Here is a 55808-nt window from a genome sequence, read left to right as displayed (position 1 = left end):
CGCCAGGTCGGGGTCCGCGCAGACCCGGTCGACCTGCTCGGCGGTGAGCCCGACGTGCGGGGTGCCGTCGAGCACGGCGATGGTGGCCGGGACGGCGCCGCCGGCCCGCACCGCGGCCTCGACCTCGTCGGCGGCCGCCCGGTTGTCGGGCCGCGGGAGGCCGTGGGCGAGCAGGGTGCTCTCCAGGGCGACGACGGGCCGGCCGCCGGCCAGGGCGTCGGCGACCTCGGGGGACAGGACCGGGCGGGGGGAGCTGTTCGGGAGCGGCACCCTGTCATCATGGTCGGCGGGTACGGGAGCACCGCGGTGCACCCCGCCGCACCACTCGACCGTCGAGCAGGGAGCGCCTCATGAGCAGCAGCGACATCCTCGAGCGGCCGGACGTCCGCGACTCCGACACCGGCAACGCCAACGAGGTCTTCCACTACGTCAAGAAGAACAAGATCGCCGAGAGCGCCGTCATGGGCACCCTCGTCGAGGCGCTGTGCGGCGAGGTCTTCCCCGTGACGAAGAGCCCGAAGCCCGGCAGCCCGGTGTGCCCGGCCTGCAAGGAGGTCTACGAGCAGCTCCGCAAGGACTGAGTGCCCGGCCTCACCGCAGGCCGAGCCGGCGGGCCTCCTCGTCGATCTTCGCCTGCCGCCGTTCGCGCCGGCGCCGCTCGTGGCGGCGCAGGGGTGCGGGCCAGCGCGACTGGATGGTCGCGTTGAACTCCGCGCCGAGGAGGACCGCCATCCCGAAGAAGAAGCAGAACAGCAGCGCGCCGATCGGTGCCGCGAGGGCCCCGTAGGGCAGGGCCACGGTCAGGATGTCGCTGACGTAGGCGCGCAGCAGCAGGGCGGCCACCAGGAAGAAGCCGAGGCTCAGCACCGCGCCGGGCAGCTGCCGCCGCCACGGCAGCCGGTGCGGCAGCACGACGTGGAAGAAGCTGGTCAGCGCCAGGAGCAGCCCGATGACCACGATCGGCCAGTAGACGGCGTTGATGAGCATGTCCGTCGTGCCCCGCCAGTCCGGGGGGACCAGCGCGACCAGCCTGCCGCGCCCGAGCACGAGCAGCGGCAGCGTGAGCACCGCCAGCAGCAGCCCGACGACGAAGAGCCACAGCGCCTTGAGCCGGGTGCGGATCGGGCCGCGGACGTCGCGCTGGTCGTAGGCGATGACGATCGTGTTCATGAAGGTGGCCGTGGCCGACGAGCCTGCCCACAGGGAGAGCAGGAAACCGACGCTGACCAGCTCCAGCCGCCCCGAGCCGAGGATGTCGGCCAGCGTCGGGCGGACCAAGTCGTCGACGACGTCGGCGGTGAGCACCTGCGCGGAGGCCTCGAGCAGCTGCTCCTCGATCTGGGCGACGGCGTCCGCGCCGATCAGCGAGCCCAGGTAGCCCAGCGAGCCCAGCAGGCCGATGAGCAGCGGCGGCACCGAGAGGATCTGCCAGAACGCCGCCTCGGCGGACAGCCCGATGATGCGGTCCTGCCACGCCTTGGCCAGCGTGCGGCCGAGCACCTGCAGGGGCACCCGCAGCACCGCCGGCCACCGGCGCACCCGGGAAGGGCGCGGCACGTCGGCCCGCGTGGACCCCGCCGTCCCGGCACGGTCAGCGGGCTCGTCCGCACCGACCCCGGCGGGCGAGCCGCTGGGGAGGACGGCGCTCACCTGCCCAGTGTGCACGCCAGGGCGTCCACCGACCGGTGGGGTGCCGGGTGCGGCACCCCACCGGGGCGGGTCGGGACGGGACGTCAGGCCGCCCGGGCGCGCGACGGGCGCCGGCCGCCCGGCGCCGGGGCGCCGCCCGGGGCGGTGCCCTCCGGTCCTGGCGCCGGCGGTTCCACCGGCACGCAGTTGATCACCGGCTCGGCGGCGTAGCGGGTGCGGAAGTCCTCGCGCCTGATCTCCGCGCCGGTCCCGAGATCGCGGAAGACCCGGGTGACCGTGATGTCGAAGCCGGTCGATCCCGCCTGCGGCTCGCAGGTCGGGCTGTCGGGCTTGTCCTGCACGACCGGCTGGCGGATGTTGTAGCGCTCGCTGCTGATCGACTGGATCTCGTAGCGCTTGGTCCCGTAGAAGGTGACCGTGATCGTGCCGGGGGTCCACGCGGTGTCCACGTAGACGCCGGTGTCGCCGTCGTTGCGCCACTTCAGGTCGATCGAGTCGTAGTAGACCGTCGCCTCGCGGCCGGCCGGGTAGCGGCTGATGTAGTAGCTGTGCGGCTTGTGGAAGACGTCCTCGAGGCCGGCGAAGAAGACGGCGTTGAACATCGTCGTGGCGAACTGGCTGATGCCGCCGCCCACGGCGGTGGTGAACTCGCCGTTGTTGATGACGCCGGCCTCCACGTAACCCTGCGCGAGGCCGCGGGGCCCGGTGAAGCCGTTCAGGCTGAAGGTCTCCCCGGGCATGATGATCGCCCCGTCGACCTCCTCGGCGACCACCCGGATGTTCGTGCCGCTCGCGGGGTTGCCGATGTTGGTGGTGAAGCTGGAGATCTCCTCCCGGATGCCGAGGGCCTCGGCCTCCTGGGTGGTGAACTCCGCCGGCACGGGCCCCAGCTCGGCGGTGACGGTCCGCGGCGCCCGCTCGGTCAGCACGGGCAGCAGCTGCTCGGCCAAGCGGGCCGGCGCGATGCCGGTGCCGTCGACCGACGGGACGACGCTCACCGTGTCGCCGGACACCTCGAACGTGGCGTCCTGGGCCGGGGTGCCGAACTCGGAGAGCTCGTCGCCGAGGCCCGTCCCCAGCGCCTCGGGGTCGAGCCCGACGGCCAGTTCGCCGTCGTCCTGGGGCGTGAAGGTGAGGGAGCCGGCGATGGCGGTCACCGGGACCTCGACGGAGGTGGCGCCGTCCTGGCTCACGACCTGCACCGGTGCCGACAGCGCCGGAGTCACGGTCTCCTCGAGGACGCGGGTGGCCTCCTCGGCGTCGACGCGCACCGGGTCCACGTCCACGGGCAGCTCGATCGGCGTGCTCGGGTCACCGCCGGAGGCCAGCGCCTCGGTGATCGCCTCGGCCGCACCCTCGCGGTCCAGCGTCCGGCCGTCCACCGGCTCCACGACGGCGGGCGTGGTGCCCTCGATCGCGATGGTCGCGTCCTGCGGGGCCCGGTCGACCTGGGCGGCGATGCCCTCGATCTGGGCCTGCAGCGCGGTCTCCTCCCCGGTGATCACCGGCTCGACCTCCCGGTCGGAGAAGAGGGTGACCAGGCGGGTCCACGGGTTGAGCGGCTGCTCCTCGGCGGCGTCCACCGTGGCGGGGACGTCGAGGGTGATGCCGGCCGTGGCGGGGGAGAGGGTCCCCGTCACGTCGGCGGCGGTCACCGGGTGGTCGGCGACCACGCGGGGGGCGAGGCGCTCCTCGAGCCGCTGCGCGGCCGACGCGGGCGCCAGCCCGCCGACGTCGACACCCGCCACGACCGTGTTGCGGGGGACCTCGCCGGAGGCCACCAGCAGGTCGGCGCCGTAGAGGACGGCCAGGGCGGCGAGGACGCCGGCCGGCACCAGCGCCGCGCGACGGCGCCACCAGGGCCCGCGGGGCCCCTCCGTGCCGCCGTCGCCGGTGGGCGGGCCGTCGGCACCCCCGTTCCCGGGGCTGCGGGCCGCGAGGGATGCGCCCTGGTCCACGGGCACCGTGGGCAGGACGTCGCCGTCCTCCGCCGGGAGGGCGGTGGTGCGGTCGTCCACCGGCGGGATGACGGCGGTGCCCGCGGGGTCCTCCTCGCGGGAGGCGTCCCGGCCGGGCTCGGTGCCGGTGCTGCCCGCCTGCTGGACCGGAGCGGCCTCGGCGGAGGCGTCATGGGCGGCGGTGGTGCCGGAGGGAGCGGTTCCGGGGGAGCCGGCCTCGGTGGGCCCGGCCTCGGTGGGCCCGGTCTCGGTGGGCCCGGTCTCGGTGGGCCCGGTCTCGGCAGAGCTGGTCCCGGCGGTGGCCGGTGCGGCGGGGGCACCGCGCTGCCAGTCACGGCCCACGGGCCGGGTGTCGTCCGGAGCGGCCTCGTACGCCGGCGTCTGACCGGTCGGCGGCGGGGGGCCGTCCCCGCCGTCAGGACGCATGCGCACCGTCTCGTCGGGCGCGGGGTGGTGCTGGGACATGGGGGTTTCCTCCGGTCGCCGCCGACCGGGGCTCCCCGGAGACGACGGAGCCGCCGGCCCGGCGCCCGCACGAGGCGGGACGTCGGACGCGGCGGCGTCGTCGGGTGAGGCGGTCATCGCGGGCGCGACGATAGCGCCTCTCTCACGCAGTTGCGCGCTGCTCGCCCTCAGTGTCGATGATGTCGACGGCGATGTCACGCAGCTTGCCCTCGTACTCGCGGGCGTGGTGTCCGCAGAACACGAGGTCGCTGCCGTTGGCGAGCACGACACGGACCTTGGCAAGTGCGCCGCAGCGGTCGCAGTGGAAGGGCACGACCAGGTCGTCGGCGGCGGGGGTCGTCGTCAGCGTCTGGGTCATCTGGGTCATCACTCGCTCTCTACCGCACGGACCCGCGGCTGCGGATCGGCCTCCTGCACAGCGCCAGGATGGCCCCTCGGATTCCCGTTCCGACCCGGTTCATCCCGGACTCGCCGAAAGAGATGAGTCCGTAACACACCGGGTCTGGGTGGAGCGGGTCCAGCAGGGGACGTCACTGGGGTGGAACTGGTGGTGCACGTGCTGGTGATCATCTGCCGGACCGGTGCTCGACCGGCCCGACCGTGGGTCCGCTGCTGTTCTGACGGGCACCACGCTACGCCGTCTACCCGACAGGTGTCGGCGCACACCGGGTGTCACGCGTTCGTGACCCTCTTGCGCGACGGCCGTGGCCGGTGACCCCGAGAGGTCACCGGCCACGGGCGACATCGTGGAACCGGACCCTCCCCAGGGGCCCGCGCCGGGCTTGCGAGGCGTGGGGAGGAGAGGGGTCCTTCTTCAGTCCAGGTAGTCGCGCAGGACCTGCGACCGGCTGGGGTGGCGCAGCTTCGACATCGTCTTGGACTCGATCTGCCGGATCCGCTCGCGGGTCACGCCGTAGACCTGGCCGATCTCGTCGAGCGTGCGCGGCTGGCCGTCGGTGAGCCCGAAGCGGAGGCGGACGACGCCGGCCTCCCGCTCCGAGAGGGTCTGCAGCACGCTGGTGAGCTGGTCCTGCATGAGCGTGAAGCTCACCGCGTCCACGGCGACGACGGCCTCGGAGTCCTCGATGAAGTCGCCGAGCTGGCTGTCGCCCTCGTCACCGATCGTCTGGTCCAGGCTGATCGGCTCCCGGGCGTACTGCTGGATCTCCAGCACCTTGTCCGGGGTGATGTCCATCTCCTTGGCCAGCTCCTCGGGGGTGGGCTCGCGCCCGAGGTCCTGGAGCAGCTCGCGCTGGATGCGGCCGAGCTTGTTGATGACCTCGACCATGTGCACCGGGATGCGGATGGTGCGGGCCTGGTCGGCCATCGCGCGGGTGATGGCCTGGCGGATCCACCACGTCGCGTAGGTCGAGAACTTGTAGCCCTTGGTGTAGTCGAACTTCTCGACCGCGCGGATCAGGCCGAGGTTGCCCTCCTGGATCAGGTCCAGGAACGCCATGCCGCGGCCGGTGTAGCGCTTGGCCAGGGAGACCACGAGGCGGAGGTTGGCCTCCAGCAGGTGGTTCTTGGCGCGCTCGCCGTCGCGGACGATCCAGTTGAGGTCGCGGCGCATCTGCGGGGAGAGCTTCTGGCCCTCCTCCTCGGCCTGCCGCAGCCGCTCGGCGCCGTAGAGGCCGGCCTCGATCCGCTTGGCGAGGTCGACCTCCTCCTCGGCGTTGAGCAGCGCGACCTTGCCGATCTGCTTGAGGTAGGCGCGGACCGAGTCGGCCGAGGCGGTGAGCTCGGCGTCCTTGCGGGCCTGCCGCAGCGCCTCGGACTCCTCCTCCTCGTCCCACTCGAAGTCGCCGCCCTCGGCGGTCTCCTCCTCGGCGGCGACCTCGACGCCGTCCTTGCCGGTGACGACGGTCTCGTCGAGCTTGAGCCCCTCGGAGCCGGCGTCGACGACCGCGACCGCGCCCTCCTTGGTGGCCACCGCGGTGAGCACGGCGCCCTCGCCGCCGCCCGGCGACGGCGTGATCGCCGGCTTCGCGCGGCCCTTGGCCGCGGTCTTGGTACCGGCGGCCTTGGCCGGTGCCTTCTTCCGTGCGGCAGCCGGCTCGGTGGCCGTCTTCTTGGCACGGGTACCGGCGGCGGCCGTCCTGGCGCGCGGGGTGCTCGCTGCGGCTGCTTCCGGTGCTGGCTGATCGGCGGGCACTCAGGTTCCTTCCCGTGCTGGGTGCGTTCCCCGGAGACCGTGTGGCCCGCGGGCAGCGGCTCCGGCCTGCGCTCGAGGGACGTGAGACCCCCGCGTGACCGGCACGGCGTTTGGCCGCGTTCGGGTCGGGGGATCCCTCCCGGCTGGAGAGCGGCGGGCTGGGGCTCCACCATTGTAACGACGTCCCCGGGTGAAACCACCGCCTCGCACCTGGTCCCCTCGCTCCGAGGGGGCGGGCGGAGGGCCCCGGCCGGGTGGCCGCGCGGGTCCGCTGCCGGGCGGTCAGGCCTCGGCGCGCTCGACGGCGGCCAGCGCGGCGCCGACGATCCCGGCGTCGTTCTGCAGTTCGGCCGGCACCACCGGGGTGCGCGTGGAGAGCAGCGGCACCCACTTGTGCGCCTTCTTGCTCACACCGCCGCCCACGATGATCAGGTCCGGCCAGACGCTGGCCTCCAGGACGTCGAGGTAGCGGTCCACGCGCAGCGCCCAGTCCGGGTAGCTGAGCTCCTCCCGCTCCCGGGCGGCCGCGGAGGCGCGGCTCTCGCCGTCCTCGCCGTCGACCTGGATGTGCCCGAACTCGGTGTTGGGCACCAGCCGGCCGTCGACGAAGAGCGCGCTGCCGATCCCCGTGCCGAACGTGAGCATGAGCACGACGCCGTTGCGGTCGCGGCCGGCGCCGTAGCGCATCTCGGCCAGGCCCGCGGCGTCGGCGTCGTTCAGGGTCTCCACCGGCCCGGGGATGCGCTCGGCCACCCCCGCGGCGAGGTCGGTGCCCAGCCAGCTCTTGTCGACGTTGGCCGCGGTGTGCGCGACGCCCGACTTGAGCACCCCGGGGAAGGTCACGCCGACGCGCTCGGACCAGCCGAACGAGTCCACGATCCGCGCCACGACGTCGAAGACGGGCTCCGGGAGCGAGGGTTGCGGTGTCTCGATGCGCAGCCTCTCCCCGATGAGCCGTCCCGCGTCCAGGTCGACCAGGCACCCCTTGATGCCGCTGCCGCCGATGTCCACCCCGAAGCCCTGCACGGCGATAGGCTAGTGGACGGGCCTCACCGCTCCCGCCGCTCGCGTGCCCGTGGCCGCCCCGACGAGGGGGGCGCCGCTGCGGCAGGATCGGGCGCATGGCATCCGCGCGCGCAGCCGTCCCCGCCACCCCCGAGCCGGGCGACCTCCTGGAGGTGGCCGTCGCGGCGGCGCGGGAGGCCGCCGTCCTGGTGGCCCGCGGGCGCGAGTCCGCCGGGGACCGGGTGAGCACCAAGTCCAGCCCGGTCGACGTCGTCACGGCGGTGGACGCCGCCAGCGAGGAGCTGCTGGTCCGGCGTCTGCTCGAGGCCCGGCCCGAGGACGGCGTGCTGGGGGAGGAGGGCGCGGCGCGGGAGGGGACCAGCGGCGTCCGGTGGATCGTCGACCCGATCGACGGCACCGTGAACTTCCTGTACGACATCCCGGCCTACGCCGTCTCCGTGGCCGCCGAGGTCGACGGGGTGGTCCGCGCCGGGGCGGTGCTCAACGTGGCGACGGGGGAGCTGTTCACGGCGGCCTCCGGGGGTGGCGCGTGGCTGGCGGCGCCGGGGCGGCCGGTGCGCCGGCTCGCGGTGGGCACGCCGCCGTCGCTGGAGCAGACGATGGTCGCCACCGGGTTCGGCTACCGCGTGGAGCAGCGGCGGGCGCAGGGGGCGGTCGTGGCGGAGCTCGTGACGCGGGTGCGCGACATCCGGCGGTTCGGCAGCGCGGCGCTGGACCTGTGCGCGGTGGCCGCCGGGCGGGTCGACGCCTACTTCGAGCTCGACCTCAACCCGTGGGACCACGCCGCGGGCGCGCTGGTGGCCGCCGAGGCCGGGGCGGTGGTGAGCGGGCTGGACGGCGCCCCGGTGGGGGAGCCGATGGTGATCGCGGTGGCGCCTGCGGTGGCCGGGCCGTTCTCCGCGCTGGTCTCCGAGCTGCACCGCTGAGCAGCGGCGAACACCCCGGTCAGCAGTCGCTGGGGGCCTCCTCCGGGGCGGTCAGCGCCGCCTCGACCTCCTCGGGGGGCGCGATGCCGGGGAACTCCGGCCCGAGCACCAGGTCGACGACCGCGGTCGCCCGCGTGTCGGGGTAGTAGCTGACGCCCGGCGCGTAGACCCCGAGGAAGCGGGCGGCGTCCCGTCCGGGAGAGCCGTGGCGCACCTCGCCGGCGCCCTCGACCACCCGGGTGGTGGGGTCGTTGGCCACCTCGTTGATGGTGAAGCCGCGGCCGGCGAGCTCGTCGGCCACCTGCTGCGCGAGCCCGCCCTGGTCGGTGGCGTTGAACACCCGCACCGACACCGCGGCCGGGTCCAGCGACGGTGGCGGCTCCTCCGCGGCGGCGCACTCCTCGGCCGCCTCGGCGCGCCGCTCCTGGTCCTCGCGGAGCACCGTCCACCACACCGCTCCGGCGGCCAGGGCCAGGACGAGCAGGAAGATCAGCGGGGGCAGCGGACGACGTCCGCTGCGGGGGCGCACCGGAGGCTGGACGGTGCGCTCGGTCACGGTGGTTCTCCTCGGCGAGGACCGGGCAGCCGGGCCGGACCGGCCGGGACGGACGGGACGGCGCCGCGACTGCTGCGGACGGCTGTCGGTTGCGAGCTTAGGGGCGGGCGGCGCGGCTAGATCGCACCGTCGTCCAGCGCGGCGCGTCCCCGCTCGACGCACGGGTCGATCCGGTCGGCGTAGCCCGCCGTGTCCTTGCCCGCCATGGCGCCGGCGGCCGAGCGGGCGACGATGCCGGCGACGATGGCCGCGAACTTGAAGTACGCGAAGCCGACGTACCAGGACAGATCGGAGAGGTCCAGGCCGCTGCGCTCGGCGTAGCGTGCGGCCACCTCCGCGCGGGTCGGGAAGCCCTCCAGGGCCGTCACGGTGCTCTGCCCGGCGACGCTGCGCTCCCCGGCCTGCGGCCAGTAGACGTGGAGCATGCCGAGGTCGGCCAGCGGATCCCCCAGGGTCGACATCTCCCAGTCCAGCACCGCGCGGACGCGGCCGGGGACCTCCGGGTCGAGCAGGCAGTTGTCCAGCCGGAAGTCACCGTGGACGATCCCGTGCCGCTGCGTCGCGGGCACCGTCTCCGCCAGCCGGGCGGCGAGGGCGTCCAGCCCCGGGCGGTCGCGGTCGCGGGTCGCCTCCCACTGCTGGGTCCAGCGGCGCACCTGGCGGGCCATGAAGCCCTCGGGGCGGCCGAAGTCGCCCAGCCCCACCGCGACGGGGTCGACCGAGTGCAGATCGGCCAGCACGTCGACCAGGCCGTCGCCGATCGCACGCCGCTGGTCGGGGCCGTCGGCGTAGCCGTCCGGGATCCGGTCGATGACGTGCAGGCCGACCACGCGCTCCATCACGTAGAACGGCGCACCCAGCACGCCGGTGTCCGTGCACAGGTGGAGGGTCCGCGGCACCGGCACCGGCGTGGGGCCCAGCGCGGAGATCACCCGGTGCTCGCGCGCCATGTCGTGCGCGGTGGCCAGCACGGCGCCCGTCGGCGGGCGCCGGAGGATCACCGCGTCCTCGGCGGCCCCGCCCTCCGGGGTCACCACGTAGGTCAGGTTGGACATGCCGGCGGCGATCAGCTCGATGCCGACCGAGCGCCAGCGCTCGTCCCCTAGAGCGGAGGCCAGATACGGCCCGACGACGGCTGGATCAGCACCTGGGGAAGTCGCCACCGGCGCAGGGTAACCTCTGGCGCTCCGCGACCCGCCCGACCGTTCGTGGTCCCGATGTGTCACCTCCCCGGAGTCGGGCACAAATCGGGGCCGGACGGCGTTGGGGGGCTGCCGGTCCTTCCGCGAGGGGGACCGGCGCACGTGGACGGGGCGCCCGGTGCGGGCCGCCCCCACGACGACCCACCGGTCGCCCACCGGCGAACGGCCAGGACGACGGTGCGCACCCTGCGCCGCGTCAGACGAGCGGGCACGACGCCCGCGGAACCCCGGAGGAGGGGCACACCCCATGGCCACCGACTACGACGCCCCGCGCCGCAACGAGACCGACGAGCTCGGCGAGGACTCGCTCGAGGAACTGAAGGCGCGGCGGGCCGAGGCGCAGTCCTCGTCGGTCGACGTCGACGAGACGGACTTCAACGAGAACCTGGAGCTCCCCGGCGCCGACCTGTCGAACGAGGAGCTGACCGTCCGCGTCCTGCCCAAGCAGGAGGACGAGTTCACCTGCTCGCGCTGCTTCCTGGTGCAGCACCGCAGCCGGCTCGCCTCCACCCGCGGCGACCAGCTGTTCTGCCGCGACTGCGCCTGAAGAAGGACCCCCTCGCCCCCACCGCTCGCACGCTCGCGGCGGGACCCCGCGAGGGGGCCGTTCCAGCGCCGCACCGTGAAGGGGACGACGGATGACCGAGGGCTCGCGCACCGGCGCACCGCGTGACGTGCCGCCGCCGCGTCCCGTCGCGCAGCAGGACCCCCCGGCGACGACCGAGGAGAGCCCGCTCGCGCGCGCCGGGCGGGCGGTCGCCGACGCCGTGGCCGGGCTGACCGGCGGCGGCACGGAGCGGTCCGCCGGCGGAGGTCTGCGCGACGTCGTCGGCGCCGTCGCCGGGGCGGTCGCGAGCGCCCTCGGCGGCGGTGCGCAGCCGGCGCCTGAGGCGTCCGGTGCCCGGGTGGCCGACGGCGACGGCCGGGCCCCCGGCGCGCTGCTCGGCGACCTCCTGGCGGCGGCGGCGCCGCGGCTGCCGATCCGCGACCGGGAGCGGCTGCGGGCCGCCCACCCCGGGGCGTCCGACGACGAGATCGCCGAGGCGCTCGTCCAGCGCGCCGCCCGGGCCACCTCCGGGATCGGCGCGGCCACGGGTGGGCTGTCGGCCGCCCACTGGTTCGCCCCGCCGTCCCTGCTGGCCGTCCCGCTGGAGCTGGGAGCCGAGACCGTCCTCGTGGCCGCCGTGGAGGTGGTCCTCATCGGTGAGCTGCACGAGCTGAGCGGCCGGCGCGCCCCGGGCGACGCCGCCGCGCGCGCCCAGGCCTACCTGGCGGCGTGGTCGGAGCAGCGGGCGGTCCGGGACGGCGGCGTGGCCGGCCTCGGCGCGGTGCTGGGTGCCGCCGGCGTGCGCGCTCTCCGCCGGCGGGTGACCCGCCGGCTGGCCGGGGCCCTGCCGGCGGCTGCGCCCTTCCTGGTCGGCGCGGCCCTCTCCGGGCGTGGCAACCGCCGGGCGACCGAGAGCCTCGCGCGCCGCATCCGCGAGGACCTGCAGGGCCCGCCGGTCTGACGGAGCCCGCGAGCGGTGGGGGGCGGGGAGGTCCTTATAGGGTCGCCGACGTGCCTGATCCCTCCACCGGCCTGGACGTGCCCGTCCGGCTCACCGCGCCCGACGGCGCCGTCCCGAGGTACGCCCTGGCCGGTGACGCGGGCGCCGACCTGAGCGCCGCCGAGGACGTCGAGCTGGCCCCGTTCGAGCGGCGGCTGGTGGGTACCGGTGTCGCGGTGGCGATCCCCGAGGGCTACGCCGGGTTCGTGCACCCGCGCTCGGGGCTGGCCCACCGGCTGGGGCTGAGCATGGTGAACGCGCCCGGGACCATCGACGCCGACTACCGCGGGGAGATCATGGTCAACCTCATCAACCTGGACCCGGTGACGCCGCTGCGGCTCTCCCGCGGCGACCGCATCGCGCAGCTGGTGGTGCAGCCGGTGGTGCGCGCGCGGTTCGTCCCGGTGCGCGAGCTCCCGGCCAGCGCCCGCGGCGAGGGCGGGCACGGCTCCACCGGCGGGCACGGGCCCGCGACGCCCGGGTCCTCCGACGCACGATCACTCGAGGGGCGGGACTGACATGCCGTTCGGACGGCGGCGCAACCGCATCGACCGCAGCCTGCGCGAGCGGGGCGTGCCCCCGGAGCCGCAGACCCGGATCCGGGAGGTCGAGGAGACCACCGGGCCCTGGGACGAGGCCGACGCCCCCCAGGACGGGCTGGCGCGGATCGACCTCGGCGCGATCCGGCTGCCCGCGCTCCCCGGGATGGACCTGCGGGTGGAGCTCAACCAGCAGCAGAAGGTGATCGGCGCGACGCTGCGCCACGGCGGCTCGCTGCTGCAGGTCGCGGCGTTCGCGGCGCCCCGGGCCGCCGGCATCTGGGACGACGTCCGCGCCGAGCTGGCGCGCAGCGCCTCCGGTCAGGGCGCGTCGCTCACGGAGGTGGAGGGGCCCTTCGGCCTCGAGCTCGCCGGCACCGTCGTCGCGACGACACCGCCGCAGCCCGGGCAGCCGGCCCCGCGGGCGACGCGGCGGCCGGCCCGTTTCCTCGGCGTCGACGGGCCGCGCTGGTTCCTGCGCGGCCTGCTCAGCGGCTCGGCCGCCGCGGGCGGCGAGGAGGAGGCGAAGGCGCTGGAGGCGGCGTTCCGCGGCATCGTCGTCGTCCGGGGCTCCGAGCCGATGCCGGTGCGCGAGCCGCTCCCGCTGACCCTGCCCCCGCAGGCCGCGGCGCAGCTCGCCGCGCAGCAGCCCCCGGGGGGCCCGGCCCAGGGCCGGCCGCCGGGCGGTGCGCCGCCCGGCGCGCCCGCCTGACGACGCGACGCAGGGAACACCGGTGCGCGTCCCCGGGCGCGACCCCGCGAACTACCCTGGTGCCGTGACGGAGACCCGATCGGCGGGCTGGTGGTCGCGCACGCTGCAGCGACTCACCGCCGACGACCAGACCATCGACGCCCAGGAGCTCCGGGCGGGGTCGGCCAGCGCCGGCTGCGAACCGGTCAGCGCCTGCCGCAAGGGCGAGGTCGTCACGGTCACCGGCCGGCTGAAGTCCGTCGTCTACACCCCGCGCGAGACGGTGCCCACCCTCGAGGCCGAGCTGTTCGACGGATCCGGGTCGGTGACCCTGGTCTGGCTGGGCCGGCGGCGCATCGCGGGGATCGAGCCGGGCCGCTCGCTGACCGCGCGCGGGCGGTTCGCCGCCTTCGACGGCCGGCAGGTCATCTACAACCCCTGGTACGAGCTGAACGCCGGCTGACCGCCGCGGGGCGGCAGGGAGCCGCCGCGCGCAGGACCGGGAGCGAACGAGGGGGACGAGGGTGACCGCAGCCGGCCGGCCGGGCGACGGCGAAGGCGGGTCCGACACCGGGTCGACCTCGGTGTTCGACCGGGACCAGCTGCTGGCCCAGCTGGGCGGCTGGCGCGGCATGGTCGACGCGACGCTGCCGACCGTCGCGTTCATCGTGGCCAACGGCCTCGCCGGCCTGCGCACCGGCATCTGGGCGGCGGTGGCCGCGGCGGTCGTGGTCTTCGCCCTGCGGCTGGCCCGGCGGCAGAGCGTCCAGCAGGCCGTGAGCGGGCTGATCGGGGTCGGCATCGCGGTGGCGATCGCCGCCAACACCGGCCAGGCCCGCGACTTCTTCGTGCTCGGGATCGTGCGCAGCCTGGTCGTCGGGGTGGTCCTCCTGGGCTCCATCCCGTTCCGCTGGCCGCTCGTCGGCGTCGTCGCGGAGTTCCTGGCCCCGAGCCACCTGGGGTCGATGGCCGCGCACTCCCTGCCGTGGAGCCGCCGGACGGCGCGGGGCACCGAGCCGGTGGCGAGCGCGCCGGTGACGCCCGACCCGGCCGCTGCACCGCAGCTGCACTGGCGCCGCGAGCCCCGGCTGCTGCGCGCCTACTCGTGGCTGACCGCGCTGTGGGCCGCGTCCTTCTTCCTGCGCGCCGGCGTGCAGTGGGTGCTCTACCGCGCCGACGAGGTGGAGCTGCTGGGCACCGCCTCGGTCGTGCTGGGCCTGCCGCTCACCGCCGTCGTGCTGGTGATCACCCTGTGGGTGGTCGCCCGCCTGCACCGGCACCGGACCCCCGGCCCGCCCGGGGCCTGAGGGAGGACCCCGTCCGCCCCGCCCCGCGCGCACCCGCGGCGAGCCTCCGGACGGGGCCGCTCACGCGCCGATCCGACCGGGGCCCTCCGGCGCGAAGACGTACTGCAGCTCCTCCTCCGTGTCGCCGTGCGACACGAACAGCAGCTCGTCCCCGGACTCCAACGGCTCGTCGGGCGACGGGGTGATCACCCGGTCGCCGCGGAGGATCGTGGTGAGCACCGTCTCGCGGGGCAGGGGCACCTCGCGCAGCGCGCGGCCCACCCACGGGGTGTCGTCGCCCAGGGTGATCTCCACCAGGTTGGCCGCGCCCTTGCGGAAGCTCATGAGCCGGACGACGTCGCCCACGGTCACCGCCTCCTCCACCAGGGCGGCGAGCACCCGGGGGGTGGAGACGGCGACGTCGACCCCCCACGCCTCGGTGTAGAGCCACTCGTTGCGCGGGTCCTTGACCCGGGCGACCACGCGGTTGACCGCGAACTCGGTCTTGGCCAGGAGCGACACGACGAGGTTGGCCTTGTCGTCACCGGTCGCGGCCACGACGACGTCGCAGGTGGCCAGCTGCGCCTCCTCCAGGGAGGAGACCTCGCACGCGTCCGCCTGCACCCACTCCGCGCCCGGCACCGAGCGGGTGCGGACCTTGCGGCCGTCCTTCTCGATCAACATGACGGTGTGGCCGTTCTCCAGGAGCTCCCCGGCGATGGAGCGGCCGACCGCACCGGCTCCCACGATGGCGACGCGCATCAGTGCCCACCCTCCTGGGGGCCGCGCTCGACGACCTCGTGCACCCGCGCCGTCAGCTCGTCGGTGACGGCGACGACCAGCTGGTCGCCGTCCTGGAGCACCGTGGCCTGGGTCGGCAGCTGGGCCTCGCCGAACCTCGTCAGCCAGGCCACCCGGGCGCCGGTCGCCGCCTCGAGGGCGGCCAGCTTGCGGCCCACCCAGGCGTCGCTGACGGTGACGCGCACCAGCAGCACCTTCCCGGTGGGCTCGCGCCACAGCTCGCTGACCTTGACCGACAGCAGGTCGCGCAGCAGCCGGTTCACCGTCCACGGCACGGTGGCCACGCTCGGGATGCCCATGCGCTCGTAGACCTCGGCCCGCTTGGAGTCGTAGATCCGCGCCACGACGTGCTGGACGCCGAACGTCTCGCGCGCCACCCGGGCCGAGATGATGTTCGAGTTGTCGCCGCTGCTCACCGCCGCGAAGGCGCCCGCGGAGTCGATGCCGGCGTCCAGCAGCACCTGCCGGTCGAAGCCGAGCCCCTTGACCTGGCGCCCGGCGAAGTCCGGCCCCAGCCGGCGGAACGCCTCGGGGTCCTGGTCGATCACCGCCACGCTGTGCCCGATCTGCTCCAGGCGCCGGGCGATGGCCGAGCCCACACGGCCGCAGCCCATCACGACCACGTGCACGCGTCACTCCCGCAGATCCCGGTGGCGCCGGCGCCGTCCGCCCGCGCTCCACCGGCCGCGAAGCTACACCCGCCGGGGGCGTGCCAGGGCCCAGGACGCCCGTATCACCCCGAGGGGCCGGGTGGGCCGGGTCACGCCCGCGGGGGCGCCGCGCGTCCGTACCATCGCGCCGTGCCAACCCTGTCCGACCTCGGACAACTACCGAAACGCCTCGTCCTCGGCCGCCCCGTCCGCAGCGACCGGGCGGGGGAGTCGTTGCTCCCCAAGCGGCTGGCCCTCCCGATCTTCGCCAGCGACCCGCTCTCCTCCGTGGCCTACGCCACGCAGGAGATCCTCATCGTCCTCACCCTGGCCGGGACGGCGTTCCTCTTCTTCGCCCCCTGGATCGCGATCGGCGTCGTGGTGCTCCTGGCGACGGTGGTGCTCTCCTACCGGCAGGTGGTGCGGGCCTACCCGTCGGGCGGCGGCGACTACGAGGTCGCCGTCAAGAACCACGGGCAGTGGGCCGGCGTCACGGTGGCGAGCGCGCTGCTCGTCGACTACGTCCTGACCGTCGCGGTGTCGGTGTCCGCGGGGACCGACAACATCATCTCGGCGTTCCCCGAGCTGAACGAGCACCGCGTCCTGATCGCCCTCGGGCTGGTGGCGCTGCTGGCCGCGGTCAACCTGCGCGGCGTCCGGGAGTCGGGCCGGACCTTCGCGGCGCCGACCTACCTCTTCATCAGCGGCATCATGGTCATGGTCGTCACCGGCCTGCTGAAGTACTTCGTCACGGGCGGGGGCCTGGTGGCGGAGAGCTCCACGTGGTCCGTGCTCCCGGAGCCGGGGTACGAGGAGGTCACCGGGCTGGCGCTGATCTTCTTCGCGCTGCGCGCCTTCGCCTCCGGCTGCACGGCGCTCACCGGCGTCGAGGCGATCGCCAACGGCGTCCCCGCCTTCCGCCCGCCCAAGAGCCGCAACGCGGCGACCACCCTCGCCCTCATGGGCGGCATCGCGGCCACCATGTTCGCCGGGGTCACCGCGCTGGCCCTGCTCGCGGACGTGAAGTACGTGGAGCACACCTGCGACCTGGTCGGCTTCCCCGGGGACTGCGAGACCGACCCGCAGCGCACGGTCATCGCCCAGCTCGCCGCGGCCACCTTCGGCGGCGACACCTCGTTCGGCTTCTTCTACGTGCAGGCGGCCACGGCGCTGGTCCTGATCCTGGCGGCCAACACGGCGTTCAACGGGTTCCCGCTGCTGGGCAACGTGCTCGCCCAGGACCGGTTCATGCCGCGGCAGCTGCACACCCGCGGCGACAAGCTCGTCTACAGCAACGGCATCCTGCTGCTCGCCGGCTTCGCCGGGCTGCTCATCGTCGCCTTCGACGCCGACGTGAACCGGCTCATCCAGATGTACATCGTCGGCGTCTTCACCAGCTTCACGCTGGGGCAGACCGGCATGGTGCGGCACTGGAACCGCGAGCTGCGCAGCATCACCGACCCGGGGGTGCGCGCCCGGATCCGGCGCTCGCAGGCGATCAACGCCGTCGGGGGCACGCTCACCGGCGTCGTCCTGGTGATCATCGTGGTCACCAAGTTCACCCACGGCGCGTGGCTGGTGCTGCTGGCCATGCCGGTCCTCGTCGCCCTGATGAAGGGCATCAACCGGCACTACTGCCACGTGTCCGAGCAGCTCGAGCCCGACACCGACGCCCGGACCCTCCCGAGCAAGGTGCACGCCGTCGTCCTCGTCTCGAAGGTGCACAAGCCGACGCTGCGCGCGCTGAGCTTCGCGCGGGCGACCCGCCCGGACGCGCTGACCGCGCTCACGGTGAACGTCGACGACGGCGAGACCCGCGCGCTGCAGGCCGACTGGCAGCGCTACGACATCCCGGTCCCGCTCACCGTGCTCGAGTCGCCGTACCGGGAGATCACCCGTCCGGTGCTCGACTACGTGAAGGGCATCCGCCGGGACAGCCCGCGAGAACTGGTGGTGGTCTTCGTGCCGCAGTACGTCGTCGGGCACTGGTGGGAGAACGTGCTGCACAACCAGAGCGCGCTGCGCCTGCGCGCCCGGTTGCAGTTCCAGCCCGGCGTGATGATCACGACGGTGCCGTGGCAGCTGGAGAGCTCGGTCGGTGCCGACGACGACGGCCGCCGCGGCGGGCCGGCCCCCGGTGACCTGCGGCGCGGGTTCACCGACGACGAGGCCGACGTGACGCCGTATGGCTGAAGGTCCCCCCGCCCCCCGCCGCTCGCCGGCTCGCGGCGGGCCCCTGCAGGGGGCCGGTCGCAGCCGGGCCCGTTCGCGGGACGCGGACAAGGGTCTGGGGTGGGTGGGCCGCGAGTTCCAGGTGGACGTCGGGCCGGTGGCGCACGGGGGGCACTGCGTCGCCCGGCACGAGGGCCGGGTGGTGTTCGTGCGCCACACCCTGCCCGGTGAGCGGGTGCGCGTTCGCGTCACCGAGGACCGGCACCCGGGCTTCTGCCGCGCGGACGCCGTCGAGGTGCTGGTGGCGGCCCCCGCGAGGGTGGCGCGCCCCTGCCCCTACAGCGGCCCGGGGAGGTGCGGCGGCTGCGACTGGCAGCACGTCGACCCGGCCGAGCAGCGCCGGCTGAAGGCGGCCGTCGTCCGCGAGCAGCTGGTGCGCCTGGGCGGCCTGGACGAGCAGGACCCGGTGGTCGCCGGGCTCGCCGTCGAGGAGCTGCCCGGCGGCCCGCTGCGCTGGCGCTCCCGGGCCCGCTTCGCCGTCGACCGCACCGGCGCTCCCGGCCTGCGTCGGCACCGCTCGCACGACGTCGTGGTGCTCGACGACTGCCCGATCACCGTCGAGCCGGCCGCGCGGGCGGTGCTCGGCCGGCGCTGGCCGGGCGCGGGCGCCGTCGACGTGTCGATCGACTCCACCGGTGCGGTGACGACCGCCCCGCTCGACCGCCGCGGCCGGCCGCGTGCCACCGAGGTGCGGCAGGCGGGGGAGGAGCGGCCCGCGGCCGCCGGCCGCGCGGAGCGGCGCGCCGGCGGGCGGGACTGGGAGGTCGAGGGCACCGGCTTCTGGCAGGTGCACCCCGCCGCGGCCGACGCGCTGGTGGAGGCCGTCTCGGGCTTCGCCGCCGCGACCGACGGCGAGACGGTGCTCGACCTCTACGCCGGCGCCGGGCTGCTCGGGGGCGCGCTGGCTCCGGCGGTGGGCGCCGGCGGCCGGGTGGTCTGCGTCGAGGCCGATCCGGGCGCCTGCGCGGCCGCGGACGCCAACCTCGCCGGCCTGCCCCAGGCGGAGGTCTGGCAGGGCGAGGTGGACGCCGACGGGCTGGCCGAGCTGCTCGCCGAGCTGGGGTCCGGCCCGGACGTCGTCGTCCTCGACCCGCCGCGCGCCGGCGCCGGGACGGCGGTGAGCCGGCTGCTCGCCGGGAGCGGTGCGCGGGCCGTCGTCTACGTGGCCTGCGACCCCGCGGCGCTGGGCCGGGACGTCGCCGCGTTCGCCGCCGCCGGGTACCGGCTCGCCGGGCTGCGCGGGTTCGACGCCTTCCCGATGACCGCGCACGTGGAGTGCGTCGCGCTGCTCGTGCCCGCCTGACGGCCCACCCCGGGGCCGGCACGTGGAGGTTCGGCGACGGAGGGCCACTCCCGTCCCAGGAGTCACACGCGTCGGTCTCCCGGGGCATCCCCTGCGTAGCGTCCGCCGGGTGACGAGGGGAGAAGCGATGCAGCGCACGACCACCGCCCACCCGCACGTGGCGGCCGCCCGCAAGCTCCTGGCGCTCGGGTGGTGGTTCGTCGCCGCCGGGGCCGCGCTGGCGCTGGGGCTCGAGGTGGAGGACGGCGTCTCCCTCTGAGGCGTGGACGGGGTCGCTCCGCGCCGGCCGGGGGCCGTCACGCCCGCCCGGCTGCTCGCGAGGCGCAGGACCTCGTTACGGTCAGGGGGTGCCCACGTGGGAATACGCCTCGGTCATCACCGCCAACGATGCGGAGTCGCAGCGGGCCGGCGTGAGCGTCAAGCTCCCCGGCGGTCAGCTCGAGCGCCAGCAGGGCGACACCAGCTCGGTGCTCAACAAGCTCGGCGCCGAGGGGTGGGAGCTGGTCAGCTACCACTCCAGCGGCGCCGGCACCTGGGGGTTCGAGCAGTTCTGGCTCAAGCGCCAGTCGTCCTGAGCCGACACGCCCCGGTGTCGAACACCTGTTCGACCCGTGCGGCAGAATGGTGCGGTGGAGACGTCGCTGCCGCCGGGCTGGCCGGAGGAGGTGCGCCCGCCGGGCGCCCCTGACTGGGAGCGCACCGCCGTCGCCTGGCTGTTCGACCTGGTGCCGCCGGACTACCGCGCGCACGAGGTGCTCCGCCGGTACCCCGTGCTGCTCGCCCGGTTCGCCGGCGACCACGTCGCCGCCGGTCTGGAGGCCGCCCGCGCCGGGTGGCGCACCCTGCGGGTGGAGCTGGCCGACCAGCTCCCGCCGGAGGCGATCGAGGCGGCGATGGCCGCCTACGAGCGCGAGGGGGCCCGGCTGGCCGCCGCCGCCCGCGGGGTCGACGTCGTCGGCGGGGCGTTGAGGGGAGAACGCTGGGTACCGCGGCTGTGAGCTGCATCCGCCTCACCCGCTCGACCGGAAGAGCCGGTAGACCGCAGCTACAGTGGATCGGCGGCTGCCCCCCGGCGCCGCCCGACCGAGAGGACACCGCCGCACCGTGCCGCTCCTGCGATCGCTGCGGGGCCCGGAAGACGTCAGGGCCCTCGAGTCCGAAGCGCTGCCCGCCCTCGCCGCGGAGATCCGTGACGCCCTGGTCACCAGCGTCGCCCGCACCGGGGGTCACCTCGGGCCGAACCTGGGCTGCGTCGAGCTGACCATCGCCCTCCACCGGGTGTTCGACTCCCCGCGCGAGCCGATCGTCTTCGACACCGGCCACCAGTCCTACGTGCACAAGATGCTCACCGGCCGGGTCGACGGCTTCGAGCGGCTGCGCCAGCGCGGGGGGCTGTCGGGCTACCCCAGCCGTGCCGAGAGCGACCACGACTGGGTGGAGAACAGCCACGCCTCGACCTCGCTGTCCTACGCCGACGGGCTGGCCAAGGCCTTCGCCATCCGGGGTGACTCCCGCCCCGTGGTCGCCGTCATCGGTGACGGTGCGCTGACCGGCGGCATGGCGTGGGAGGCGCTCAACAACATCGCCGCCGCCCAGGACCGCCCGGTCGTCATCGTCGTCAACGACAACGGCCGTTCCTACTCGCCGACGATCGGCGGTGTCGCCGACGCACTGGCCACCCTGCGGCTGCGCCCCGGCTACGAGAACGCGCTGCTGCAGGTGCGCCAGGCGCTGCACCGGGCGCCCGTCGTCGGCTCGGCCCTGTACGACGCGCTGCACGCCATCAAGAAGGGCCTCAAGGACGTCCTCTCGCCGCAGGGCATGTTCGAGGACCTCGGCCTGAAGTACGTCGGCCCGGTCGACGGCCACGACATCCGGGCGGTGGAGTCGGCGCTGCGCCGGGCCCGCTCCTTCGGCGGGCCGGTCATCGTGCACGCCGTCACCACCAAGGGCTTCGGCTACCCGCCGGCCGAGACCGACCAGATCGACGCGTGGCACGCGACCGGGGTCTTCGACCCCGACAGCGGCGCCAGCGCCCGCAAGACCGGCCTGGCCTGGACCGATGCCTTCGCCGACGAGCTGGTGCGCGTGGGCGCCGAGCGCCCCGACGTCGTCGCGATCACCGCGGCGATGCTGCACCCCACCGGCCTGGCCCCGTTCGCCGAGCGCTTCCCCGAGCGCACCTTCGACGTCGGCATCGCCGAGCAGCACGCCCTCACGTCGGCCGCCGGCCTGGCCATGGCGGGGCTGCACCCGGTCGTCGCCGTCTACTCGACGTTCCTCAACCGGGCGTTCGACCAGCTGCTCATGGACGTCGCCCTGCACCGGCAGCCGGTGACGGTGGTGCTCGACCGCGCCGGGGTCACCGGTGACGACGGTGCCTCGCACAACGGCATGTGGGACATGTCGATCCTGTCGGTGGTGCCCGGCCTCGCCCTGGCGGCGCCGCGCGACGAGGCCACGCTGCGGGAGGCGCTGCGCGAGGCGGTCGACATCACCGACGGACCGTCGGTCGTGCGGTTCCCGAAGGGCTCGCTGCCGCCGGACATCCCGGCCGTCGAGCGGCGGGGGCCGGTGGACGTGCTGCGCCGCGGGGCTCGGGCGGAGGTCCTGCTCGTCGCCGTGGGGTCGATGGTCCCGATGTGCCAGGCCGTCGCCGAGCGGGCCGCCGACCACGGCATCGAGGTGACCGTCGTCGACCCGCGCTGGGTGCTGCCGGTCTCCGCCGAGCTGGTCGAGCTCGCCGCCGGGCACCGGCTGGTCGTCACGGTCGAGGACGGCGGGCGCGCCGGGGGAGTGGGCACCACGCTCAGCCAGGCGCTGCAGGACCGCGACGTCGACGTCCCCGTGCGCACCCTCGGCCTGCCGCAGCAGTTCTTCGAGCACGGCAGCCGCGGGCAGGTGCTCGCCGACGCAGGGCTGACCGAGCAGGACGTCGCCCGGCGGATCGCCGAGTGGACCGCCCGGCTGACCGAGCGCGCCGGGGACGGCGTCACCGAGGCCGCCGTCGAGGACCGGGCGTGATCGCCGAGATCCAGGTGGCGCCCTCGCCGCCCGGCACGGCGGACGACCCGCACGCCCACGTCGAGGCGGCGATCGCCGTCATCCAGGGCTCCGGGCTGCGCCACGAGGTGGGTGCCCTGGGCACCACGCTGGAGGGGGAGGCCGACGAGGTGTGGGCCACGCTGCGCGCTGCGCACGAGGCGATGCTGGCCGCGGGCGCGGACGCCGGGCTCTCGCACATCAAGGTCGCGTCGGTGAACCGCACGATGGACAGCCTCACCGCCAAGTTCCGCTGAAGCCCCGCGCGCTCGGGTGTCTCCCGCCGGGCAGCAGCCCACCTCGCGGTCTGCGGCGAGGTGGGCTGCTGCGTCGCGGGTCGCGGCCTCGGCGGTCAGCTCACCGGGAACGACCGCTCGGTCATCCGCCAGACCTGCCCATCGGTGCCCGGCTCACCGGTCCCGGTACCGGTGGACATCGAGTTGACGGCCACGTACACGTTGCCGAGCAGGTCGGTGACCACGCCCGCCGGCGCCGGAGCCGGCAACGTGGCCCGGGTGCCGTTCGTCCGCACCGTCACCACCTGACCTGATCCGCCGCCGCCGAAGAGCTCGCTGACGTAGAGGTTGCCGGCCCGGTCCTGCGCGGCACCGGTCACCCCGGTGAAGCCGGTCCAGGTCTGCTGGACCGCCCCGGTCCGGCGGTCGAGCTCCCACACCCGGCCGGCGCCGGGGACCAGCGAGCCGAGGCCGCCCACGATGACGTCGCCGTCGCGGCTGAAGCTCAGCGCCGTCGGCACCGGGTCGCAGGAGAAGCTGCCGTCCTGGTTGGGCCGGGTGTCGCAGGCGCCACCGGTGATGGTGGGGAGGACGGCGAACACGCTGATCCGGCCGCGCCTGTCGACCGCGAGGACGGCGTTGGCCGCGGCATCGGCGACGAGCACCTTGTCACCGACGTCGAGCACCGCGTACGGGTTCGACTCGACGCCCTGGCCGTCGGGGTCGTTCGCCTCCTCGAAGGCGCGGATGTCGGCGACGACCGAGGCCGGCCGGCCCGCCGCCGCGCGCAGCAGCTTGCCCTCCTGCTCCTCCGGCAGCCCCGTGACGCCGTCCGGGACGTCGACGTCCTTGGCGATGTAGATCCGGCCCAGGGTGCGGGCGCTCGCCGCGTCGTTGCCGGTGGCGCCGGCACCGTCAGGGCCGGCCTCGGACAGCAGGCCGGTCACCACCCGCTGCGCGGTGACCCCCTGGACCTTCGCCGGGTGCCGCACGATGCTGACCGCCCCGGTGGTCCCGACGCACACGGTCTCCCCGTCCACCTCGGCGCAGTCGTCGCCGCCGGTCCCGGACTCCGCGATGACCAGGACCCCGTCACTGGTCATGTCGAGCTGCCGCGGGTTGTCCAGGTGCCGCGCCACCGGCACGGGGGCCCAGCGCGCAGCATCGGAGGGTCCGGTCGCCGGCGCGGCGGCAGCCGGACTCATCACCAGCGTCGTGACCGCCAGCCCGGCGGTGGCCGTTGCACACACGAGACGTCTCATCGTTTCCCCTGCCCAGTCCAGGTATCCGGACCGCGGGTACGGCCCGGTCAAGATCCCGAACCTGGCAGGGGCGCTCGAAGGCCGTCAAGATCTTCCGGTGCCGGGGGCGGGGGGCGCCCCGGGTGGGCGCCGTCCTCCCGCACCGCGGAGCGTCCTCCCTCACCGCGCACCGTGAGGGAGGACGCCCGACGATCAGGTCACCTGATCCCGGCGGGGGTCAGGCGGGGAGCGAGGCCACGCCCCGCGGCAGGAACCGCGAGCCGGTCACCCGCTCCGAGACCCCGGTGCGGTCGAGGTAGGCGGAGATGCCGCCCAGCCAGAACGGCCACCCGGCGCCGAGGACCATGCACAGGTCGATGTCCTGCACCGCCTGCACCACGCCCTCGTCCAGCATCAGCCGGATCTCCTGGGCCAGCGCGCCCAGCGCCCGCTCGCGCACCTGCTCCTCGGTCAGCGGCGAGTCGCCGGCGAACGCGTCGGCCAGCTCCGGGTCGACGACGCCGGGCTCGACGAACACGCTGGTCCTCCCGAGCTCGACGATCCGCCTGAGCCCCTCGCCGACGGCGAACCGGTCGGGGAAGGCCTCGTGCATGCGCTCGGCGACGTGCAGCGCCACCGCGGGACCGACGAGCGAGAGCAGCTCGAACGGCGTCATCGGCAGGCCCAGCGGGTCGAGGGCGCGCTCGGCGACCTCGACCGGCGTGCCCTGCTCCACGGCCGAGGTGACCTCACCGAGGAAGCGGGTGAGCAGCCGGTTGACCACGAACGCCGGGGCGTCGGCGACCAGCACGCAGGACTTCTTCAGCGACCTCCCGACGGCGAAGGCAGTGGCCAGGGTCGCGTCGTCGGTCTGCTCGGCGCGGACGACCTCCAGCAGGGGGAGGACGGCGACCGGGTTGAAGAAGTGCAGCCCGACCACGCGCTCCGGGTGCTCGAGCTTGGCGGCCATCTCGGTCACCGACAGCGCCGAGGTGTTGGTGGCCAGCACGCAGGTCTCGGACACGACCGCCTCGACCTCGGCGAACACCTGCTGCTTGACCGACATCTCCTCGAACACGGCCTCGATGACCAGGTCGGCGTCGGCGAAGGCCTCCTTGGACAGCGAGCCGGTCACCAGCCCCTTGAGCTGGTTGAGCTTGTCGGCGCTCAGCCGGCCGCGCTGGGCGAGCTTGTCCAGCTCGCCGTGCACGTAGGCCACGCCCTTGTCCACGCGTACCTGGTCGATGTCGGTGAGCACCACCGGCACCTTCAGCTGCCGCACGAGCAGCATCGCCAGCTGCGAGGCCATGAGCCCGGCGCCGACGACGCCGACCTTGCCGACCTTGCGGGCCAGCGCCTTGTCCGGGGCGCCGGCCGGCCGCTTCGCCCGCTTGTTCACGAGGTCGAACGAGTACAGCGAGGCCCGCAGCGGGTCGCTCATGAGCAGCTCGGTGAGGGCGTCGTCCTCCGCGGCGGTGCCGGCGGTGAACGCCTCGTCGTCGACACCGGCGCGGGCCAGGTCCAGCAGGTCGACCGAGCGCACGGCCCCGGGGGAGGCGTTGCGGGTGCGGCCGGCCACGATCGCGCGCCCGCGCTCGATGGCGGCGTCCCACGCCGACCGGTCGACCTCCGGGCGGGAGACGGTGACGGAGCCGTCGAGCACCCCGACGGCCCACTCGAGGGAGCGCTCGAGGAAGTCGGCCGGCTCGAAGAGCGCGTCGGCGATGCCGAGCTTCGCGGCCTTCGGGGCGGGCGTCATCTTGTTCTGCGCGAGGGCGTTCTCGACGATCACGGTGACCGCCGCGTCGATGCCGACCAGGTTCGGCAGCAGCTGCGTGCCGCCCCAGCCGGGCACCAGGCCGAGGAAGGCCTCGGGGAAGCCGACCGCGGCGGTGCCGCTGATCGTGCGGTAGTGGCAGTGCAGCGCCAGCTCCAGCCCGCCGCCCAGCGCGACGCCGTTGACGAACGCGAAGGTCGGGATCGCCGAGTCCTTGAGCCGCCGGAACACCCGGTGGCCGGTCTCGGCGATCTCCCGCGCCGTCGCCTCGTCGGTCACCGCCGGGACGCCGGAGAGGTCGGCGCCCACGGCGAAGATGAACGGCTTGCCGGTGACGGCGATCGCCGCCGGCGCCGGGGAGTGGGCCGCGATCTCGTCCAGTGCGGCGTCCAGCGAGGCCAGCCCGGCGGGGCCGAAGGTGGACGGGCGGGTGTGGTCGTGGCCGTTGTCGAGCGTGATCAGCGCGATCTCGCCGACCAGGCCCGGGTAGGTCACGAACCGCACCATGGCGGTGGTCACGACCTCGTTCTCGAAGACGGCGGTGCTCACTTGGCGAAGCCCTCCCAGTTCGGGTTCTCCCAGATGACGGTGGCGCCCATGCCGAGGCCGACGCACATGGCGGTCAGGCCGTAGCGGACGTCGGGGCGCTCGGCGAACTGGCGGGACAGCTGGGTCATCAGGCGCACGCCGGAGGAGGCCAGCGGGTGGCCGACGGCGATGGCGCCGCCCCACGGGTTGACCCGCTCGTCGTCGTCTGCGATGCCGAAGTGGTCGAGGAAGGCCAGCACCTGGACGGCGAAGGCCTCGTTCAGCTCGAAGAGGCCGATGTCCTCGATCGTCAGGCCGGTGCGGGCCAGCGCCCGCTCGGTGGAGGGCACCGGACCCACGCCCATGACCTCGGGCTCCACGCCGACGAAGCCGTAGCCCACCAGGCGCATGCCGACGTCCAGCCCGAGCTCGAGGGCGACGTCCTCGGCGGCCAGCAGGCAGCCGGTGGCGCCGTCGTTGAGCCCCGCGGCGTTGCCGGCGGTCACGTGCCCGTGCGGGCGGAACGGCGTCTTGAGGGTCGACAGGCCCTCCAGGGTGGTCTGCGGCCGCGGCGGCTCGTCGACCGTGGCCACGCCCCAGCCCTGCTCGGCCGAGCGGGTGGCGACGGGGACGAGCTCCGGCCCGATCTTGCCGTTGGCCAGCGCCTTCGCGAACTTCTGCTGGCTGGCCAGCGCGAAGGCGTCGGCGCGCTCCTTGGTCAGGTGGGGGAACCGGTCGTGCAGGTTCTCCGCGGTCGAGCCCATGACCAGCGCCGAGGGGTCGACCAGCTTCTCGCTGACGATGCGCGGGTTGGGGTCCACGCCCTCGCCCATCGGGTGGCGGCCCATGTGCTCGACGCCACCGGCGATGGCGACGTCGTAGGCGCCGAAGGCGATGCCGCTGGCGGTGGTCGTCACCGCGGTCATGGCGCCGGCGCACATCCGGTCGATCGAGTAGCCCGGCACCGACTTCGGCAGGCCGGCCAGCAGGGCGGCCGTCCGGCCGAGGGTGAGGCCCTGGTCGCCGATCTGGGTGGTGGCGGCGATGGCCACCTCGTCGACGCGGTCGGCCGGCAGCGCCGGGTTGCGGCGCAGCAGCTCGCGGATCACGCGGACGACGAGGTCGTCGGCGCGCGTCTCGGCGTAGATGCCCTTCGGGCCGGCCTTGCCGAAGGGTGTGCGCACGCCGTCGACGAAGACGACCTCACGCAGCGAGCGGGACATGGGACCTCCGCAGTATTCGTAACCGGCCCGGGAGGGCGCGGCGGGCTACAAGTTACCCGCCGGTAACCGGGCGGGCCAAGCGCGGCCCCGACCCCCTTCGAGGGGGGTCCCGGGTCACGGTCCGGCAACGGCGGGGGACCGTGCTTGCGGTCACAAGGAGGTGGCGCGCAAGATGACCCGCCGGAATTTCTCTGTAACCCCAACGAAATAGAGGTCCCTCTCATGGCGCGACGGCGCACGGTGACGACGGCGATCGCTGCGGCTCTGGTCTTCGGCCTGGCCGCGTGTGGTGGCGACGACAGCGACGGTGGCAACGGCGGCGGCGGTGGCGGCGGCGAGGCCGCCGCCGGCAAGGTCGGCGTCATCCTCCCCGACACCGCCTCATCGGCCCGCTGGGAGTCGGCCGACCGCCCGCTGCTCGAGGCCGCCTTCGAGGAGGCCGGTGTCGAGTACGACATCCAGAACGCGCAGGGCGACGCCCAGCGGATGAGCACCATCGCCGAGCAGATGATCACCGAGGGCGTCACCGTCCTGGCGATCACCAACCTCGACTCGGCCTCGGGCGCGGCGATCCAGCGGCAGGCCGAGCAGCAGGGCGTGCAGACGATCGACTACGACCGGCTCACCCTGGGCGGCGAGAGCGACTACTACGTCTCGTTCGACAACGTCGAGGTCGGCCGGCTGCAGGGCGAGGGCCTGGCGCAGTGCCTCGGCGACGAGCCGGCGAACATCGCCTTCCTCAACGGCTCGCCCGACGACAACAACGCCACGCTGTTCTCGCAGGGCGCGCACGAGGTCCTCGACGAGATGGACCAGTACACGCAGGTCGCCGAGCAGGCCGTGCCGGAGTGGGACAACCAGCAGGCCGCCACGATCTTCGAGCAGATGTACACCCAGGCCGGCGGTGACATCCAGGGCGTGCTCGCCGCGAACGACGGTCTGGCCAACGCCGTCGTCTCGATCCTGGCCCGCAACAACGTCGCCGGCCAGGTGCCCGTGACCGGTCAGGACGCCACGGTCGAGGGGCTGCAGAACATCCTCGCGGGCGAGCAGTGCATGACCGTCTACAAGCCGATCGCCGACGAGGCGCAGGCCCTGGCCGACCTGGCCGTGGCCCTGGTCAACGGCGAGGAGCCCGAGGTCGACGGCTCGGTCGAGGACCCGGAGGGCGGCCGCGAGGTCCCCTCGGTGCTGCTCGAGCCGGTCTCGATCTTCCGGGACAACGTCAAGCAGGTCATCGACGACGGCTACCAGAGCGCCGCCGACGTCTGCACCGGTGAGTACGCCGCCGCCTGCACCGAGCTCGGCATCTCCTGAGCCGACCGGCCGGGGCACCCCTCCCGTGGGTGCCCCGGCCGCGTGCTTCCGCCCTGCCGGCCCCGGCTCGCCCGGGGCCGGCAGGGCGACCTATCGTCCCGCCACGGTCGACCGACCGTTCCCTGCTGGAAGGACGCAGCGGTGTCCGCACTCGAACAGACCCCTCCCACCTCCTCGACCCTCGAGCGGCCCACGCTGAGCCTGCGGGGGGTCAACAAGAGCTTCGGGGCCGTCCAGGTCCTGCACGACGTCCACCTCGACGTCTACCCCGGCAAGGTCACCGCGCTGGTCGGCGACAACGGCGCCGGCAAGAGCACGCTGATCAAGTCGATCGCCGGCATCCACCCCATCGACTCGGGCACCGTCGAGTTCGAGGGCAAGCCCGTGCAGCTCAACGGCCCGCGCGACGCCGCCCGCCTGGGCATCGAGGTCGTCTACCAGGACCTCGCGCTGGCCGACAACCTCGACGTCGTCCAGAACATGTTCCTGGGCCGCGAGCGCAAGCGCGGGGTGGTGCTCGACGAGGCCTCGATGGAGGAGGCGGCGCGCGACACCCTCACGAAGCTCTCGGTGCGCACCCTGAAGTCGGTGCGCCAGCTGGTGTCCAGCCTCTCCGGTGGGCAGCGGCAGACCGTGGCGATCGCCAAGGCCGTGCTCTGGGAGTCCAAGCTGGTCATCCTCGACGAGCCGACCGCCGCGCTCGGCGTCGCCCAGACCCGGCAGGTGCTCGACCTGGTCCGCCGGCTGGCCGACACCGGCCACGCCGTCGTCTTCATCACCCACAACATGGTCGACGTCTTCGAGGTCGCCGACCGCGTCGCCGCCCTGTACCTGGGCCGCGTCGCCGCCGACGTCCCGATCTCCGAGGTCGACCGCACCCAGGTCATCGAGCTGATCACCTCCGGCCGCTCCGGCGAGCTGGGGCTCGCGTCCGACGCGCTCGAGGACTGAGAGGACCCCCATGTCGAGCAACACCCTGACCGCCGCCGAGGCGAGCGGGCCGCACAAGCCGGCCGCCGGCTTCGAGGGCGACCGGCACGACAACACCGTCGGCGGCGCAGTCCGCGGGTACCTGAACAAGCTGCGGGCCGGTGACCTCGGTGCGCTGCCCGCCGTCCTGGGCATCGTCGTCCTGGGCATCCTGTTCACCGCGCTGCGGCCGGACACCTTCCTCACCCCGCTGAACCTGGCCAACCTGCTGGTCCAGTCGACGCCGATCATCGTGCTGGCGATGGGCCTGGTCTTCGTCCTCCTCCTGGGCGAGATCGACCTCTCCGCCGGTGTGGTCAGCGGCGTCTGCTCGGCGGTGCTCGCCCAGCTGCTGGTGCAGGCGGGGGTGGCCTGGCCGATCGCCGTCCTGGGCGCGATCGCCACCGGCGCCGTGATCGGCGTCTTCACCGGCAGCCTGGTGGGCATCGTCGGCATCCCGTCCTTCGTGGTGACGCTGGCGCTGTTCCTCGGCTTCCAGGGCGTGACCCTGCGGCTGATCGGCCAGGGCGGCACCGTGCCGGTGCGCGAGCCGGTCATCCGGGCGCTGGCCAACGAGAACCTGCCGGTCACCCTCGGCTGGATCCTGGCCGCGCTGGTCGTCGTGGCCTACGCGGGCTTCGAGCTGTGGCGCTGGCGGTCGCAGCGCAGCCGCGGCCTCGCGCACCAGCCGCTGCTCCTCGTCGTGCTGCGGATCGCGGTGATCGCCGCCGTCGTCGTCGGCGTGACCGCCATCCTCAGCGTCGACCGGGCGCTGGCCGCCGCCATCGACCTCGCCGGCATCCCGTACGCGGTGCCGCTGGTGGTCCTGCTGCTGCTGGTCCTCACGTTCGTGCTCTCGCGGACCAGCTTCGGCCGCCACGTCTACGCCGTCGGCGGCAACGCGGAGGCCGCCCGCCGGGCCGGCATCAACGTGACCCGCATCCGGGTGCTGGCGTTCGTGATCTCCTCGAGCCTCGCGGCGATCAGCGGCATCCTGGCCACCTCGCGGCTCAGCTCGGTGACGCCGGACGCCGGCGCGGGCAACACGCTGCTCTACGCGGTGGGCGCGGCCGTCATCGGTGGCACCAGCCTCTTCGGTGGCCGCGGCCGGGCCCGGGACGCCGTCCTCGGTGGTCTGGTCATCGCGATCATCGCCAACGGGCTGGGGCTGCTCGGGGTCGCGGCGTACCTGAACTTCATCATCACCGGCGGGGTGCTGCTGCTCGCCGCGAGCGTCGACGCGCTCGCCCGCCGGCGGGCCGCCACCGCCCGACGATGACCCCTGCCGCCCGTCGTGCTCAGCGCCGGCGGGCGGCAGGTGCCCACGCCGACGCCGGCGTCGTCCGCACCCGCGGGTGGCGCCGGCGTCGTCGTCGACCGTCCCGTGATCCCCGCCCGGGCCCAGGCGCCGGGGTCCCGCCTCGAGCGCGGGTGAGCTCGGGGCGCAGGAGAGCCATGTCGAGAGGCGCCACCGACCGGCAGGCCGCAGCGGGGCGCGGCTCGACGGTCGGTGGCGCGGCTCCACCCGCGTGGCAGCAGGTGCCGCCGACCCCTGGCGCGACCGTCGAGGTGACTGTCCCCCCGGGCGGTCACCTCGCTGCCGGACCTAGGCGCGGGTGACGGCGTCGGCCAGCAGGTCGCCGGCCAGCTCGACCTGCCACTCGCGGGCGCCGCCGGCCCGCAGCGCCTCGGCCACCGCGGCGGGCTCCCGCGGCTCCGGCGGGCTCCACATGATCCGGCGCACCAGGTCGGGGGAGAGGATGTTCTCCACCGGCACGGAGTGCTTCTCCGACAGCTCGGCGAGCCCGGCCCGCGCGACCTGCAGCCGGGTCGCGGCGGCGGGATCGCGGTCGGCCCACCGGTTGACCGGCGGCGGCCCGTCGCCGGGCTTGCTGTGCAGCGGCAGCTCGTCCTCGGGGAGGGCCTTGCCGCGGGCGAGCGCGTCGAACCAGTGCCGCACCAGCCGGCGGTTGGCCCGGCCGCGGAACACCGGGAGCTCCAGCAGGGCGCCCTCGTTCCTGGGGTCGGCCTGGACGGCGGCGACCATCGCGGAGTCGGGCAGCACCCGGCCGGGGGCGACGTCCCGCTTGCGGGCCAGCTCGTCGCGCGCCTCCCAGATGGCCCGGAGCATGCCGAGCTGGCGGCGGCTGCGCAGGCCGTGCACGCCGGAGGTGCGCCGCCACGGGTCCTGCCGCGGGGCGGGCGGGCCGGCGGCGAGGATCGCCTCGAACTCCTGCCGGGCCCACTCGGCCTTGCCCTGCTCCTCGAGGATCGCGGCCAGCGCGTCGCGCAGGTCGACCAGCACCTCGACGTCCAGGGCGGCGTAGACCAGCCACTCCTCCGGCAGCGGGCGGGTGCTCCAGTCGGCGGCGGAGTGCCCCTTCTGCAGCGAGTAGCCCAGCAGCGACTCGACGACGGCGCCCAGCCCCACCCGCGGCAGGCCGGCGAGGCGGGCCGCCAGCTCGGTGTCGAAGACGCGTGCCGGGACCAGCCCGATCTCGGCCAGGCAGGGCAGGTCCTGGTTGGCCGCGTGCAGCACCCACTCGACGTCGGCGATCGCGGCCTGCAGGACCGAGAGGTCCGGCAGCGGGATGGGGTCGAGCAGGCCGGTGCCGGACCCGGCGCGGCGCAGCTGCACCAGGTACGCGCGCTGGCCGTAGCGGTAGCCCGAGGCGCGCTCGGCGTCGACGGCGACCGGGCCGGTGCCGCCGCGCAGCGCCTCGGCGTACTCGACCAGCTGCGTGGAGGTCTCGATGACCGGCGGCAGGCCGTCGCGGGGGGCCAGCAGCGGTATCGCTTCGGGGGTCTCCGCGGCCGCCGGGTCCTGCGGTGGCCGGGGAGTGGGGTCGGTGCTCAGTTGCCGTCCACCTTCTTGCCGGTCCTCGTCGTTCGGTCCACCGGCGCCCCGGGCCGGGGTGCGCCGCGACGAGCGCGCCGATCCGAGGAGGGGCACCGGCTCAGGCGGGCTCGGTGCCGCTGTGCCGCACCGATGTTAGAGACTCTCGCTGCCGACCCGGTCGGAGGGACCCAGCAGGTGCACACCCGGCGGGGGGAGCCCGGCGGCGTTGCCGAGCACCTCGAGCCAGGCCGCGAGGTGCCGGTCCAGGTCGGTGTCGACGGCCGTCCAGGAGGCGCGGATCTCGACGTCGACCGAGTGCTCGGGGCCGGCGAGCTCCCCGAAGCGCGTCGACGCGGTACGGGTGACCGTGCCGCCGACCGTGTGGTGCGTGGCGCCGGAGTCGCCGAGGGCGTCGGTCAGCCAGCTCCACGCGACCTCGGAGAACATGGCGTCGTCGACCAGCTCCTCGTCGGTCGCGGCGGAGAGGTAGCCGACGCAGCGGGTGGTGCCGTGCCAGGCCTCGTGGCCCTCGGGGTCGAACAGCACGATGAACCGGGCGCTGGCGATCTCGGCGTCGTCCTCGTCGTCGGCGCCGGGGTCGGCCACGCGCGCGCCGAGGGCGACGGAGAAGGGCGCCAGGCGCTGGGGGGCGGGGATGCGGCCGAGCTCGATCTCCGGTCGGACCCGCACCGCGGCCAGCGACTCCAGGGCGGCGCGGAAGGCGGCCGGGACGGCGTCGTCCCGGTCCCGGTCCCCGGCATCGGCCAGGTTGCGCGGCTCCACGTCCGCAGGGTAGGCCGGGAGACGGCGCGGTGGTGCCGACGCGCCGCACGTGGCGGCGCGGACCCTCCCGGCGGTCTGGGAGGATCGGCGGTCGTGAGTCCCGCTCCCGCCTCGGCGTCCCCGGCCGATTCCGACCTCGTCCGCGCCGCCCGTGGCCTCCCGGTGAGCCGCACCCCGGTCTGGTTCATGCGCCAGGCCGGCCGGTCGCTCCCCGAGTACCGGGCCCTGCGCGCCGGCACGAAGATGCTCGACGCCTGCCAGGACCCCGACCTGATCACCGAGATCACCCTGCAGCCGGTCCGCCGGCACGGGGTGGACGCGGCGATCTTCTTCTCCGACATCGTGCTGCCGCTGGTGGTGGCCGGTGTGGACATCGAGATCAAGCCGGGCGTCGGGCCGGTCGTCGCCGAGCCGGTGCGCAGCGTCGCGGACGTCGACGCCCTGCCGGCGCTCGACCCCGACCGGCTCGGCTTCCTGGAGACGGCGGTGCGCGCGCTGGTCGCCGAGCTCGGGACCACCCCGCTCATCGGCTTCGCGGGGGCGCCGTTCACCCTCGCCACCTACCTCATCGAGGGCGGGCCCTCCAAGGAGCACGCCCGCACCAAGGCGTTCATGTACGCCGAGCCGGCGGCGTGGTCGCGGCTGATGGAGAAGCTCGCGGTGTCGTCGGCGACGTTCCTGCGCGCGCAGATCGACGCCGGGGCCTCGGCGGTCCAGCTGTTCGACTCGTGGGCCGGCGTGCTCTCGGCCGCCGACTACGCCGGGCGGGTGCTGCCCCACTCGCGGGCGGTCTTCGACGGGCTCGGCGAGCGGGACGTGCCCCGCATCCACTTCGGCGTGGGCACCGGCGAGCTGCTGCCCCTGATCGGGGACGCCGGCGCCGACGTCGTCGGCGTGGACTGGCGGGTGCCGCTCGACGAGGCCGCGCGGCGCGTGGGCCCCGGGCGGTCGCTGCAGGGCAACCTCGACCCGGCCGTCCTGCTGGCCGACCGGGCGACCGTCGACCGGGAGGTCCGCCGCGTCGTCGAGCAGGGGAGGGCCGCCCGCGGGCACGTCTTCAACCTCGGCCACGGCGTGCTGCCCGAGACCGACCCGGGCGTGCTCACCCACGTCGTCGAGCTGGTCCACGAGCTGACCGCGTCGCCCACCGCATGAGCCCCCGCCGCCTGGTCGTCGTCGGCGCCGGCATCACCGGCCTGGCCGCCGCCTTCGAGTGGCGCCGCCGTCGTCCGGACGACGAGATCGTCGTGCTCGAGGCCGGTGACCGCATCGGCGGGAAGCTGCACCGCATCGAGCTGGCCGGCCACTGGTACGACACCGGGCCCGAGGCGGTGCTGGCCAGGGTCCCGGAGGCGGTCGGGCTCGTCGAGGCCCTCGGCTGGGGCGACCGGCTCGTCGCGCCCGCGACCACCCAGGCCGCCGTCGTGCTGCCCGAGGGCCGGTTCCCGCTGCCGGCCGGCACCGTGCTCGGCGTCCCGGCGTCCGCGGACGGCCTCGAGGGGATCCTCTCGCCCGCAGGAGTGGCCCGGGTGCGGGCGGAGGCCGAGCTGCCGCCGCCGGCGGTGGACGGCGACGTCGCCGTCGGCGCGTTGCTCCGCGAGCGGCTCGGCGACGAGGTGGTCGACCGGCTGGTCGAGCCGCTGCTGGGTGGGGTCTACGCCGGCCGGGCGGACGAGCTCTCCCTGCAGGCCACGATGCCGGCCCTCTTCGCCCAGCTGCCCGGCTCCGCCTCCGTGCTCGCCGCCGCCTCGGCCGCCCGGGACGCCGGCACCCGCAGCCGCGGTGACGCCGACGGCCCGGTGTTCGCGACCGTCGACGAGGGCATCGGCGCGCTGCCGGCGGCGCTGGTCGCCGCGGCACGGGCCGAGGTCCGGCTGCGCACCCCGGCCCACGGCATCCGGCGGACGGCGACGGGGCTGGAGGTCTCGGTGGGCCCGGTGGGCTCGCCGGAGGTGCTGCCCGCCGACACCGTCCTGGTCACCGTCCCCGCCGGTAAGGCCGCCCGCCTGCTGACCGGCGTCGCGCCCGGTGCCACGGCGCCGCTGCAGGGCATCCCGTACGCCTCGATGGCCGTCGTCGCCATGGCGTTCCCGGCCCAGCACGTCGACGCCGGCAGCGGGCTGCTCGTGCCCCCGGTGACCGGCCGGCTGGTCAAGGGCGTGACCGTCTCCTCCAGCAAGTGGGCGCACCTCGGCGGGGACGTCCTCCTGGTCCGCTCGTCGGTGGGCCGGTTCCGGGACGAGTCGGAGCTGCAGCGCACCGACGGGGACCTGGCCGCCGCGGTGGTCGCGGACGTCGCCGACCTGCTGCACCTGTCGCGCCCCGAGCCCCTGCAGACCGCCGTCGTCCGCTGGGGCGGCGGCCTGCCGCAGTACCTCGTGGGGCACCAGGCGCGGGTGGACGCGGTGCGCGCCGCCGTCGCGGAGGTGCCGGGGCTGGGCATCGCTGGGGCGGCGTTCGGCGGGGTCGGTCTCCCGGCGTGCATCCGCGACGCGCACCGGGCGGTCGCCGCCCTCCTCTAGGTGGGTGGCCGCGACGCCACGGCGCGGGTGGCGATCTGCGTCCGGTTGGCCAGGCCGAGCTTGGCCAGGATGCTGCCCACGTGGGTCTCCACCGTGCGGGCGGAGAGGACCAGCTGCCCGGCGATCTACCGGTTGGTGAGCCCGGCGGCGACCAGGCCGGCGACCTCCCGCTCGCGCGCGGTCAGCGGGTCGGCGGCCCGCGCGGCCCGGGCCGCCGCCTCGGCCAGGGCGGCCGCCCGCCGGAGCATGTCCTGCCGGTGGGGCGAGCTGGACGCCGACGAGGCCGGGGTGCCGCGGCGCGTGGTCGCCGAGCTGGACCTGGGCACCCTGGACACGGGCATCGCCCGGCGGGACGCGGACGTGCGCAAGCCCCGGTTCCTCGACACCGACCGGCACCCGACGATGATCTGGACCGCCCGCAGCTTCGTCCCGGGGGACGAGGCCGGTGGGCGGCCGAGGGGCTGCTGGAGGTCCGCAGGACCTCCGCGCCGCTGACGGTGCACGGGGTGGCCGAGATCCTGCCGGACGGGTGGGTCCGGGTGCGGGGCACGGCCGAGCTCGACCGGACGACGGTGGGGATCCGGGCCCCGAGCCTCCTCGTCGGCCGCCTCGTCCGGATCGACGTCGACGCCTGGCTGAGCCGGGCACCGGCCGGCTGGGGGAGCGGCGTGTGGTGCGCCGCATCACGGGAGGTGCGGGCATCGGCGCGGCCCGGTCGGCGTTGGATGTGCCGTGCGCATGCACCTGCACCAGAAGTCCACCGTCCCCCCGGTCCGGTGCTTCAAGCACCACGTGTGGATGGCCGCCTGCTCCGACTGCCGCGCCGCCCGTGCGGTCCGGCCGTCGGAGGGGCGCGAGCAGCCGGCACAGGCCGGCTGACGCCACCCGGCACCGGCACCGCCGACCCCGCCGAGGGCCCTGACCGCACCGGTCAGGGCCCTCGGCGTTCCCGCACCCGAGCGGTCCGCCCGCCAGGGAGGGGTGCGCGGCGGTGCGGGACAATGGCGGGCATGAGCGAGGACCAGCGCAGCATCGGGAAGCGGGCCAACGAGCTGAACGACACCATCCGCTACACGATGTGGTCGGTGTTCCGGCTGGCCCGCCCGCTGGACGACGAGCGCCGGCACCACGTCGCCGCCGAGGTGGGCGAGCTGTTCGCCGAGCTCGCCGGCAAGGACGTCGTCGTCCGCGGGACCTACGACGTCGCCGGGTTCCGGGCCGACGCCGACCTCATGGTGTGGTGGCACGCGTCCACCGCCGAGGCGCTGCAGGAGGCCTACACCCGCCTGCGGCGCACCACCCTGGGCCGGCACCTGGAGCCGGTGTGGTCGCAGCTGGCGCTGCACCGCCCCGCGGAGTTCAACCGCAGCCACATCCCGGCCTTCCTGGCCGAGGAGGAGCCGCGGCGCTACATCTGCGTCTACCCGTTCGTGCGGTCCTACGAGTGGTACCTGCTGCCCGACGAGGAGCGGCGGGACATGCTCAAGGAGCACGGCATGCAGGCCCGGCCCTACCCCGACGTGCGGGCCAACACCGTGGCCGCCTTCGCGCTGGGCGACTACGAGTGGATGCTCGCCTTCGAGGCCGACGAGCTGCACCGCATCGTCGACCTCATGCGCGACCTCCGGGCCAGCCGCGCCCGGCGGCACGTGCGCGAGGAGGTGCCGTTCTACACCGGCGTCCGCAAGCCGGTCGCCGAGCTGGTCGCGGACCTGGCCTGAGCCACTCGTAGGGGTCCGAGGGCGGTCTCCGAGGGATCGAGATCGTCCGTGTACGCCTGAGGGCGGTCACCGGGTGCTCGGTGACCGCCCTCAGGCGTACACGGGTGCGGGCTACTCCGCCGGCTGCAGCCGGACCGAGACGCTGTTGATGCAGTAGCGGTCCCCGGTCGGCGTCTGCGGCGCGTCGTCGAACAGGTGGCCCAGGTGGCTGTGGCACGTCGCGCACAGCACCTCGGTGCGGACCATCCCGAAGCTGCGGTCCTCGCGGAGGATGACGTTGTCCTCGGCGGAGGCCTCGTAGAACGAGGGCCAGCCGCAGTGCGAGTCGAACTTGGTCTCGGAGCGGAACAGCTCGGCACCGCAGGCGCGGCACTCGTAGACACCGACGGTCTTGGTGTCGACGTACTCACCGGTCCAGGGACGCTCGGTGCCGGCCTGGCGCAGCACCTGGTACTCCTCCGGCGACAGCTGCGCCCGCCACTCCTCGTCGGTCTTCGTGACCCGGGGCTTCTGGGGGGAGGTCGTCATGCCTGGTCGAACGAGCCGCGCCGCGGCACCATTCCCGGTGCTCAGCGGCCCAGACCGGCGTCGCGGGCGCGCACGATCGCCTGCGCCCGGTCGGTGACCTGGAGCTTGGCCAGCACGTTCGACACGTTGTTGCGCACCGTCTTCGGGGAGAGGTACAGGGCGGCGGCGATCTGCGCGTTGGAGCGCCCGGCGGCGACCAGGTCGAGCACCTCCCGCTCCCGCGCGGTCAGCTGCGGGAACGCCGCCTCGGGCCCGGCCGGGCCGCCGGCGAAGAAGTCGGCGATCCGGCGGGCCAGGGCAGCACCGAAGACCGCGCCCCCCGAGGCCACCGTGGTCACCGCCCGCACCACCTCCTCCTGGTCGGCGCCCTTGAGCAGGTAGCCGCGCGCGCCGGCCCGGACGGCGGCGAACACGGTGCCGTCGTCCTCGCTCATGGTCAGGACGACGACGCCGACCGACGGCGACGCCGAGGTGACCCGCCGGGTGGCCTCGATCCCGTCGATGCCCGGCATCTGCACGTCCATCACGACGACGTCGGGCTGCTCCTCGAGCGCCAGGGCGACCGCGGTCTCACCGTCGGCGGCGGCCCCGACCACGGTGATGCCCGGCACGCTGTCGAGCAGCATGGCCAGGCCGTCGCGGTAGACCGGGTGGTCGTCGGCCACCACGATCCGCAGCGGGTCGTCGTCCCGGGCGGGTTCACCCACGGCTGTCTCCTCCCTCGGCGGGCAGCACCGCCCGCACCACCGTCCCGCCGTCGGGCGGGCACGACACCGTGCACCGGCCGCCGAGCTCGGCGGCGCGCTCGCGCAGCGACACCAGCCCCACCCCGGCCGGGGCGTCCTCCGGGATGCCGACGCCGTCGTCGGTCACGGTCAGCACCAGCGACCGGTCGGCCCCGCGGACGAGCTCCACCCGGCAGGTCGTCGCCCGAGCGTGCCGGGCGACGTTGGCCAGCGCCTCCGACGCGATGCGGTAGGCGGCCACCTCGACCGCGGCGGGGAGGTCGTCGGCGGCCGGGTCCGCCGCCACCGTGGTGACCGTGCCGGCCCCCAGCAGCCGGTCGGCCTGCTGGCGCACCGCTCCGGTCAGGCCGAGGTCGTCCAGCGCGGGCGGCCGCAGGTCGTGCACCAGCCGGCGGACGTCGCCCAGCGCCCCGGCGACGTCGTCCCTGGCCGCGCGCAGCAGCCGGTCGGCGTCCTCCGCGCGCCCCGCGGCGGTGAGGTTGCGGGCGGTGTCGATGCGCAGGACGACGGCGCCGAGGCTCGGGCCCAGCCCGTCGTGCAGGTCGCGGCGCAGCCGGCGGCGCTCCTCCTCGCGGGCCGCGACCAGCTCCTCGCGGCTCTGCTGCAGCTGGGCGGCCAGCGAGCTCGCCCGGGCGGCGGCCGCCGCCTGGCGCACGACGTCGGCCAGGAGGCCCTCGTCGCGGCTGACCAGGTGTGCGCGGACGCCGTCCCGGGGCAGGAGCAGGCGGCCGACCTCCTCACCGCGGTAGGCGATGGGGAGCGAGCGGACCGCCGGTGGGCGGGTGCCGTGCTCGGCGACCAGGCGCTCGCCGCCCGCGTGGTCGACCTCGACGCCGACGTAGGGGGTCCGGAACGCCTCCGCGACCGCCGCCGCGATCGCCACGAGCTGGGCCTCGGCGCCGTCGGAGCGCTCCAGCCGGGCGGCCAGCTCCGAGACGACCCGGTAGGGGTCGTCCCGCTCGCCGAGCACCCAGCGCCGGACGAGGCGCCACAGCGGTGCGCGCAGCGGCACGTAGGCGGCTGCGACCAGGAGCAGCGTCAGCAGGGTGGCGTCCCGCTCGCCGAACCGGTCGCCGAGCAGCGCCCCTGCGCCGGCCAGCACCGCCAGGTCGAGCAGCACCACGCCGACGCCGAGCACGCCGTAGACCACGGTGCCGCCGAGCAGCCGGTCGATGTCGACCGCGCGCGGGCGCAGGATGCCGACGGCCACGGCACCGCCGGTCAGCGCGACGGCGACCATCAGGGCCAGCGCGCTCGGCTCGCCCGGCAGCAGCAGCGTGCCGAGCATGACCAGCAGGTCCACGACGGCGGCCCAGAGCAGCCAGCGCATCCGCCGGCGGTCCTCGCCCGTGGCCCGGCGGTAGCGGACGACCACCCAGCCCGCGGGCACCGCGATCCCCAGCACGGCGACGGGGAAGGCGATCCGCAGGAGGGGCAGGGCGACCGATCCGGGCAGCGGCAGGCTGGTCAGGTCCAGGTCCAGCGAGCGGTAGACCGCGGGCACCTGACCGTCGTCGGCCGTGAAGGCGACCTCCGCGGGGACCACCAGCAGGAGCGCGGGCAGCAGGGCGGTGGACGCCAGGCTGCCGATCGCGGCCGGCCGCCAGCGGCCGCCCGGCAGCCGCCCGTCGGGGTAGAGGAGCAGCAGGAGCGGTAGGCCGAGCAGCAGCGCGGCGCCCAGCCGCTGCAGGAACCAGAAGGCGAGGCTCGCCCCGGGCAGTGCCGGGTCGTGCTGGACCGCGTACGCGAGCCACGACTCGGCGAGGCCGTCCACCGCCCAGAACAGCCCCGTGCCCGCGAGCACCCAGGAGACGGCGTTGCCCGGGGCCCGGAGGAGCAGCAGCGCCCCGGGGACGGCGACGGCGACACCGGCGAGCGCGGCCGGCGAGCCGGGGGCCACGTCCACGGCGGCCCGCGCCGCATCCGGGGTCAGCACGTCCAGGACGGCGGCCGCGGCGCAGGCGGCCAGCGACAGGGCGAGGACGGCCCAGGCGGCTGGCCGGGCGGCCCCGCCCCGTCGAGATGGCACCGGTGGCGGGCCCTGCGAGGGCGACGCACCGGTCCGCCCGTTCACCGGCGCCTGTGTCCGCACGCGCAGATCCTGGCCTGCCGGGGTCCCGGACGTCACGGGGCAGCTGTCCCGGGTCGCCCGGGACACCTCTCGGGACCGGATCGAGGGCAGCAGGCCCTGGGTGCCCGGGACGCGTCCCCGCGACCGTTCTCCCAGGCGGTGCACAGGGCGCCGCACCTCACCACCGGAGACGAGATGTCCCTCAGCACCACACCTGCCCCCGCCCGCACCGACGTCGCGCAGTCCCGGGGCACGGTCCCCGGTGCCTCGACCGGCCTGGTCCGCCGGGCCGGCGTCGCCGTCGCCGCCGGCGCGGGGTCCTGGGCGACCGCCTGCGCCCTGCTGGGCACGACGCCGCCCGCCGGCACCTGGCAGGCGACGGTCGTCAACGTGGCCGCCGTGGCCTTCCAGGTCGGCCTGATGTTCCTGGTGACGGTGCAGATGCGGACCGGCGCCATCGGCACCGGCCGCCTGGCCCGGCGCCTCCTGCACGTCGAGCACGGCCTCCTCGCGGTGGCCGTCGTGTCCTCGCTGATGTGGGCGTTCACGCCCGGCCTCTACGACACCGGGTTCTTCTTCGTGATCGACCTCTTCTGGCCGCTGTCCATGCTCGGCATGGCCGCCCTGGGGGTCCGCATCGCGATCGCGGGCCGCTGGACGGGCATCGCCCGCTTCTGGCCGATGGTCGCCGAGAGCTGGGCGCCGGTCACCGTGCCGACCGCGTTCCTCCTGCCGGCGATCACCCAGTACGTGGGCGCCGCCCACCTGCTGGTCGGGTACGTCGTCATGGGCGTCGTCCTCGCCACCCGGCCGCACCTCACCGGCGCCCGCGACCGCTGAAGCCCCTCCCGCGAGCTCGCGGGGGAACCCTGCACCGAGCGCCTGGCGCCCCGTCTCCCTCCGGGGAGGCGGGGCGCCGTCGCCTCGTGCCGCGGAGGAGACTGGCGGGGTGACCGCCGCCCCCCAGCCGCCCGACGGCCTCCTGCCCGACGTCTGGTTCACCCGTGACCTGCCCGTGCTCCGGGCGATCGCCCGGCTGGTCGACGAGCCCAAGCACGGCGGCGCCCCCTACCTGCTGGGCTCGGTCGTCCCGGGCAGCGGCCTGCCGAAGGCGGAGGTCATCGCCGCCGCGAAGGCGCTCGCGACCGCCGGCTACATCGAGCCGCTGACCAACCACGCCGGCGACATCGTGCGGATCACCGCCATCTCGGCCGAGGCGCGCCGGATCACCGGCCTCTGGCCGACGCCGCAGGGGGAGTGGGAGCGGCTGCTCGAGCAGCTGGCGGCCCGGGCCGCGAACGCGCCCACCGACGTCGAGCGGCAGCGCTGGCGGGCGTTCGCCGACGCGGCCGCCGCGGTGGGGGAGCACGACGGCGCGCTGCTCATGTCGGCGCTGATCGGCGGGTACGTGCCCCGGGCCCGCTGACGGCGGCCGTCCGGGCGTGAGCGTGTGCGCGGGCGCCCGGTTCCGTGGGCGGAAACCCCTCGGGAGCGCACACGCTCGGCAGTGCAGGCGCGTCCCGGGCGGGCCCGCGGACGACGACGCCCCCGCCCGGAGGACCGGACGGGGGCGTCGTGCTGATCAGGGGATCAGAGCGGGGTGACGTTCGCAGCCTGCGGGCCCTTCTGGCCCTGCTCGATGTCGAACGCGATCCGCTGGCCTTCATCGAGCGAGCGGTACCCGCTGGTCTGGATGGCCGAGTAGTGGACGAACACGTCCGGTCCGCCGCCGTCGGGGGTGGCGAAGCCGAACCCCTTCTCCGCGTTGAACCACTTGACAGTTCCTTCGGGCATTGCTCGCTCCTAGCTGAGGTGGTGCATCGGGGTCCTGCCATAGCGCAGGGCCTTCCCGACGCGCCCACCCTAGCCGTCGATGGCCGGAAGGGAACACCGGCGCGGCACAACTGTGACCTGCGGCTCTCCGGCGGGCCGCCGCGCGCTCACAGCAGCCGGCCCGGTTCCTCGGGGAAGTCGGGGGCCACGCGCCGGCCACGGCGGCTCCGGCTCGGGCCGTACGCGCCGACCGAGTACGGGTCGCGGGCGGGCGGGGCGGCGGGCAGCGCGAGCGGCTCGGCGCGCCACGAGCGGACGCCGATCGGCCGGTCCACCAGGAACGCCGGGGCCGCCGCGGGGAGCAGCCGGGCGGTCGCCGCCACCGACCACCGGCGCAGGGCCAGGTGCCCGGCCAGGAGGACGGCGAGGGTGATCGAGACGGTGAGGAAGGCGTCGGTGACCGCGGTCGCCACGTCGAGGGCGGTGATCCGGGGCCAGCCGATGGTCTCCAGCCGGTGCCCGACCATCTCGACGACGACGTACAGCGCGCCGTACGCCAGCAACCAGATCCTCACCCGTGCTCCTCCGCGGTGGTCGACAGGTGCATCGACCACCGCTACCCCGGGCTGGAGCGCCGGTCGCGGGGCGGGCAGCGGCGCTCACCCGTCCGGGGGAGCGGGTCCGTCCGGGCGGAGGACGGCGGCGGGCTCCCGCATGCGCGCGGCGCCGTCTTGCGGTTTTCCTGCGCTTGTCCTGCGCGACGTGGAGGACCTGCACGACGCCGACCTCGACCAGCTCCTCGCCGACCGCCTGGCCGAGTCCGCCGACGCACTGCGCGCCGTGGTGACCGCCGCCCGGCTGGTGCAGCAGATCGGCCGGCCGGACGCCCTGCTGGCGCACCGTCTCGACCCGGCCGCGCACCGGCTGGCCGGCTGAACCGCGCGCTCCGGCGACGGGCCGCCCCTCACCCCTCCGGGTGGGGAGGCGGCCCGTTCCGGTCCCGACGAGGCTCGCAGCTGCCGATGGGCTCCCCGCGTCACCGGGCGACCGGTGGCGCGCCGTTCGGCGGGACACGCCCCGGTGGTGTGCGGTTTCCGCTGGTCGCCGCGCTAGCTTCCGCGCGGGCACAACGGCGCCCGCCCGTCCCGTATGCAGTGGAGGACCCATGACCGAGCCGGAGCACGACCGGCCCGAGGAGAGCACCCAGGCCGACGTCACCCTCGTGGCGCGCGGGCTGACGGCGACGGCGCAGGTGGAGGTCTCCAACGAGCACACGATCGTCGTCCGTCCCCTCGGGGAGGGGACGGAGTGGAAGCGGGCCATCAAGCCCGGGGACCCGGTCGCCCTCTACTGGGTGAGCGGGTACGAGGAGCGCTCCCTGCCCGCGAAGATCACCAGCGTCGAGGCCGGCCAGGAGCCGCTGTGGCACCTGGTGCCCACCGGCCCGGCCGAGCGCAGCCAGCGCCGCCGGACGGTGCGGGCCCGGGTCGAGGTCCCCGTCGTCATGCCGTGGCTCGACGGGCTGCTCGTCGGCTCCACGGTCGACCTCAGCGAGGCCGGGCTCCGCGCGCTGGTCGACGGGTGGGGGCTGCCCCCGGAGCCGGGCACCCGGGCGCACATGAGCCTGACCATCGGCGACGCCACCGTCGACGTGCGCGGCGCGATCGTCCGCCAGCAGGTCCACGGGGCGCGGTGGCTGCTGTCCATGCAGTTCCACGACGTCGAGGAGAGGGACGCCGACGTGCTGCGCCGGCGGGTCTTCCAGGCGCTGCGCGAGGAGCGCGCGGCCGCCCTCGACTGAGGACGGCGCTCAGCCCTCCGCGCCGGCGGGCCTGCGGGCGCGGCTGGGTTGCACCCGCATCGGCTCGCCCGGCATCTTCGGGTAGTCCGGCGGGTAGGGCAGGTCGCCGAGGCCGTCGTCGGCCGCCTGGCGCTCGGCGAGCTCCAGCAGCGGCTCGATGCCGAACGCGTGCCCGGCCAGCCCGGCGTGCTTGTCACCCACCGCCCGGAAGCGCTCGGGCATGGTCAGCACGGTGAAGTCGGTGGGGTGCACGTCGGGGAGCTCGTCCCAGTCGACCGGCGCGGAGACCGGGGCGTGCGGCTTGGGCCGGATGGAGTAGGCCGACGCGATGGTGCGGTCCCGGGCCATCTGGTTGTAGTCGATGAAGATCTTCTCGCCGCGCTCCTCCTTCCACCACGACATCGTCACCTGGTCGGGGAGACGCCGCTCCAGCTCGCGGCCGAAGGCGATGACGGCGTGCCGCACCTCGGTGAACGTCCAGCGCGGCTGGATCGGCACGTAGACGTGCACGCCACGCCCGCCGGAGGTCTTCGGCCACCCCTCCATGCCGAACTCGTGCAGCAGTTCCCGCACGTGCGGCGCGACCCGCACCGCGTCGGCGAAGCCGGTGCCCGGCTGCGGGTCGAGGTCGATGCGGATCTGGTCCGGCGACTCGACGTCCGCCTTGCCGACCGGCCACGGGTGGAAGGTCAGGGTGCCGAGGTTGGCGCACCAGGCGACGACGGCGACCGAGTCCGGTGCGATCTCGTCGGCGGTCCGCCCGCTGGGGAAGGTGATGTGCGCCGTCGGCACCCAGTCGGGCGCGTTCCTCGGCACCCGCTTCTGGTAGAACGCGTCGCCGCTGTTGTCCGCCCGCGTGGAGATGCGGGCGCCCTCGAACACCCCGCCCGGCCAGCGCTCCAGCGTCGTCGGCCGGTCCCTCAGCGCGAAGAGGATCCCGTCGCCCACGGCGAGGAAGTACTCGACGACGTCGATCTTCCGGATGCCGTGCTCGGGGAAGTACGGCTTCTCCGGGTTGGAGACCCGCACCTCGCGCCCGTCGACCTGCAGGACGACGGCGTCCTTGCTGCTGCTGGCCATCGCGTCGCTCCGCTCGTCGGTGGGCTGCCGAGTCTCACGCAGGACAGGTGAGCCCGTCCACGGGAGCCGCCAGGTCGATGAGGTAGGCGTTGACCGCGGCCGTCACGCACTCCGTCTTGGGGTAGGCGGTGTGCCCCTGGCCCTGCCAGGTGAGCAGGACGCCGCTGTCGAGGTCCTCGGCGAGGTCGACGGCGCCGGGGAGCGGGGTCACCGGGTCGCCCGCGGTGCCGACGACGAGGATCGGCGCGCTGCCCTCGGCGTCGCGCTCGGGCAGCGGGGTGCGCTCGGCGTCCCACACCGAGCAGGTGAACAGCCCGGCGGCCGCGCCGGCCCCGAACAGCGGGTACCGGGCGCCCCACTCGCCGGCCAGCTCCCGCACCCGCTCCTCGGGCACGGTCTCCTCGGTGTCGGCGCAGTTGATCGCCACGTTGGCGTCGAGCAGGTTGGAGTAGGTGCCGTCCTCGAGCCGCCCGCTGTAGTCGTCGGCCAGGCTGAACAGCAGGCGCGCGTCGCCGTCGCGCGCCGCGGCGAGGCCCTGCGCGAGCTGCGGCCAGGAGGCGGTGTCGTACAGCGCGGCCTGCACCGCGGTGAGGATGACGCCGGGGGTCGCCTGCCGGGTCTCGCCCTCCTCGCTGCTCGGGACGGGCGTGGCCTGCGCCTGGGCGAGCAGGTCCTCGAGGAAGCGCCGGGGGTCGTCGCCCAGCGGGCAGCCGGCGATGAGGCCGCGGCAGTTCTCGGCGAACGTGTCGAAGCCGGCCTCGAACGCGGCGGCGCGGGCCTCGGCGTCGGCGACCGCGTCCACGTCGGGGTCGACCGCGGCGTCGAGCACCATCGCGCGCACCCGGTCGGGGTAGAGCTCGGCGTAGGTGGAGCCCAGCGTGGTGCCGTAGGAGTAGCCGAGGTAGGTCAGCTGCTCCTCGCCGAGGGCCTGCCGCAGCTGCTCCATGTCGCGGGCGGTGTCCACGGTGTTGAACGTGCCGAGCGCCTCGCCGTACTCCTCGGCGCAGCCCTCGGCGATCTCGCGGGACAGGGCGAAGACGGCGTCGAGCTGCTCGTCGGTGGTGGGGCGCGGCTCGGCGGCGATCGCGCGGTCCTTCAGCTCCTGGGGGATGCACTCGACCGGCGTGGACAGCCCCACGCCGCGGGGGTCGAAGCCGACGACGTCGAAGCGGCGCAGCACGTCCTCGGGGAGGGTGAGCGCCAGGCCGATGGCGGCGTCGGCGCCGGAGCCGCCCGGACCGCCGGGGTTGACCACGAGGGAGCCGAGCTCGTCGGTCTGCCCGGCCAGCGACGCCCGGACGAGGAAGAGGGGCAGCGTGGCGCCGCCGGGCTCGTCGTAGCTGATCGGCACGTCGGTGCGACCGCACTCGAAGGCGATGTCGCGCTCGCTGCCCGGCTGCCCCTGGACGAGCGGCTGGATCTGCGCATCGCAGTCGGTCCACTCGATCGGCGCGACCTCGGGCTCGGCCGGAGCCGTGCTGGTGCTCGCCGCCGGCTCCTCGGCGCTCTCCCCGAAGGAGGTGCAGCCGGCGAGCACGAGGGGCAGGGCCAGCAGCAGGCCGGACGCGGCGGCCGGGAGGCCACGGTGCAGACGCATGATCACGAGCATAAGGACCCGGCCGCCCCCGACCGCCCGCGAAGCCCGCGACGGCGCCCCGCAGGAGGGCCACCGGTGGAGGTCCTCCGCTACCCCAGCACCTCGGCCAGGTCGTAGCGGACCGGCACGTCGAGCTGGTCGTACGTGCAGCTGCGGGGGTCCCGGTCGGGGCGCCAGCGGAGGAAGTGGCCGGTGTGACGAAGTCGACGCCCCTCGAGCTGGTCGTACTTGATCTCGACGACGAGCTCGGGGCGCAGCGGCACCCACGAGAGGTCCTTCTTGGCGTTCCACCGGCTGACCGCGCCGGGCATCCGCTGCTCGCCGTCGGCCTGCACCTGCGCGTCGGCCCAGTCCTGCCACGGGTGACCGTCGAGCGCCTCGGCCCGGTAGGGCGCGAGCTCCTCGACCAGCTCGGCCCGGCGGGCCATCGGGAAGGACGCCGCGACGCCGATGTGCTGCAGCTCCTCGCCGTCGTACAGGCCGAGCAGCAGGGAGCCGACGACCGGCCCGCTCTTGTGCCAGCGGAAACCGGCGACGACGCAGTCCGCCGTCCGCACGTGCTTGACCTTGGTCATCAGCCGCTGGTCCGGGCCGTAGGGCAGGTCGGCGGACTTGGCGACGACGCCGTCGAGGCCGGCGCCCTCGAAGGTCTCGAACCAGCGCTCGGCGGTGGCGGCGTCCCGCGTGACGCCGGTCAGGTGCACCGGCGGGCGGGCCCCGGCCAGGGCGGCCTCGAGCCGGGCCCGGCGCTGCGCGAACGGCGTCTCCAGCAGCGACTCGTCCCCGAGCGCGAGCAGGTCGAAGGCGACGAAGGACGCCGGGGTCTGCTCGGCGAGGAGGTTGATGCGGGACTCGGCCGGGTGGATGCGCTGCAGCAGCGCCTCGAAGTGCAGCCGGTCGTCCCGCGGCACGACGATCTCGCCGTCGACGACGCACCGCTCGGGCAGGTTGGCCTTCACCGCGGCGACGACCTCGGGGAAGTACCGGGTGAGCGGGCGCTCGTTGCGGCTGCCGAGCTCGACCTCGTCGCCGTCGCGGAAGACGATGCACCGGAAGCCGTCCCACTTGGGCTCGTAGAACCACTCGTCGCCGACGGGCACCTTGGTGGCGGCCTTCGCGAGCATCGGCTTCACCGGCGGCAGCAGCGGGAGGTCCATGCCGGTCAGTCAATCAGCCGAGGGGCGCACGGGGGCCTCGACGGAGTGCGCAGGAGGTTCCGGCGTCCCCGGGGCGGGGGACGGCCCCCGGGAGGCGCGGATGCCCATGTACCTGACCAGGTTCAGCCACCCGCCGGAGACCTGGAAGAGGCTGATCGCCGGTCCCGAGGGCCGCCGGGTGGCCGCGCGGGCCCACATCGAGCCGGTGGGCGGGAACCTGCACGGGTTCTGGTACGCGTTCGGCTCGCACGACGGGGTCAACCTCTGGGAGGCGCCTGACGACGTCGCGATGGCGTCCGTCGTGCTGGCGATCGGCAGCGGCGGCTCGGTGGCGAACCCGGAGACGGCGGTTCCGCTCACGGTGGACGAGACCCTGGCAGAGCTCGGGGGACCGGCTACCGACCGCCCGCGGACGAGGAAGGCTGACGCCCCTCCGGCTCCACCGCGTAGCGGGCGAACAGCATGCCGTCCTCCTCCAGCAGCTGCCGGAGCTCCAGCCGGACCGGGGCGGGCAGCGCGGCGTCCAGCAGCCGCGTCTCCCCGCCGACCAGCGCCGGGGCGACGGACAGGTCCAGCTCGTCGACGACGCCGGCGGCCAGCGCGCTGCGCAGCAGTTGCGGCCCGCCCTCGCAGGTGACCTGCGCGAGCCCGCGGTCGGCCAGGGCGGACAGCGCGGCGGGCAGCTCGACGTCGTCGTCGCCGCAGACGAGCACCTCCGCGCCGGCGGCGGCGAGCGCCGCGCGGCGGTCGGGGGCGGCGGCGGCGCAGGTGACGACGAGGGTGGGGGAGACGGCGCCGGTGACCAGCGCCGAGGCCGGGTCCAGCGACGCCCGCCGGGTGACCACCGCGACCGGCGCCGTCGGCGGCCGGCCGATCGACTCCCGCAGCCGGCCGACGGCGGAGCCCGGCAGCACCGGCCGGTAGCCCTCGGCCGACGCCGTGCCGTGCCCGACGAGGACGACGTCGGCCAGCGCGCGCAGCACCCGGAACACCCGCCGGTCGCCGGGGGAGCCCAGTCCCTCGCTCTTCCCGCCGACGGTGGTCGCACCGTCCGGCGAGGCGATGAAGTTCACCCGCAGCGAGCGACCGGGCGGCAGCCGGTAGGCCTCGACCAGCGCGTCGTCGTCGAGCGGGGCCGGGTCGGGGAGCAGGCGGCGCACGTCAGCGGGTGGCCAGCACGGCGGCGCTCTCGGCGGGGAGGGTCACGGTCGTGCCGTCGAGCCGGGGCGCGTCACCGGTGGAGAACACCACGGCGGTCGCCGCCCGGTCCAGGTCGACCTCGCGCGGCTGGCCGGCCAGGTTGGCCACGACCCGCAGCGACCCGCGGTGCACCGTGACGGTGCGGTCCTCGTCGTCCCAGCTCACCTCGACCGCGCGCAGGTCGGGGTCGGCCAGCTCCGGGTGCTGCCGGCGCAGCGCCAGCAGGGCCCGGTGCACGGCCAGCAGCCCGGCGTGCGGCTCCTTCCCCGGCTCGGCCCAGTCCAGCTTGGAACGGCGGAAGGTCTCCGGGTCCTGCGGGTCGGGCACCTCGTCGGCGTCCCACCCGTGCTCGGCGAACTCGCCCTTGCGGCCCTCCGCCGTCGCCCGCCCGATCTCCGGGTCGGTGTGGCTGGTGAAGAACTGCCACGGCGTGGCGGCGCCCCACTCCTCGCCCATGAAGAGCATGGGGGTGAACGGGCTGGTGAGCACCAGGGTCGCGCCGACACCCAGCAGGCCGGGGGAGAGGGCCGCCGAGATCCGGTCGCCGACGGCGCGGTTGCCGATCTGGTCGTGGTCCTGCAGGTAGCCGAGGAACTTCCAGCCGGGCAGGTGCGCGGTGTCCACCGGCCGGCCGTGGTGCCGGCGGCGGAAGCTCGACCACGCGCCGTCGTGGAAGAAGGCGCCGGTGAGCGTCTTCGCCAGCCCGCCCAGCCCGGCGTCGGCGAAGTCGCGGTAGTAGCCCTGGCCCTCGCCGGTCAGCGTGGCGTGCAGCGCGTGGTGGAAGTCGTCGCTCCACTGGGCGTGGATGCCGGTGCCGCCGGCGATCCGCGGCGTGACCATCCGCGGGTCGTTGAGGTCGCTCTCGGCGATCAGGGTGAGCGGCCGGCCGACGGCGGCGGAGAGCCGGTCGACCTCCTCGGCCAGCTCCTCCAGCAGGTGGGTGGCCCGCTCGTCGACCAGCGCGTGCACGGCGTCCAGGCGCAGCCCGTCGACGTGCATGTCGCGCAGCCACATCAGGGCGTTGTCGAGGATGTAGCGGCGCACCTCGTCGGAGTCCGGCCCCGACAGGTTGACCGACTCGCCCCAGGTGTTCGCGCCGCCCTCGCTGAAGATCGGCATGAACAGCGGCAGGTAGTTGCCCGACGGGCCCAGGTGGTTGTAGACGACGTCCTGGATGACGCCGAGCCCTCGCTGGTGGCAGGCGTCGACGAACCGCTGGTAGGCCGCCGGGCCGCCGTAGGTCTCCTGGACCGTGTACCAGAGGACGCCGTCGTAGCCCCAGTTGCGGGTGCCGTCGAAGCCGTTGACCGGCAGGAGCTCGACGAAGTCGACGCCGAGGTCGACCAGGTGGTCGAGCCTGCCGATCGCCGCGTCCAGCGTGCCCTCGGGCGTGAAGGTGCCCACGTGCAGCTCGTAGACCACACCCCCGGCGAGCGGCCGGCCGGTCCAGGCGCCGTCGCCCCACGCGTGCGCCGCGGGGTCGAAGCGGCGGGAGAGTCCGTGCACGCCGTCGGGCTGGCGGCGCGAGCGGGGGTCCGGGTAGGCCTTCCCGTCGTCGTCGCCGAGGAGGAAGCCGTAGTCGGCGTCGGGGCGCGCCTCCACCTCGGCGCGCCACCACCCGGCGTCGTCCCGCTGCATGTCGTGCGTGGCGCCGTCGACCTGCACGCGCACCCGCTCGGGCAGCGGGGCCCAGACGGCGAACTCGACGGGTGCGGGCATGCGGGGCCTCCTGGGCGGGGTCGGGCGGGGACGGACGGTGTCCTTCCCGGACGGCGGCCGTCGAACCGTCGGCGCGGTCGGGCGGGGGCGTGCCCTGCGACACCCGGGCCGTGGGGAGCGTGCCGCCGTGGGCTCCGGAGCGCACGGTCGACGCCTGCCGGGCCACCGGCCGGACTGCACCGCGCCGTGGGATGACGGCCGGCTGCCGGGCGCCGCGGGGTGAGGTCATGCCGTTCGAGCCCCCGTCGTTCGACGCGTGGCTCGGCTCCCGGTGGACCCTGCCGGCGTTCCCGCGCCCCGCTGCCGGCGCACCGGCGGACCCGCGCCTGGCCGCGCGGGGGAGCGCCGCCCCGACCGGCTGACCGCCGGCCGGGCGCGGGCCATCCCGCCCGACGTCAGGCGCGGACCAGCAGGGCCACCGGGAGGCGGCTGAGCAGCGCGTCGACGGCGATCCCTGCGATGTCGGAGACCACCCGGGTGCCGGTCAGCAGGTCCTCCCACGCGCCGTTGGGCAGCTGCAGGGCGGTGTCGCCCCAGCCGGTCCGGGCCAGCGCCGCCGGCAGCCGGGTCCCCACGGCGACGACCCCGCCGCGGTCGTAGGCCACCAGGTGGTCGGCCGCCGAGCCGGTGACCTCCACCGGCTCGTACCCGGCGAACCACCCGGGGTGGTCGCGGCGGGCGCGCAGGGTGCGGGAGACGACCAGCAGCTTGGCCGCCCCGGTCTCGTCCACCGCCGGCACCTCGCCGCCGTCCAGCTGCGCGAGCAGCCGGCGGCGCAGCGCGTAGTCCACGGGGCGGCGGTTGTCCGGGTCGACCAGCGAGAAGTCCCACAGCTCGGTGCCCTGGTAGACGTCCGGCACACCGGGCATGGTCAGCTGCAGCAGCTTCTGGGTGAGCGAGTTCGACCAGCCCAGCGGGGTGATCCGGGTGACGAACGCGTCGATCTCCGACCTCTTGGTGGGGTCGTCGAAGGCCGCGTCGACCAGCGCGTGCAGCTGCGCCTCGAACGCCTCGTCGGGATCGGTCCAGGTGGTCGCGGTGCCCGCCTCGCGGGCGGCCTTCTCCGCGTAGGCGTGCGCGCGCTCGCGGGACAGCGGCCAGGCGCCCACCAGGTTCTGCCAGACGAGGTGCGCCAGCGGGCGGTCGGCCAGCGGGTGCCGGGTCAGCCAGCCGCGCACGAGCTGCGCCCACTCGGTGGGCAGCTCGGCGAGCACGGCCAGCCGGGCGCGGACGTCCTCGCTGCGCTTGGTGTCGTGCGTCGACAGCGTGGTCATCGACTCCGGCCGCACCTGCTGGCGCCGCTGCTGGGCTGCGTGGAACTCGGTGACCGTGCTGCCGAAGCGGGCCGGGTCGCCGCCGACCTCGTTGAGCGCGACGAACCGGGACCACCGGTAGTACGCGCTGTCCTCGACGCCCTTGGCCATCACCGGCCCGCTGGTCTGCTCGAAGCGGGTGGCCGCCTCGGTACCGGCCTGCGAGAGGACCGGGTGCAGGGCGTCCAGCGCGGCGGCGAGATCGGGGCGGCGTGCGCGCACCGCCGCCACCGTCCCGTCGAGGTGCTCGCGGCCGTCGGGCAGGTAGCTCCGGTAGACCGGGAAGCTGGCCAGGAGCTCGGCCAGCGCCTCGGTCTGCTGCGTCCGGTCGGCGCCGGGCAGCTCGCCGATCACCCGCACCAGCCGGGCCACCTCCGAGCCGAGCATCCCGTCGGTGACCTCGCGCTTGCAGTCGTGCACCAGCTGGGCGTAGTCGACCTGCCGGCCGGCCAGCTCGGTGTCCAGCGCGGTGAGCGCCGGCTCCCCGGCCGGGTCGACCAGCAGCTGGTCCACCTCGGCGAGCGCGTCGTAGCCGGTGGTCCCCGCCGTCGCCCAGCTCGCCGGCAGGTCCTCGCCGGGCTCGAGGATCTTCTCGACGACGGTCCAGCGGCCCTCCGACGCCTCGGCCAGCCGGTCGAGGTAGCCCTTCGGGTCGGCCAGCCCGTCCGGGTGGTCGATGCGCAGGCCGTCGACGGCGCCGTCCCGCACGAAGCGCAGCACCAGCTCGTGGGTGGCGTCGAAGACGGCCGGGTCCTCGACCCGCAGGCCGGCCAGGGTGTTGATGGCGAAGAACCGCCGGTAGTTCAGGTCGGAGTCGGCGCGGCGCCAGTCGACCAGCTCGTAGTGCTGCCGGGCGTGCACCTCCTGCGGCGTGCCCTCACCGGTGCCGGGCGCGATCGGGAAGCGGTTGCCGTAGTACCGCAGCTCGCCGTCTCCGTCAGCCCCACCCGCCCGACCGACCACCTCCAGCTTCTCGACGTCGTCCGCCGAGCCCAGGACGGGGATGCGCACCCTGCCGCCGCCGAAGTCCCAGTCGATGTCGAAGGCGTCGGCGTGGGCGCTGCCCTGCCCGTGCTGGAGCACGTCCCACCACCACGGCGCGGCCGCGGGGTCGTCGACGCCCATGTGGTTGGGCACCAGGTCGAGCACGAGCCCGAGGCCGTGCTCGTGCAGCGCGGCGACGAACCGGTCGAAGCCGGCCTGCCCGCCCCGGGCCTCGTCGACGTGGGCGTGGTCCACGGTGTCGTACCCGTGGTTGCTGCCCTCGGCCGATCGCAGCAGCGGGGACGAGTACGCGTGCGTGACGCCGAGGTCGGCGAGGTACCCGGCGACCTCGGCGGCGTCCTGCAGCGGGAAGCCGGCGTGCACCTGCAGCCGGTACGTCGCCGCGGGGGTCCCGCGACGGCGCTCGTCCCCGGGCACCCGGATGGGCCGGCTCACTGGGCGGGGCCGGTCAGGACGACGATCGAGCGGCCCTGCACGGTGACCTTCTCGCCCGGCTTGATCTCGACCGGTTCCACCTCGTGCATCTCGGCCGTGTCGAGGACCGGCGTCCAGCTCTGCGAGTAGTCGGAGCTGGGCAGGGCGAACTCGATCGGCTCGTGGGAGGCGTTGAAGGCCAGGTAGAAGTGGTCGTCGGAGACGTACTCGCCGCGCTCGTCGGTCTCCCGGATCCCGACGCCGTTGAGGTAGACCGCCAGCGACTTGGCGTAGGCGGCGTCCCAGTCCTCGTCGGCCATCTCCTCGCCCGAGGGGGCGAGCCAGGCGATGTCGGGCACCGGGTCGCCCAGCCCGCGGCGGACGGGGCGGCCGTGGAAGAAGCGGCGACGGCGGAACGTCGGGTGGTCGTGCCGCAGGCGGGTCACCTTCTTGGTGAACTCGAGCAGCCCCTCGTCCACGTTCTCCCAGTCGATCCAGGTGAGCTCGGAGTCCTGGCAGTAGCCGTTGTTGTTGCCGCCCTGCGACCGGCCCAGCTCGTCGCCGTGCAGCAGCATCGGCACGCCCTGGCTGAGCATCATCGTGGTGATGAAGTTGCGCCGCTGCTGGGCGCGCAGCTGCAGGACCTCCGGGTCGTCGGTGGGCCCCTCGACGCCGCAGTTCCAGCTGCGGTTGTGGCTCTCGCCGTCGTTGTTGCCCTCGCCGTTGGCCTCGTTGTGCTTCTCGTTGTAGGAGACGAGGTCGTTGAGCGTGAACCCGTCGTGCGCGGTGACGAAGTTGATGCTGGCCACCGGTCGCCGGCCCGAGTGCTGGTAGAGGTCCGAGGAGCCCGAGATGCGGTCGGCGAACTCGCCGATCGTGCCGCCCTCGCCGCGCCAGAAGTCGCGGACGGTGTCGCGGTACTTCCCGTTCCACTCGGTCCACAGCGCCGGGAAGTTGCCGACCTGGTAGCCGCCCTCGCCGACGTCCCAGGGCTCGGCGATGAGCTTCACCTGGCTGACGACCGGGTCCTGGTGGACGAGGTCGAAGAAGGTGGCCAGCCGGTCCACCGCGTGCAGCTCGCGGGCCAGCGCGGAGGCGAGGTCGAAGCGGAAGCCGTCGACGTGCATCTCGGTGACCCAGTAGCGCAGCGAGTCCATGATCAGCTGCAGCGCCTGCGGGGTGCGGACGTTGAGCGTGTTCCCGGTGCCGGTGTAGTCCATGTAGTACTGCTCGTCGCCCTCGACGAGCTTGTAGTACGCCCGGTTGTCGATGCCCTTGAACGACAGGGTGGGGCCGAGGTGGTTCCCCTCGGCGGTGTGGTTGTAGACCACGTCGAGGATGACCTCGATGCCCGCCTCGTGCAGCGCGCGCACCATCCCCTTGAACTCCTGCACCTGCTGGCCCGCCGTCGTGTCGCTGGCGTACTCGTCGTGCGGCGCGAAGAAGCCGATCGTGTTGTAACCCCAGTAGTTGCGCAGGCCCTTCTGCTGGAGGGTGTCGTCCTGCACGAACCGGTGCACCGGCAGCAGCTCGAGGGCGGTGACGCCGAGATCGGTGAGGTGCTCGATCGTCGCCGGGTGGGCGATGCCGGCGTAGGTTCCGCGCAGCTCCTCGGGGATCCGCGGGTTGGTCATCGTCAGCCCCTTGACGTGGGCCTCGTAGATGATCGTCTTGTTGTACGGCGTCCTCGGCGGGCGGTCGACGCCCCAGTCGAAGTACGGGTTGACGACGACGGACTTCGGCATGTGCGGGGCCGAGTCCTCGTCGTTGCGCTCCTTGGTCTCGAAGTCGTAGCCGAAGCACGAGGGGTGCCAGGCCACCTGGCCGTCGATCGCCTTCGCGTACGGGTCGAGCAGCAGCTTGTTGGGGTTGCAGCGCAGCCCCTGCTCGGGGGCGTAGGGGCCGTGGACGCGGAAGCCGTACTTCTGCCCGGCGTGGACGCCGGGGAGGAAGGCGTGCCAGACGAAGCCGTCCATCTCCGGCAGGCGGATCCGCTCCTCGTTGCCCTCGTCGTCGAAGAGGCACAGCTCGACCTTCTCGGCCACCTCGCTGAAGATCGCGAAGTTGGTCCCGGTGCCGTCGTACGTGGCGCCGAGGGGGTAGGCGCTTCCGGGCCACACCTGGGTCATCTGGGGAGTTCCTCCTGCGCAGGGCGCCCCGGGGCTGGGGGCGCCCTGCGCAGGAGGAACTCCCCAGATGACCCAGGTGTGGCCCGGAAG

General features: G+C 74.8%; 57 protein-coding genes and 1 pseudogene (1 of these 58 running past the window's edge). 29 read left to right on the top strand and 29 right to left on the bottom strand.

Annotation, left to right across the window (positions count from 1 at the left end):
* Positions 1-270, bottom strand: partial view of a pseudouridine-5'-phosphate glycosidase gene (locus tag E9565_RS01320; protein WP_236825045.1) — the start only. The gene continues 660 nt to the left of window position 1, outside the view; 270 of the gene's 930 nt are visible here — the first part of the coding sequence; its start codon is at positions 268-270; the stop codon falls past the left edge of the window.
* A gap of 80 nt (positions 271-350) precedes the next feature.
* Here E9565_RS01320 and E9565_RS01315 point away from each other — a divergent pair, with 80 nt between their 5' ends.
* A complete protein-coding gene (locus tag E9565_RS01315; protein WP_236825046.1) occupies positions 351-581 on the top strand; it encodes a DUF3039 domain-containing protein in 231 nt (76 codons plus the stop codon).
* Between the two features lie 10 nt (positions 582-591).
* Here E9565_RS01315 and E9565_RS01310 read toward each other — a convergent pair whose 3' ends face one another.
* The 5 genes from E9565_RS01310 to ppgK form a co-directional block, all read right to left on the bottom strand.
* Positions 592-1650 carry a YihY/virulence factor BrkB family protein gene (locus E9565_RS01310; RefSeq protein WP_236825047.1) on the bottom strand — a complete coding sequence of 353 codons (1059 nt, stop codon included), beginning with the start codon at positions 1648-1650 and terminating at the stop codon, positions 592-594.
* 83 nt (positions 1651-1733) lie between these two features.
* The gene (locus E9565_RS01305) at positions 1734-4073 is read right to left on the bottom strand and encodes a VanW family protein (RefSeq protein WP_304505870.1); all 2340 of its coding nucleotides are present in this window, start codon (positions 4071-4073) and stop codon (positions 1734-1736) included.
* 142 nt (positions 4074-4215) lie between these two features.
* Positions 4216-4440, bottom strand: a complete 225-nt coding sequence (locus E9565_RS01300; RefSeq protein ID WP_236833897.1) for a hypothetical protein — start codon at positions 4438-4440, stop codon at positions 4216-4218.
* A gap of 447 nt (positions 4441-4887) precedes the next feature.
* Entirely contained in the window at positions 4888-6228 is a 1341-nt protein-coding gene (locus E9565_RS01295) for an RNA polymerase sigma factor (RefSeq protein WP_236825049.1), read from the bottom strand.
* Between the two features lie 282 nt (positions 6229-6510).
* Positions 6511-7254, bottom strand: a complete 744-nt coding sequence (gene ppgK / locus E9565_RS01290) for a polyphosphate--glucose phosphotransferase (RefSeq protein WP_236825050.1) — start codon at positions 7252-7254, stop codon at positions 6511-6513.
* Between the two features lie 95 nt (positions 7255-7349).
* Here ppgK and E9565_RS01285 point away from each other — a divergent pair, with 95 nt between their 5' ends.
* Positions 7350-8180: an inositol monophosphatase family protein gene (locus tag E9565_RS01285; protein WP_236825051.1), complete on the top strand. Its 831-nt coding sequence runs from the start codon at positions 7350-7352 to the stop codon at positions 8178-8180.
* A gap of 19 nt (positions 8181-8199) precedes the next feature.
* On the opposite strand, the gene E9565_RS01280 is transcribed toward E9565_RS01285, so the two are convergent.
* Complete coding sequence (locus tag E9565_RS01280; RefSeq protein WP_236825052.1) at positions 8200-8736, bottom strand: LytR C-terminal domain-containing protein; 537 nt, start codon at positions 8734-8736, stop codon at positions 8200-8202.
* Between the two features lie 116 nt (positions 8737-8852).
* Entirely contained in the window at positions 8853-9899 is a 1047-nt protein-coding gene (locus tag E9565_RS01275; RefSeq protein WP_236825053.1) for a phosphotransferase family protein, read from the bottom strand.
* 286 nt (positions 9900-10185) lie between these two features.
* Here E9565_RS01275 and E9565_RS01270 point away from each other — a divergent pair, with 286 nt between their 5' ends.
* From E9565_RS01270 to E9565_RS01245, 6 genes are all read left to right on the top strand, one after another.
* On the top strand, positions 10186-10485 hold the full coding sequence (locus E9565_RS01270) for a DUF4193 domain-containing protein (RefSeq protein ID WP_091930594.1): 300 nt from the start codon (positions 10186-10188) through the stop codon (positions 10483-10485).
* Between the two features lie 91 nt (positions 10486-10576).
* Complete coding sequence (locus E9565_RS01265; RefSeq protein WP_236825054.1) at positions 10577-11446, top strand: hypothetical protein; 870 nt, start codon at positions 10577-10579, stop codon at positions 11444-11446.
* A 50-nt stretch (positions 11447-11496) separates the two neighbouring features.
* Positions 11497-12003, top strand: coding sequence for a dUTP diphosphatase (gene dut / locus E9565_RS01260; protein WP_236833896.1), 507 nt, complete (start codon positions 11497-11499; stop codon positions 12001-12003).
* A gap of 1 nt (position 12004) precedes the next feature.
* Complete coding sequence (locus E9565_RS01255; RefSeq protein ID WP_236833895.1) at positions 12005-12736, top strand: DUF3710 domain-containing protein; 732 nt, start codon at positions 12005-12007, stop codon at positions 12734-12736.
* A gap of 64 nt (positions 12737-12800) precedes the next feature.
* Positions 12801-13178 carry an OB-fold nucleic acid binding domain-containing protein gene (locus E9565_RS01250; protein WP_236825057.1) on the top strand — a complete coding sequence of 126 codons (378 nt, stop codon included), beginning with the start codon at positions 12801-12803 and terminating at the stop codon, positions 13176-13178.
* A 61-nt stretch (positions 13179-13239) separates the two neighbouring features.
* Positions 13240-14022, top strand: a complete 783-nt coding sequence (locus E9565_RS01245) for a DUF3159 domain-containing protein (protein ID WP_236825058.1) — start codon at positions 13240-13242, stop codon at positions 14020-14022.
* Positions 14023-14082: 60 nt separating this feature from the next.
* On the opposite strand, the gene E9565_RS01240 is transcribed toward E9565_RS01245, so the two are convergent.
* Complete coding sequence (locus tag E9565_RS01240; RefSeq protein ID WP_236825059.1) at positions 14083-14763, bottom strand: TrkA family potassium uptake protein; 681 nt, start codon at positions 14761-14763, stop codon at positions 14083-14085.
* Positions 14763-15431 (bottom strand): TrkA family potassium uptake protein, encoded by a 669-nt coding sequence (locus tag E9565_RS01235; RefSeq protein WP_236825060.1) that lies wholly within the window; start codon positions 15429-15431, stop codon positions 14763-14765. Before E9565_RS01235 ends, E9565_RS01240 begins: the two co-directional genes overlap by 1 nt.
* A gap of 171 nt (positions 15432-15602) precedes the next feature.
* Between E9565_RS01235 and E9565_RS01230 the strand changes: the two genes are divergently transcribed.
* The 7 genes from E9565_RS01230 to E9565_RS01205 all read left to right on the top strand — a co-directional run bounded on the left by E9565_RS01230 (position 15603) and on the right by E9565_RS01205 (position 22286).
* On the top strand, positions 15603-17645 hold the full coding sequence (locus E9565_RS01230; RefSeq protein ID WP_236833894.1) for an APC family permease: 2043 nt from the start codon (positions 15603-15605) through the stop codon (positions 17643-17645).
* A gap of 103 nt (positions 17646-17748) precedes the next feature.
* Entirely contained in the window at positions 17749-18987 is a 1239-nt protein-coding gene (locus E9565_RS01225) for a class I SAM-dependent RNA methyltransferase (RefSeq protein WP_236833893.1), read from the top strand.
* A 127-nt stretch (positions 18988-19114) separates the two neighbouring features.
* Positions 19115-19246: a hypothetical protein gene (locus E9565_RS22200; protein WP_255725523.1), complete on the top strand. Its 132-nt coding sequence runs from the start codon at positions 19115-19117 to the stop codon at positions 19244-19246.
* A gap of 88 nt (positions 19247-19334) precedes the next feature.
* Positions 19335-19562: a DUF4177 domain-containing protein gene (locus tag E9565_RS01220; RefSeq protein ID WP_236825064.1), complete on the top strand. Its 228-nt coding sequence runs from the start codon at positions 19335-19337 to the stop codon at positions 19560-19562.
* A gap of 54 nt (positions 19563-19616) precedes the next feature.
* Positions 19617-19985, top strand: a complete 369-nt coding sequence (locus E9565_RS01215; RefSeq protein WP_236825065.1) for a hypothetical protein — start codon at positions 19617-19619, stop codon at positions 19983-19985.
* A 106-nt stretch (positions 19986-20091) separates the two neighbouring features.
* Complete coding sequence (gene dxs, locus E9565_RS01210) at positions 20092-22011, top strand: 1-deoxy-D-xylulose-5-phosphate synthase (RefSeq protein ID WP_236825066.1); 1920 nt, start codon at positions 20092-20094, stop codon at positions 22009-22011.
* A complete protein-coding gene (locus E9565_RS01205; RefSeq protein ID WP_236833892.1) occupies positions 22008-22286 on the top strand; it encodes an MTH1187 family thiamine-binding protein in 279 nt (92 codons plus the stop codon). The genes dxs and E9565_RS01205 overlap by 4 nt, the downstream gene beginning before the upstream one ends.
* 95 nt (positions 22287-22381) lie before the next feature.
* Here the strand turns inward: E9565_RS01205 and E9565_RS01200 are convergent, their stop codons facing one another.
* The 3 genes from E9565_RS01200 to E9565_RS01190 all read right to left on the bottom strand — a co-directional run bounded on the left by E9565_RS01200 (position 22382) and on the right by E9565_RS01190 (position 27034).
* Positions 22382-23515, bottom strand: coding sequence for a ScyD/ScyE family protein (locus E9565_RS01200; RefSeq protein WP_236825068.1), 1134 nt, complete (start codon positions 23513-23515; stop codon positions 22382-22384).
* A 229-nt stretch (positions 23516-23744) separates the two neighbouring features.
* Entirely contained in the window at positions 23745-25832 is a 2088-nt protein-coding gene (locus tag E9565_RS01195; RefSeq protein WP_236833891.1) for a 3-hydroxyacyl-CoA dehydrogenase NAD-binding domain-containing protein, read from the bottom strand.
* Entirely contained in the window at positions 25829-27034 is a 1206-nt protein-coding gene (locus E9565_RS01190; RefSeq protein WP_236833890.1) for a thiolase family protein, read from the bottom strand. Before E9565_RS01190 ends, E9565_RS01195 begins: the two co-directional genes overlap by 4 nt.
* Before the next feature lie 222 nt (positions 27035-27256).
* Here E9565_RS01190 and E9565_RS01185 point away from each other — a divergent pair, with 222 nt between their 5' ends.
* The 3 genes from E9565_RS01185 to E9565_RS01175 all read left to right on the top strand — a co-directional run bounded on the left by E9565_RS01185 (position 27257) and on the right by E9565_RS01175 (position 30599).
* On the top strand, positions 27257-28351 hold the full coding sequence (locus tag E9565_RS01185) for a sugar ABC transporter substrate-binding protein (RefSeq protein WP_236825073.1): 1095 nt from the start codon (positions 27257-27259) through the stop codon (positions 28349-28351).
* 141 nt (positions 28352-28492) lie between these two features.
* Positions 28493-29302, top strand: coding sequence for an ATP-binding cassette domain-containing protein (locus E9565_RS01180; RefSeq protein WP_236825075.1), 810 nt, complete (start codon positions 28493-28495; stop codon positions 29300-29302).
* Positions 29303-29312: 10 nt separating this feature from the next.
* On the top strand, positions 29313-30599 hold the full coding sequence (locus tag E9565_RS01175) for a sugar ABC transporter permease (RefSeq protein WP_236825077.1): 1287 nt from the start codon (positions 29313-29315) through the stop codon (positions 30597-30599).
* A 327-nt stretch (positions 30600-30926) separates the two neighbouring features.
* Here E9565_RS01175 and E9565_RS01170 read toward each other — a convergent pair whose 3' ends face one another.
* Positions 30927-32273, bottom strand: a complete 1347-nt coding sequence (locus E9565_RS01170) for a ribonuclease D (RefSeq protein ID WP_236825078.1) — start codon at positions 32271-32273, stop codon at positions 30927-30929.
* 39 nt (positions 32274-32312) lie between these two features.
* Complete coding sequence (locus tag E9565_RS01165; protein ID WP_236825079.1) at positions 32313-32942, bottom strand: DUF3000 domain-containing protein; 630 nt, start codon at positions 32940-32942, stop codon at positions 32313-32315.
* A gap of 93 nt (positions 32943-33035) precedes the next feature.
* Between E9565_RS01165 and hemE the strand changes: the two genes are divergently transcribed.
* A complete protein-coding gene (gene hemE, locus E9565_RS01160; RefSeq protein ID WP_236833889.1) occupies positions 33036-34097 on the top strand; it encodes a uroporphyrinogen decarboxylase in 1062 nt (353 codons plus the stop codon).
* The gene (gene hemG / locus E9565_RS01155) at positions 34094-35464 is read left to right on the top strand and encodes a protoporphyrinogen oxidase (RefSeq protein WP_236833888.1); all 1371 of its coding nucleotides are present in this window, start codon (positions 34094-34096) and stop codon (positions 35462-35464) included. The genes hemE and hemG overlap by 4 nt, the downstream gene beginning before the upstream one ends.
* Here hemG and E9565_RS01150 read toward each other — a convergent pair.
* Positions 35461-35577, bottom strand: a complete 117-nt coding sequence (locus E9565_RS01150) for a LuxR C-terminal-related transcriptional regulator (RefSeq protein WP_255725529.1) — start codon at positions 35575-35577, stop codon at positions 35461-35463. The genes hemG and E9565_RS01150 overlap by 4 nt on opposite strands.
* A gap of 12 nt (positions 35578-35589) precedes the next feature.
* Entirely contained in the window at positions 35590-35712 is a 123-nt protein-coding gene (locus tag E9565_RS22195; protein WP_255725522.1) for a hypothetical protein, read from the bottom strand.
* Here E9565_RS22195 and E9565_RS01145 point away from each other — a divergent pair.
* From E9565_RS01145 to hemQ, 3 genes are all read left to right on the top strand, one after another.
* On the top strand, positions 35711-35959 hold the full coding sequence (locus E9565_RS01145) for a YceI family protein (RefSeq protein ID WP_236833886.1): 249 nt from the start codon (positions 35711-35713) through the stop codon (positions 35957-35959). The genes E9565_RS22195 and E9565_RS01145 overlap by 2 nt on opposite strands.
* Positions 35960-36196: 237 nt before the next feature.
* A complete protein-coding gene (locus E9565_RS01140; protein ID WP_236825085.1) occupies positions 36197-36343 on the top strand; it encodes a hypothetical protein in 147 nt (48 codons plus the stop codon).
* Between the two features lie 131 nt (positions 36344-36474).
* Positions 36475-37185, top strand: a complete 711-nt coding sequence (gene hemQ / locus E9565_RS01135) for a hydrogen peroxide-dependent heme synthase (protein ID WP_236825086.1) — start codon at positions 36475-36477, stop codon at positions 37183-37185.
* 111 nt (positions 37186-37296) lie between these two features.
* Here the strand turns inward: hemQ and msrB are convergent, their stop codons facing one another.
* Genes msrB through E9565_RS23030 form a run of 3 tightly spaced genes read right to left on the bottom strand, consistent with a single transcriptional unit; the run spans position 37297 to position 40488 of the window.
* Positions 37297-37713, bottom strand: a complete 417-nt coding sequence (gene msrB / locus E9565_RS01130) for a peptide-methionine (R)-S-oxide reductase MsrB (RefSeq protein WP_236825087.1) — start codon at positions 37711-37713, stop codon at positions 37297-37299.
* Between the two features lie 41 nt (positions 37714-37754).
* Positions 37755-38420, bottom strand: coding sequence for a response regulator transcription factor (locus E9565_RS01125; protein ID WP_236825088.1), 666 nt, complete (start codon positions 38418-38420; stop codon positions 37755-37757).
* Positions 38413-40488, bottom strand: coding sequence for a sensor histidine kinase (locus tag E9565_RS23030; RefSeq protein WP_236833885.1), 2076 nt, complete (start codon positions 40486-40488; stop codon positions 38413-38415). Before E9565_RS23030 ends, E9565_RS01125 begins: the two co-directional genes overlap by 8 nt.
* A gap of 237 nt (positions 40489-40725) precedes the next feature.
* Here E9565_RS23030 and E9565_RS01115 point away from each other — a divergent pair, with 237 nt between their 5' ends.
* Positions 40726-41370 (top strand): hypothetical protein, encoded by a 645-nt coding sequence (locus E9565_RS01115; RefSeq protein WP_236833884.1) that lies wholly within the window; start codon positions 40726-40728, stop codon positions 41368-41370.
* Positions 41371-41479: 109 nt separating this feature from the next.
* A complete protein-coding gene (locus E9565_RS01110; RefSeq protein WP_236825094.1) occupies positions 41480-41956 on the top strand; it encodes a hypothetical protein in 477 nt (158 codons plus the stop codon).
* Between the two features lie 164 nt (positions 41957-42120).
* Here E9565_RS01110 and E9565_RS01105 read toward each other — a convergent pair whose 3' ends face one another.
* Together E9565_RS01105 and E9565_RS01100 are read right to left on the bottom strand one after the other, a co-directional pair.
* Positions 42121-42324 (bottom strand): cold-shock protein, encoded by a 204-nt coding sequence (locus E9565_RS01105; protein WP_040339721.1) that lies wholly within the window; start codon positions 42322-42324, stop codon positions 42121-42123.
* 146 nt (positions 42325-42470) lie between these two features.
* Positions 42471-42878 carry a hypothetical protein gene (locus E9565_RS01100; protein ID WP_236825095.1) on the bottom strand — a complete coding sequence of 136 codons (408 nt, stop codon included), beginning with the start codon at positions 42876-42878 and terminating at the stop codon, positions 42471-42473.
* 187 nt (positions 42879-43065) lie between these two features.
* Here E9565_RS01100 and E9565_RS01095 point away from each other — a divergent pair, with 187 nt between their 5' ends.
* Together E9565_RS01095 and E9565_RS01090 are read left to right on the top strand one after the other, a co-directional pair.
* The gene (locus E9565_RS01095) at positions 43066-43239 is read left to right on the top strand and encodes a hypothetical protein (RefSeq protein ID WP_236833883.1); all 174 of its coding nucleotides are present in this window, start codon (positions 43066-43068) and stop codon (positions 43237-43239) included.
* A 229-nt stretch (positions 43240-43468) separates the two neighbouring features.
* Positions 43469-44104: a PilZ domain-containing protein gene (locus E9565_RS01090; RefSeq protein ID WP_236833882.1), complete on the top strand. Its 636-nt coding sequence runs from the start codon at positions 43469-43471 to the stop codon at positions 44102-44104.
* Positions 44105-44113: 9 nt separating this feature from the next.
* On the opposite strand, the gene E9565_RS01085 is transcribed toward E9565_RS01090, so the two are convergent.
* From E9565_RS01085 to E9565_RS01075, 3 genes are all read right to left on the bottom strand, one after another.
* Complete coding sequence (locus E9565_RS01085; protein WP_236825105.1) at positions 44114-45184, bottom strand: DNA polymerase domain-containing protein; 1071 nt, start codon at positions 45182-45184, stop codon at positions 44114-44116.
* Positions 45185-45218: 34 nt separating this feature from the next.
* The gene (locus E9565_RS01080) at positions 45219-46781 is read right to left on the bottom strand and encodes an alpha/beta hydrolase (protein WP_236825106.1); all 1563 of its coding nucleotides are present in this window, start codon (positions 46779-46781) and stop codon (positions 45219-45221) included.
* 89 nt (positions 46782-46870) lie between these two features.
* Positions 46871-47938 (bottom strand): ATP-dependent DNA ligase, encoded by a 1068-nt coding sequence (locus E9565_RS01075; RefSeq protein WP_236833881.1) that lies wholly within the window; start codon positions 47936-47938, stop codon positions 46871-46873.
* Between E9565_RS01075 and E9565_RS01070 the strand changes: the two are divergent.
* A pseudogene (locus E9565_RS01070) lies at positions 47937-48251 on the top strand (GYD domain-containing protein); the annotation flags it as partial. The gene E9565_RS01075 and the pseudogene E9565_RS01070 overlap by 2 nt on opposite strands.
* An 82-nt stretch (positions 48252-48333) precedes the next feature.
* Here the strand turns inward: E9565_RS01070 and E9565_RS01065 are convergent.
* Positions 48334-49098 (bottom strand): dihydrofolate reductase family protein, encoded by a 765-nt coding sequence (locus E9565_RS01065; RefSeq protein ID WP_236833880.1) that lies wholly within the window; start codon positions 49096-49098, stop codon positions 48334-48336.
* Between the two features lies 1 nt (position 49099).
* Positions 49100-50857 (bottom strand): malto-oligosyltrehalose trehalohydrolase, encoded by a 1758-nt coding sequence (treZ, locus tag E9565_RS01060; RefSeq protein WP_236833879.1) that lies wholly within the window; start codon positions 50855-50857, stop codon positions 49100-49102.
* 227 nt (positions 50858-51084) lie between these two features.
* Here treZ and E9565_RS22185 point away from each other — a divergent pair, with 227 nt between their 5' ends.
* The gene (locus E9565_RS22185) at positions 51085-51219 is read left to right on the top strand and encodes a hypothetical protein (protein WP_255725521.1); all 135 of its coding nucleotides are present in this window, start codon (positions 51085-51087) and stop codon (positions 51217-51219) included.
* Between the two features lie 33 nt (positions 51220-51252).
* Here E9565_RS22185 and treY read toward each other — a convergent pair whose 3' ends face one another.
* Positions 51253-53610, bottom strand: a complete 2358-nt coding sequence (gene treY / locus E9565_RS01055) for a malto-oligosyltrehalose synthase (RefSeq protein WP_236833878.1) — start codon at positions 53608-53610, stop codon at positions 51253-51255.
* Positions 53607-55718, bottom strand: a complete 2112-nt coding sequence (glgX, locus tag E9565_RS01050) for a glycogen debranching protein GlgX (RefSeq protein ID WP_236833877.1) — start codon at positions 55716-55718, stop codon at positions 53607-53609. Before glgX ends, treY begins: the two co-directional genes overlap by 4 nt.
* Positions 55719-55808: the final 90 nt, after the last annotated feature.

This window comes from Blastococcus sp. KM273129, assembly GCF_021698995.1.
GTDB lineage: Bacteria > Actinomycetota > Actinomycetes > Mycobacteriales > Geodermatophilaceae > Blastococcus.
This window is presented reverse-complemented; position numbering and strand designations above follow the sequence as displayed.

Coding starts and splice junctions, on each gene's coding strand:
- E9565_RS01315 (WP_236825046.1), top strand. CDS start 351: ATGAGCAGCAGCGACATCCTCGAGCGGCCGGACGTCCGCGACTCCGAC.
- E9565_RS01305 (WP_304505870.1), bottom strand. CDS start 4,073: ATGTCCCAGCACCACCCCGCGCCCGACGAGACGGTGCGCATGCGTCCT.
- E9565_RS01300 (WP_236833897.1), bottom strand. CDS start 4,440: ATGACCCAGATGACCCAGACGCTGACGACGACCCCCGCCGCCGACGAC.
- E9565_RS01285 (WP_236825051.1), top strand. CDS start 7,350: ATGGCATCCGCGCGCGCAGCCGTCCCCGCCACCCCCGAGCCGGGCGAC.
- E9565_RS01270 (WP_091930594.1), top strand. CDS start 10,186: ATGGCCACCGACTACGACGCCCCGCGCCGCAACGAGACCGACGAGCTC.
- E9565_RS01265 (WP_236825054.1), top strand. CDS start 10,577: ATGACCGAGGGCTCGCGCACCGGCGCACCGCGTGACGTGCCGCCGCCG.
- E9565_RS01255 (WP_236833895.1), top strand. CDS start 12,005: ATGCCGTTCGGACGGCGGCGCAACCGCATCGACCGCAGCCTGCGCGAG.
- E9565_RS01240 (WP_236825059.1), bottom strand. CDS start 14,763: ATGCGCGTCGCCATCGTGGGAGCCGGTGCGGTCGGCCGCTCCATCGCC.
- E9565_RS22200 (WP_255725523.1), top strand. CDS start 19,115: ATGCAGCGCACGACCACCGCCCACCCGCACGTGGCGGCCGCCCGCAAG.
- E9565_RS01190 (WP_236833890.1), bottom strand. CDS start 27,034: ATGTCCCGCTCGCTGCGTGAGGTCGTCTTCGTCGACGGCGTGCGCACA.
- E9565_RS01185 (WP_236825073.1), top strand. CDS start 27,257: ATGGCGCGACGGCGCACGGTGACGACGGCGATCGCTGCGGCTCTGGTC.
- E9565_RS01175 (WP_236825077.1), top strand. CDS start 29,313: ATGTCGAGCAACACCCTGACCGCCGCCGAGGCGAGCGGGCCGCACAAG.
- hemG (WP_236833888.1), top strand. CDS start 34,094: ATGAGCCCCCGCCGCCTGGTCGTCGTCGGCGCCGGCATCACCGGCCTG.
- E9565_RS01145 (WP_236833886.1), top strand. CDS start 35,711: ATGTCCTGCCGGTGGGGCGAGCTGGACGCCGACGAGGCCGGGGTGCCG.
- E9565_RS22195 (WP_255725522.1), bottom strand. CDS start 35,712: ATGCTCCGGCGGGCGGCCGCCCTGGCCGAGGCGGCGGCCCGGGCCGCG.
- hemQ (WP_236825086.1), top strand. CDS start 36,475: ATGAGCGAGGACCAGCGCAGCATCGGGAAGCGGGCCAACGAGCTGAAC.
- msrB (WP_236825087.1), bottom strand. CDS start 37,713: ATGACGACCTCCCCCCAGAAGCCCCGGGTCACGAAGACCGACGAGGAG.
- E9565_RS01115 (WP_236833884.1), top strand. CDS start 40,726: ATGTCCCTCAGCACCACACCTGCCCCCGCCCGCACCGACGTCGCGCAG.
- E9565_RS01105 (WP_040339721.1), bottom strand. CDS start 42,324: ATGCCCGAAGGAACTGTCAAGTGGTTCAACGCGGAGAAGGGGTTCGGC.
- E9565_RS01090 (WP_236833882.1), top strand. CDS start 43,469: ATGACCGAGCCGGAGCACGACCGGCCCGAGGAGAGCACCCAGGCCGAC.
- E9565_RS01085 (WP_236825105.1), bottom strand. CDS start 45,184: ATGGCCAGCAGCAGCAAGGACGCCGTCGTCCTGCAGGTCGACGGGCGC.
- E9565_RS01080 (WP_236825106.1), bottom strand. CDS start 46,781: ATGCGTCTGCACCGTGGCCTCCCGGCCGCCGCGTCCGGCCTGCTGCTG.
- E9565_RS01075 (WP_236833881.1), bottom strand. CDS start 47,938: ATGGACCTCCCGCTGCTGCCGCCGGTGAAGCCGATGCTCGCGAAGGCC.
- treZ (WP_236833879.1), bottom strand. CDS start 50,857: ATGCCCGCACCCGTCGAGTTCGCCGTCTGGGCCCCGCTGCCCGAGCGG.
- E9565_RS22185 (WP_255725521.1), top strand. CDS start 51,085: ATGCCGTTCGAGCCCCCGTCGTTCGACGCGTGGCTCGGCTCCCGGTGG.
- glgX (WP_236833877.1), bottom strand. CDS start 55,718: ATGACCCAGGTGTGGCCCGGAAGCGCCTACCCCCTCGGCGCCACGTAC.